Annotated in this window: 56 protein-coding genes and 1 tRNA gene (1 of these 57 running past the window's edge); 30 read left to right on the forward strand and 27 right to left on the reverse strand. The window is 67.6% G+C overall.

The annotated features are described in order from the left end of the window. Positions 1–81: 81 nt before the first annotated feature. From eutC to A5767_RS14370, 3 genes are all read right to left on the reverse strand, one after another. Complete coding sequence (gene eutC, locus A5767_RS14360) at positions 82–861, reverse strand: ethanolamine ammonia-lyase subunit EutC (RefSeq protein WP_064852554.1); 780 nt, start codon at positions 859–861, stop codon at positions 82–84. Then, positions 858–2,270, reverse strand: a complete 1,413-nt coding sequence (locus A5767_RS14365) for an ethanolamine ammonia-lyase subunit EutB (protein WP_033097453.1) — start codon at positions 2,268–2,270, stop codon at positions 858–860. Before A5767_RS14365 ends, eutC begins: the two co-directional genes overlap by 4 nt. A 120-nt stretch (positions 2,271–2,390) precedes the next feature. Further along, positions 2,391–3,257, reverse strand: coding sequence for an SGNH/GDSL hydrolase family protein (locus A5767_RS14370; protein WP_064852555.1), 867 nt, complete (start codon positions 3,255–3,257; stop codon positions 2,391–2,393). A gap of 158 nt (positions 3,258–3,415) precedes the next feature. Between A5767_RS14370 and A5767_RS14375 the strand changes: the two genes are divergently transcribed. Beyond that, entirely contained in the window at positions 3,416–4,741 is a 1,326-nt protein-coding gene (locus A5767_RS14375; protein WP_064852556.1) for a serine/threonine-protein kinase, read from the forward strand. A 6-nt stretch (positions 4,742–4,747) separates the two neighbouring features. On the opposite strand, the gene A5767_RS14380 is transcribed toward A5767_RS14375, so the two are convergent. Next, positions 4,748–5,755, reverse strand: coding sequence for a LacI family DNA-binding transcriptional regulator (locus A5767_RS14380; protein WP_371683086.1), 1,008 nt, complete (start codon positions 5,753–5,755; stop codon positions 4,748–4,750). Between the two features lie 144 nt (positions 5,756–5,899). Between A5767_RS14380 and A5767_RS14385 the strand changes: the two genes are divergently transcribed. After that, on the forward strand, positions 5,900–7,087 hold the full coding sequence (locus tag A5767_RS14385) for an acyl-CoA dehydrogenase family protein (RefSeq protein WP_019288237.1): 1,188 nt from the start codon (positions 5,900–5,902) through the stop codon (positions 7,085–7,087). Further along, positions 7,084–8,187, forward strand: coding sequence for a CaiB/BaiF CoA transferase family protein (locus A5767_RS14390; RefSeq protein WP_064852557.1), 1,104 nt, complete (start codon positions 7,084–7,086; stop codon positions 8,185–8,187). The genes A5767_RS14385 and A5767_RS14390 overlap by 4 nt, the downstream gene beginning before the upstream one ends. 13 nt (positions 8,188–8,200) lie before the next feature. Here A5767_RS14390 and A5767_RS14395 read toward each other — a convergent pair whose 3' ends face one another. The 3 genes from A5767_RS14395 to A5767_RS14405 all read right to left on the reverse strand — a co-directional run bounded on the left by A5767_RS14395 (position 8,201) and on the right by A5767_RS14405 (position 10,085). Then, positions 8,201–8,413: a DUF4287 domain-containing protein gene (locus A5767_RS14395; protein ID WP_006554713.1), complete on the reverse strand. Its 213-nt coding sequence runs from the start codon at positions 8,411–8,413 to the stop codon at positions 8,201–8,203. 119 nt (positions 8,414–8,532) lie between these two features. After that, entirely contained in the window at positions 8,533–9,291 is a 759-nt protein-coding gene (gene fabG, locus A5767_RS14400) for a 3-oxoacyl-ACP reductase FabG (RefSeq protein WP_006554714.1), read from the reverse strand. A gap of 32 nt (positions 9,292–9,323) precedes the next feature. Beyond that, a complete protein-coding gene (locus tag A5767_RS14405) occupies positions 9,324–10,085 on the reverse strand; it encodes an SDR family NAD(P)-dependent oxidoreductase (protein WP_019288235.1) in 762 nt (253 codons plus the stop codon). A 292-nt stretch (positions 10,086–10,377) separates the two neighbouring features. Between A5767_RS14405 and A5767_RS14410 the strand changes: the two genes are divergently transcribed. The 9 genes from A5767_RS14410 (at position 10,378) to A5767_RS14450 (ending at position 17,147) form a co-directional block, all read left to right on the forward strand. Beyond that, a complete protein-coding gene (locus A5767_RS14410; protein WP_064852558.1) occupies positions 10,378–10,980 on the forward strand; it encodes a TetR/AcrR family transcriptional regulator in 603 nt (200 codons plus the stop codon). A 103-nt stretch (positions 10,981–11,083) separates the two neighbouring features. Then, positions 11,084–12,367, forward strand: a complete 1,284-nt coding sequence (locus A5767_RS14415) for a PPE domain-containing protein (RefSeq protein WP_064852559.1) — start codon at positions 11,084–11,086, stop codon at positions 12,365–12,367. 5 nt (positions 12,368–12,372) lie between these two features. After that, positions 12,373–13,116, forward strand: a complete 744-nt coding sequence (locus tag A5767_RS14420; protein WP_064852560.1) for an ESX secretion-associated protein EspG — start codon at positions 12,373–12,375, stop codon at positions 13,114–13,116. A 37-nt stretch (positions 13,117–13,153) separates the two neighbouring features. Next, positions 13,154–13,627, forward strand: a complete 474-nt coding sequence (locus A5767_RS14425) for a DUF309 domain-containing protein (RefSeq protein ID WP_006553195.1) — start codon at positions 13,154–13,156, stop codon at positions 13,625–13,627. Further along, positions 13,627–14,247 (forward strand): LON peptidase substrate-binding domain-containing protein, encoded by a 621-nt coding sequence (locus A5767_RS14430; protein WP_064852561.1) that lies wholly within the window; start codon positions 13,627–13,629, stop codon positions 14,245–14,247. Before A5767_RS14425 ends, A5767_RS14430 begins: the two co-directional genes overlap by 1 nt. A 101-nt stretch (positions 14,248–14,348) precedes the next feature. Next, positions 14,349–14,831 carry a nuclear transport factor 2 family protein gene (locus A5767_RS14435; RefSeq protein ID WP_006553193.1) on the forward strand — a complete coding sequence of 161 codons (483 nt, stop codon included), beginning with the start codon at positions 14,349–14,351 and terminating at the stop codon, positions 14,829–14,831. Then, positions 14,831–15,661, forward strand: coding sequence for an SDR family NAD(P)-dependent oxidoreductase (locus tag A5767_RS14440; protein WP_064852562.1), 831 nt, complete (start codon positions 14,831–14,833; stop codon positions 15,659–15,661). Before A5767_RS14435 ends, A5767_RS14440 begins: the two co-directional genes overlap by 1 nt. Before the next feature lie 148 nt (positions 15,662–15,809). After that, positions 15,810–15,886: transfer RNA gene (locus tag A5767_RS14445), tRNA-Met, on the forward strand. Between the two features lie 130 nt (positions 15,887–16,016). Continuing rightward, a complete protein-coding gene (locus A5767_RS14450; protein WP_019288228.1) occupies positions 16,017–17,147 on the forward strand; it encodes an AI-2E family transporter in 1,131 nt (376 codons plus the stop codon). A 55-nt stretch (positions 17,148–17,202) separates the two neighbouring features. On the opposite strand, the gene A5767_RS14455 is transcribed toward A5767_RS14450, so the two are convergent. Both A5767_RS14455 and A5767_RS14460 read right to left on the reverse strand, forming a co-directional pair. Then, a complete protein-coding gene (locus A5767_RS14455) occupies positions 17,203–17,850 on the reverse strand; it encodes a CoA transferase subunit B (RefSeq protein WP_019288227.1) in 648 nt (215 codons plus the stop codon). Next, on the reverse strand, positions 17,847–18,593 hold the full coding sequence (locus A5767_RS14460; protein ID WP_064852563.1) for a CoA transferase subunit A: 747 nt from the start codon (positions 18,591–18,593) through the stop codon (positions 17,847–17,849). The genes A5767_RS14455 and A5767_RS14460 overlap by 4 nt, the downstream gene beginning before the upstream one ends. Positions 18,594–18,747: 154 nt before the next feature. Here A5767_RS14460 and pcaB point away from each other — a divergent pair, with 154 nt between their 5' ends. The 5 genes from pcaB (at position 18,748) to A5767_RS14485 (ending at position 23,819) form a co-directional block, all read left to right on the forward strand. Beyond that, positions 18,748–20,097 (forward strand): 3-carboxy-cis,cis-muconate cycloisomerase, encoded by a 1,350-nt coding sequence (pcaB, locus tag A5767_RS14465; protein WP_006553188.1) that lies wholly within the window; start codon positions 18,748–18,750, stop codon positions 20,095–20,097. Further along, complete coding sequence (gene pcaDC / locus A5767_RS14470; protein ID WP_033097462.1) at positions 20,094–21,266, forward strand: bifunctional 3-oxoadipate enol-lactonase/4-carboxymuconolactone decarboxylase PcaDC; 1,173 nt, start codon at positions 20,094–20,096, stop codon at positions 21,264–21,266. The genes pcaB and pcaDC overlap by 4 nt, the downstream gene beginning before the upstream one ends. After that, a complete protein-coding gene (locus tag A5767_RS14475; RefSeq protein ID WP_006553186.1) occupies positions 21,263–22,084 on the forward strand; it encodes an IclR family transcriptional regulator in 822 nt (273 codons plus the stop codon). Before pcaDC ends, A5767_RS14475 begins: the two co-directional genes overlap by 4 nt. A 22-nt stretch (positions 22,085–22,106) precedes the next feature. After that, the gene (locus A5767_RS14480; protein ID WP_064852564.1) at positions 22,107–23,318 is read left to right on the forward strand and encodes an acetyl-CoA C-acetyltransferase; all 1,212 of its coding nucleotides are present in this window, start codon (positions 22,107–22,109) and stop codon (positions 23,316–23,318) included. 66 nt (positions 23,319–23,384) lie between these two features. Beyond that, positions 23,385–23,819: a DoxX family protein gene (locus A5767_RS14485; RefSeq protein ID WP_197483249.1), complete on the forward strand. Its 435-nt coding sequence runs from the start codon at positions 23,385–23,387 to the stop codon at positions 23,817–23,819. 34 nt (positions 23,820–23,853) lie between these two features. Here the strand turns inward: A5767_RS14485 and A5767_RS14490 are convergent, their stop codons facing one another. From A5767_RS14490 to A5767_RS14525, 9 genes are all read right to left on the reverse strand, one after another. Then, positions 23,854–24,888, reverse strand: coding sequence for an NADP-dependent oxidoreductase (locus tag A5767_RS14490; protein WP_024102335.1), 1,035 nt, complete (start codon positions 24,886–24,888; stop codon positions 23,854–23,856). Between the two features lie 87 nt (positions 24,889–24,975). Continuing rightward, the gene (locus A5767_RS23390) at positions 24,976–25,140 is read right to left on the reverse strand and encodes a hypothetical protein (RefSeq protein WP_169823814.1); all 165 of its coding nucleotides are present in this window, start codon (positions 25,138–25,140) and stop codon (positions 24,976–24,978) included. A gap of 165 nt (positions 25,141–25,305) precedes the next feature. Next, on the reverse strand, positions 25,306–27,792 hold the full coding sequence (locus tag A5767_RS14495; protein ID WP_064852566.1) for a glycosyl hydrolase 2 galactose-binding domain-containing protein: 2,487 nt from the start codon (positions 27,790–27,792) through the stop codon (positions 25,306–25,308). Positions 27,793–27,807: 15 nt separating this feature from the next. Further along, positions 27,808–28,767: a DUF1839 family protein gene (locus A5767_RS14500; protein WP_006553181.1), complete on the reverse strand. Its 960-nt coding sequence runs from the start codon at positions 28,765–28,767 to the stop codon at positions 27,808–27,810. Further along, positions 28,764–29,720 (reverse strand): amino acid--[acyl-carrier-protein] ligase, encoded by a 957-nt coding sequence (locus A5767_RS14505; RefSeq protein ID WP_064852567.1) that lies wholly within the window; start codon positions 29,718–29,720, stop codon positions 28,764–28,766. Before A5767_RS14505 ends, A5767_RS14500 begins: the two co-directional genes overlap by 4 nt. Then, positions 29,717–30,904 carry an acyl-CoA dehydrogenase family protein gene (locus A5767_RS14510; RefSeq protein WP_064852568.1) on the reverse strand — a complete coding sequence of 396 codons (1,188 nt, stop codon included), beginning with the start codon at positions 30,902–30,904 and terminating at the stop codon, positions 29,717–29,719. Before A5767_RS14510 ends, A5767_RS14505 begins: the two co-directional genes overlap by 4 nt. Continuing rightward, entirely contained in the window at positions 30,901–31,143 is a 243-nt protein-coding gene (locus tag A5767_RS14515; RefSeq protein ID WP_024102340.1) for an acyl carrier protein, read from the reverse strand. The genes A5767_RS14510 and A5767_RS14515 overlap by 4 nt, the downstream gene beginning before the upstream one ends. Continuing rightward, a complete protein-coding gene (gene acpS / locus A5767_RS14520) occupies positions 31,140–31,568 on the reverse strand; it encodes a holo-ACP synthase (RefSeq protein WP_033097557.1) in 429 nt (142 codons plus the stop codon). The genes A5767_RS14515 and acpS overlap by 4 nt, the downstream gene beginning before the upstream one ends. 235 nt (positions 31,569–31,803) lie before the next feature. Further along, positions 31,804–33,177: an NAD(P)/FAD-dependent oxidoreductase gene (locus A5767_RS14525; protein ID WP_006553176.1), complete on the reverse strand. Its 1,374-nt coding sequence runs from the start codon at positions 33,175–33,177 to the stop codon at positions 31,804–31,806. A 153-nt stretch (positions 33,178–33,330) separates the two neighbouring features. Here A5767_RS14525 and A5767_RS14530 point away from each other — a divergent pair, with 153 nt between their 5' ends. Then, positions 33,331–34,227 (forward strand): LysR family transcriptional regulator, encoded by an 897-nt coding sequence (locus tag A5767_RS14530; protein ID WP_006553175.1) that lies wholly within the window; start codon positions 33,331–33,333, stop codon positions 34,225–34,227. A 528-nt stretch (positions 34,228–34,755) separates the two neighbouring features. Here A5767_RS14530 and A5767_RS14540 read toward each other — a convergent pair. Continuing rightward, the gene (locus A5767_RS14540; protein WP_064852569.1) at positions 34,756–36,435 is read right to left on the reverse strand and encodes an ABC-F family ATP-binding cassette domain-containing protein; all 1,680 of its coding nucleotides are present in this window, start codon (positions 36,433–36,435) and stop codon (positions 34,756–34,758) included. 205 nt (positions 36,436–36,640) lie between these two features. Next, positions 36,641–37,387 carry a hypothetical protein gene (locus tag A5767_RS14545; protein WP_064852570.1) on the reverse strand — a complete coding sequence of 249 codons (747 nt, stop codon included), beginning with the start codon at positions 37,385–37,387 and terminating at the stop codon, positions 36,641–36,643. A 128-nt stretch (positions 37,388–37,515) separates the two neighbouring features. On the opposite strand from A5767_RS14545, the gene A5767_RS14550 reads away from it, so the two are divergent. Together A5767_RS14550 and ygiD are read left to right on the forward strand one after the other, a co-directional pair. Further along, entirely contained in the window at positions 37,516–38,352 is an 837-nt protein-coding gene (locus A5767_RS14550) for an alpha/beta hydrolase (protein WP_064852571.1), read from the forward strand. Between the two features lie 37 nt (positions 38,353–38,389). After that, on the forward strand, positions 38,390–39,232 hold the full coding sequence (gene ygiD / locus A5767_RS14555) for a 4,5-DOPA dioxygenase extradiol (RefSeq protein ID WP_019288822.1): 843 nt from the start codon (positions 38,390–38,392) through the stop codon (positions 39,230–39,232). Between the two features lie 4 nt (positions 39,233–39,236). Here the strand turns inward: ygiD and A5767_RS14560 are convergent, their stop codons facing one another. From A5767_RS14560 to catA, 5 genes are all read right to left on the reverse strand, one after another. Next, entirely contained in the window at positions 39,237–40,205 is a 969-nt protein-coding gene (locus A5767_RS14560; protein ID WP_006553169.1) for an alpha/beta hydrolase, read from the reverse strand. Positions 40,206–40,280: 75 nt separating this feature from the next. Beyond that, positions 40,281–41,417 carry an alkaline phosphatase family protein gene (locus tag A5767_RS14565; protein WP_064852572.1) on the reverse strand — a complete coding sequence of 379 codons (1,137 nt, stop codon included), beginning with the start codon at positions 41,415–41,417 and terminating at the stop codon, positions 40,281–40,283. Positions 41,418–41,451: 34 nt separating this feature from the next. After that, positions 41,452–41,733, reverse strand: a complete 282-nt coding sequence (catC, locus tag A5767_RS14570; protein WP_006553167.1) for a muconolactone Delta-isomerase — start codon at positions 41,731–41,733, stop codon at positions 41,452–41,454. Positions 41,734–41,770: 37 nt separating this feature from the next. Continuing rightward, positions 41,771–42,898, reverse strand: coding sequence for a muconate/chloromuconate family cycloisomerase (locus A5767_RS14575; protein WP_006553166.1), 1,128 nt, complete (start codon positions 42,896–42,898; stop codon positions 41,771–41,773). Between the two features lie 151 nt (positions 42,899–43,049). After that, a complete protein-coding gene (catA, locus tag A5767_RS14580; RefSeq protein WP_024102356.1) occupies positions 43,050–43,901 on the reverse strand; it encodes a catechol 1,2-dioxygenase in 852 nt (283 codons plus the stop codon). Between the two features lie 190 nt (positions 43,902–44,091). On the opposite strand from catA, the gene A5767_RS14585 reads away from it, so the two are divergent. Next, positions 44,092–44,889: an IclR family transcriptional regulator domain-containing protein gene (locus tag A5767_RS14585; RefSeq protein WP_064852573.1), complete on the forward strand. Its 798-nt coding sequence runs from the start codon at positions 44,092–44,094 to the stop codon at positions 44,887–44,889. A gap of 10 nt (positions 44,890–44,899) precedes the next feature. On the opposite strand, the gene A5767_RS14590 is transcribed toward A5767_RS14585, so the two are convergent. Continuing rightward, on the reverse strand, positions 44,900–45,820 hold the full coding sequence (locus A5767_RS14590; protein WP_064852574.1) for an AraC family transcriptional regulator: 921 nt from the start codon (positions 45,818–45,820) through the stop codon (positions 44,900–44,902). Positions 45,821–46,074: 254 nt separating this feature from the next. Here A5767_RS14590 and A5767_RS14595 point away from each other — a divergent pair, with 254 nt between their 5' ends. From A5767_RS14595 to A5767_RS14605, 3 genes are all read left to right on the forward strand, one after another. After that, the gene (locus tag A5767_RS14595) at positions 46,075–46,641 is read left to right on the forward strand and encodes a flavin reductase family protein (protein WP_019288825.1); all 567 of its coding nucleotides are present in this window, start codon (positions 46,075–46,077) and stop codon (positions 46,639–46,641) included. Between the two features lie 34 nt (positions 46,642–46,675). After that, on the forward strand, positions 46,676–48,289 hold the full coding sequence (locus A5767_RS14600) for a 4-hydroxyphenylacetate 3-hydroxylase family protein (RefSeq protein ID WP_006553161.1): 1,614 nt from the start codon (positions 46,676–46,678) through the stop codon (positions 48,287–48,289). Positions 48,290–48,379: 90 nt separating this feature from the next. Further along, on the forward strand, positions 48,380–48,874 hold the full coding sequence (locus tag A5767_RS14605) for a hypothetical protein (protein WP_024102360.1): 495 nt from the start codon (positions 48,380–48,382) through the stop codon (positions 48,872–48,874). A gap of 77 nt (positions 48,875–48,951) precedes the next feature. On the opposite strand, the gene A5767_RS14610 is transcribed toward A5767_RS14605, so the two are convergent. Continuing rightward, positions 48,952–49,875 (reverse strand): AraC family transcriptional regulator, encoded by a 924-nt coding sequence (locus tag A5767_RS14610; protein ID WP_156665159.1) that lies wholly within the window; start codon positions 49,873–49,875, stop codon positions 48,952–48,954. A gap of 165 nt (positions 49,876–50,040) precedes the next feature. Between A5767_RS14610 and A5767_RS14615 the strand changes: the two genes are divergently transcribed. The 6 genes from A5767_RS14615 to A5767_RS14640 all read left to right on the forward strand — a co-directional run. Then, entirely contained in the window at positions 50,041–51,252 is a 1,212-nt protein-coding gene (locus tag A5767_RS14615) for a cytochrome P450 (RefSeq protein WP_064852575.1), read from the forward strand. A gap of 2 nt (positions 51,253–51,254) precedes the next feature. Further along, positions 51,255–52,247: a 2Fe-2S iron-sulfur cluster-binding protein gene (locus A5767_RS14620; protein WP_197483250.1), complete on the forward strand. Its 993-nt coding sequence runs from the start codon at positions 51,255–51,257 to the stop codon at positions 52,245–52,247. A 321-nt stretch (positions 52,248–52,568) separates the two neighbouring features. Continuing rightward, positions 52,569–53,942, forward strand: a complete 1,374-nt coding sequence (benA, locus tag A5767_RS14625) for a benzoate 1,2-dioxygenase large subunit (protein ID WP_006553156.1) — start codon at positions 52,569–52,571, stop codon at positions 53,940–53,942. A gap of 14 nt (positions 53,943–53,956) precedes the next feature. After that, positions 53,957–54,460 carry a benzoate 1,2-dioxygenase small subunit gene (gene benB / locus A5767_RS14630; protein WP_019288828.1) on the forward strand — a complete coding sequence of 168 codons (504 nt, stop codon included), beginning with the start codon at positions 53,957–53,959 and terminating at the stop codon, positions 54,458–54,460. A 32-nt stretch (positions 54,461–54,492) separates the two neighbouring features. After that, positions 54,493–56,112, forward strand: a complete 1,620-nt coding sequence (gene benC, locus A5767_RS14635) for a benzoate 1,2-dioxygenase electron transfer component BenC (protein ID WP_019288829.1) — start codon at positions 54,493–54,495, stop codon at positions 56,110–56,112. Then, positions 56,109–56,417, forward strand: the start of a protein-coding gene (locus A5767_RS14640; protein WP_006553153.1) for a 1,6-dihydroxycyclohexa-2,4-diene-1-carboxylate dehydrogenase. The gene runs 489 nt beyond the window's last position; the window shows 309 of its 798 coding nt (coding positions 1–309); its start codon is at positions 56,109–56,111; its stop codon lies beyond the right edge, outside the window. The genes benC and A5767_RS14640 overlap by 4 nt, the downstream gene beginning before the upstream one ends.

Below are 56,417 nucleotides of genomic sequence, written 5' to 3' on the forward strand. Positions count from 1 at the left end.
ACGAGTGAGATCTACCCTGGCAATCTGCACACAACGGCGCAATCCTCCGCCCTCGACCGAGGGCAGCAGAGCGCGAAGTGGTCATAGGTGCGCGCTATTACGCGCTCTGCTGACCATTTCGCGCTCCGCTGCCGGCTCGGTGAGTACGGGATCCCGCGAGGTGTCCTTCAACGCGACCCCCGACGCCCCCAACTGCCGCGCCCCGTTCACGAGGGCCGCGACGACGCGCGCCGCGTGCTCGTAGGTCATCCCGCCGGGCGGGTGGATGTTCGACACGCAGTTGCGTTCGGCGTCACTGCGTCCCGGCGTCGGGTGGTGCGTCAGGTACACGCCGACACTGTCGGCCACCGACAGGCCGGGCCGTTCGCCGATGATCACGAGCATCGTCGTGACGCCGAGCCGCTCACCGATATGGTCGCCCAGCGCGACGCGGGCCTGCGTCGCGATCACCGGTGACGCCACGGTCAACCCGGGCAGGGCAGCGACGATCGCCGCGAGCAGATCGGGTCCGTGGGCGTCGAGAGCGGTGGACGACAACCCGTCGCACAGCGCGATACCGAGATCGGCCTCTGTTCGCGGCAGCGTGGTCCCCTCGGCGAGCTGCCGGCCGAGGTCGGGGCGACGCAGATACGTACTGCGATCTCCTGCTGCGCTTTCCACGATCAATGGCTCACCGAGCCCGAGATCACGAACCCGCTGAGCCAAGGAATGCACATCGAGCGGGACGTGCACGGCGTCGCGCGCCTCGGCATGGGCCGCCACGAATTCCAGATGACGGCGCGTCGGGATGCTGTTCCCGGTGCGTCCCAGGCCGATCCGTGCCTGGGTGTTCCGGCGCAATTCGTCCCACAGGTCGCTCACAAGGCACCTCCGAGTGCGCGCAGAGGGGACGTGCCGACGTCCACCGGCAGGATGCGACCGATATCGTCCGCCATACCCTGCCTGCGTAGCCAGTCCTCGAACTCCGGTGCCGGCCGCAGGTCGGCGGCCTCCCGCACGTACAGCGCGTCGTGGAACGACAGCGATTGATAGCCGAGCATCACGTCGTCGGCACCCGGCACTGTGATGACGAATGCTGTTCCGGCAACGGCCAACAGGGTCAGCAGGGTGTCCATGTCGTCCTGATCGGCCTCGGCATGATTGGTGTAGCAGACGTCCACACCCATAGGCAGGCCGAGGAGTTTGCCGCAGAACTGGTCTTCGAGACCCGCGCGGATGATCTGTTTGCCGTCGTACAGGTATTCCGGTCCGATGAACCCGACGACGGTGTTGACGAGCAGCGGTTCGAACTCGCGCGCAACGGCATACGCGCGCGCTTCGAGGGTCTGCTGATCCACCGGCCTGCCACCGGTTCCGAAATGGGTTCCCGACGACAACGCCGAACCCTGCCCGGTCTCGAAGTACATGACGTTGTTGCCGACGGTCCCCCGTCGCAGCGACCTGCCGGCCTCGTTGCCCTCCCGCAGCACTGCGAGGTCCACACCGAAGCTGCGGTTGGCGCCCTCGGTGCCGGCAACGGACTGGAACACCAGGTCGACGGGTGCGTCCTTCTCGATCAGATCGATCGTGGTGGTGACGTGGGTGAGCACGCACGACTGGGTGGGGATCTCGAATCGCTGCCGGATCTCGTCGAGCAGGTGCAGCAGGTCGGACACGGCGTGCGGCGAGTCGCTCGCCGGATTGATGCCGACGACCGCGTCGCCGCATCCCATCAGCAGGCCGTCGAGGACGGACGCGGCGACCCCACGCGGGTCGTCGACGGGATGGTTCGGTTGCAGGCGCGTCGCGAGCCGCCCGGGCAATCCGATGGTCGTGCGGAACGCGCTGGTCGCCGTCGCAGCGCGGGAGACCGCGATGAGGTCTTGATTGCGCATGATCTTGCTGGTCGCCGCGACCGTCTCCGGGGTGAGTCCCGGCGCGAGTGCCGCGAGCACGTCGGCGGAGTCCGGTCGGGCCGCGACCTCCAGGAGGTGGTCGCGCAGTTCCCCGACGGTCATGTGCGAGACCGGCGCGAAGGCCGTCGCGTCGTGGGTGTCGACGATCAGCCTGGTGACCTCGTCGGTCTCGTACGGGACGACTGCCTCGGTGAGGAAGGTGGTCAGCGGGAGGTCGGCGAGGGCCAGCTGTGCCGCGGCGCGTTCTGCGTCCGAGGTGGCAGCGCATCCGGCGAGCTCATCACCCGAGCGGCGCGGGGATGCTTTGCCGAGCAGATCGACGAGGCCGTCGAAGACGTAACCGGTTCCGCCGAGCTGTTGTCGGTAGATCGTCATCGAGGCCTCCCGCGCAGGACCGGTTCGACGGATGTGAGCACGCAGTGGAGTGCAGCATTCCACTTTTTCGCTGTCGTGTCCGGCGAGTGTCGCGAACGAAACGTCGCTGGTCGTCGGTTCCTAGCCTCGCTGGTACCAAACGTTCGTCACCCGCTGCGCCATGTGCCGCATCCCCGCAGCGGTGGGGTGCAGTGCCTTCGCCAGCGACAGCGACTGCCGTCCCTCGTAGAAGCGCTGCTCGGAGGGCGCACACGCATCGTGCCCTTCCGATCCGGCCATGACGTCGACGAACTCGGCACCGGCCTCGCCGGCGGAGCGGGCGAGTACTCGGTTCATCCGCACGAAAAAGTTCGTCACGAAGGAGGCGTCGGCATCGCTGGTGGGGATGTTGGGCCAGCAACCCCGGTTGCCGAAAACACCGCCGTGCCCGACCAGCAAAACCCGTGCGCGCGGTGCGCGTTGCTGGACGGCGGTGAGTGTCGCGGTGAGCTTCGGTCCGAGTGCACTCAGGGCGGTGTCCATGCGCGACGTGGTGCCCGGATCGGTGCGGCAGTGCGCATCGCCGCCCGGAAGCTCGGTGTAACAGGCCGAGACGAGCCCCGCCCAGCCGACATCGTTGCCGCCGATGCTCAGCGTGACGAGATTCGTGTCCGGAGGGAGCGAATCGATCTGCGGCGGGACCGATCCGGTCGACGTCTGCTGCGGGACGGACGTGATGTGCTCGGTGCGTGCACCCGAACACGCGACGTTGACGAAGCTGACGGTCTGAAGCGAACCCGCGACGAGGTTCGGATATCCCGCATCCGCGCGGGCACATCCGCTGAGCATCGCCGCTGCGTCGAGGTAGGGTCCGGCGGCACGCGAGTCACCGAGCGCGACGTATCGGATGCCCTGCTCGCTACCCGGGTCGCTCATCGCGGACACCGGCCACACCATCGATGCAGCTGCCATGCCGGCGACGATCCCGGCTCGCACAATCGTCTTCATCCAGACCCTCCGGCAGCGTGGTTCTCCCGGGCATGAGATCGGCACGAATTACAAACGCGTTACGAGCACCGGGTGAAGATCACGGATGAAGCTCGGGCACACATCCTCCCACCAGCGCATTTTGTTTACTCCCCCCTTCGAACGGCTACCGTCGACCTGTGACCGTCCACAAAGTTCTCGACGGCCGCTACGAGCTGAGCGGTCTGCTCGGCGTGGGCGGCAGCGGCGAGATCCACGACGGTTGGGACACCCGCCTCCACCGGCCCGTCGCCGTCAAACTGCTCGGACGGGAGGTCTGCAGCAGACCGGACGTACGACGTCGTTTCGAAGTCGAGGCCCGGGCCGCCGCGGCCCTGAACCACCCTCGCATCGTCGCCGTGTACGACACGGGTGAACACGACGGACGTCCTTACATCGTTATGGAACGGCTCTCCGGGCGGACCCTCGCCGACGACATCACCCGCGGACCCCTACCCGCCGATCGGGTGCGCACGGTGCTCGCCGGAATTCTCGAGGCGCTCGTCGCCGCGCACGGTGCGGGGATCCTCCACCGGGACATCAAGCCGGCGAACGTGCTCATCACAGAGAACGGCGAGATCAAGGTCGCCGACTTCGGTATCGCGAAGAGCGTCGGCGACGACCTCACCCACACCGGTGAACTCGTGGGGACCGTCGCCTATCTGAGCCCGGACCGCATCACCGGACACCCCGCGTCCGTGACGGACGATCTGTACGCGGTCGGGGTCGTCGGCTACGAGTCCCTTTGCGGGCGGAGGCCGTTCGCCGAGGACAACATCCTCGCGCTGGCACGGGCCATCACGCACGACCGTCCACGGCCACTCGCCGATCTCCGCCCGGACGCCCATCCGGGGTTCGTCGCAGTGATCGAACGGGCCATGGCACGAGAGCCTTCCGACCGGTTCCGCAGTGCGCACGAGATGCTCGCGGCATTGCAGAATTCCGACGGAAACCGCGCTGCGACAGCCTTCCTGCCGGCGAGTGAGATCGGCGGACCGACGACCACTGCAGGCACGGACCGGTCCCGTGGAGTTCTCGTCGCAGCGGGTCTGACGCTGGTCGGGGCGCTCGCCGTGGGCGGTCTCGCACTCGGATTCGGGCGGGGCGCTTCCCCGCCGGCGGCCACACCGGAGACGCGGACGCCGGGCATGTCCGCATCGACGCCCGAGCGGGTACCGGCAACCACCGAGCTTCCTGCGACCCCCGAATCCACGGTCGCCCCGGCGCGCACAGCGGACGAGACCGCCGTGGTTCCGCCCGTCGTGCCCGCTCCGGAGACCGCTCCCGTCGCACCGCCTGCGGATGCCGGGCCCACGAGGTCCGAACCCGAGTCCCGCGGAAACAGCGGACCCGGCAACAACAACGGTAACGGAAACTCGCAGGGGAACAACGGGAACCACAACGGCAACAACGGCAATGGGAACGGGAACACCGGCAACGGGAACAGTGGCCGCGGTAACGGGTGAGATCGCTCAGCTCGAGGCGCGCACCACGAGTTCGACGGGAAGTCGCGTCGATTCCGTTTCTCCGTTTCGCACGAGTTCGAGGAGCCGCTCGATGGCCGTCACCCCGATATCGTGCGCGGGCGATCGCACGGTGGTGAGCGGAACCGGCAGCTGCGCCACGACGGGGATGTCGTTGTAGCCGACCACGGCGAGATCGTCCGGGATGGACAGACCGAGGTCGCGGGCGACACCGAGGATGCCGATGGCGATGGTGTCGCTGACCGCGAAGATCGCGCGGGGACGGTCGGGGCGGTCCAGCAGCGCACGCGCGGCCTCCACACCCCCGGCAACGTCGAAGCTCGACCGCATGATCCGCTCGGGCGGCAGTGGCGCCGACGCTTCCTTCAGAGTGTCGACGAAGCCGTCGCGGCGGTCGCGGGCGGTGCTGGCGTGGTCGGGGCCGGCGATGATCGCCAAGTCGTCGTAGCCGCGGTCGAGAAGGTGCCGGGCGGCCAGTGCTCCACCCCGGTAGTCGTCGCCCACCACGAACGGCAACCCCGCATCGGCGTGCCGGGTGACCGCGAGGATGGGCAGCGATCCGAGTACCAGCGACTCGACGAACGGACCACCCGGGAGGTGCATGCTGCTCAGCAGCAGGCCGTCGACCTGCCGGCCCACGAGCAGCGCGATGGCGCGACGTTGCGCCTCGAGGTCGTCGGGTGGGCTCGACAGCAGTACCGAGTAGCCCGCTTTCGTGGCGGCTTCCTCGATGCCCTGGTAGGTCGTGGCGACCACGCCGTCGGTGAGTCGCGGCATGACGACACCGAGGGTCGTGGTCTTGCGGGTCCGCAAGCTCGCCGCCCACAGGTTGGGGCGATATCCCAGTTCGACCGCGACCTCCCGCACCCGTAGTGCCGAGTCCGACCAGCCGTCGACCGGTTCGGGCTGGCGCAGCACACGGGATGCCGTCGAGACGTGGACACCGGCGCGCTCGGCGATCTCCTTGAGCGTCGGGGCGCGGTCGGGACGGGGCATGCGGCTCTCCTGCTCGTACGGCATCGAGTTCGTATTCCGAGTTGACGTGCCCGGAACGTATCTTTAGCGTAGGCCATGCAATCGATCGCGCAAACGTTCTCACAATCGTTCTGACAAACGTTTCCTCGACCACCGGAGAAGGCCATGTCCAACGCTCAGTCGCTCACCCAGCTGTTCGCCCTCGACTCCCTGCTCGAGCAGGAGGAGATCGACATCCGCGACACCGTCCGCAAGTTCGGCAACGAGCGCATCCGCCCGCACGTGGCCCAGTGGTTCGAGGAAGCCAAGCTCCCGGCACGCGAGCTCGCCAAGGAACTCGGACAGCTCGGTGTGCTCGGCATGCACCTCGACGGCTACGGCTGCGCCGGCATGAGCGCCACCGCCTACGGCCTGGCCTGCCTCGAACTCGAGGCCGTCGACTCCGGCATCCGCAGCCTCGTGTCCGTGCAGGGCTCGCTGGCGATGTTCTCCATCCACCACTGGGGCAGCGAGGAGCAGAAGCAGGAATGGCTCCCCCGCATGGCCGCCGGTGAGGCCATCGGTTGCTTCGGCCTGACCGAGCCCGACTTCGGTTCCAACCCCGCCGGGATGCGCACCAACGCAAAGCGCGACGGCGACGACTGGATCCTCAACGGCACCAAGATGTGGATCACCAACGGCTCGATCGCCGACGTCGCCGTCGTCTGGGCGCAGACCGACCTCGAAGAAGGCGCCAAGGGCATCCGCGGCTTCGTCGTCCCCACCGACACCCCCGGTTTCTCCGCACCGGAGATCCACTCCAAGATGTCGCTGCGCGCCTCGGTCACATCGGAGCTCATCCTCGACGGCGTGCGTCTGCCCTCCTCGGCGATGATGCCGAAGGCCGAGGGTCTGCGCGGACCGCTGACCTCCCTCGGCGAGGCCCGCTTCGGCATCGTCTTCGGTGCCATCGGTGCCGCCCGCGACTGCCTCGAGACCGCCGTCGAGTACTCGCAGTCCCGCGAGGTGTTCGACAAGCCGCTCGCCGGCTACCAGCTCACCCAGGCCAAGATCGCCGACATGGCGCTCGAGGTCGGCAAGGGCCACCTGCTCGCCTACCACCTCGGTCGCATCAAGGACCGCGGCGAGATCGCCCCGGAACAGGTCAGCCTCGGCAAGCTCAACAACGTGCGTGAGGCCATCGCCATCGCCCGCGAGTGCCGGACCATCCTCGGCGCCAACGGAATCACGCTCGAGTACCCCGTCATTCGTCACGCCAACAACCTCGAATCGGTGCTGACCTACGAGGGCACCTCCGAGGTCCATCAGCTGACCATCGGCAAGGCGCTGACCGGTGAGGCGGCCTTCCGGTGAGCGGAGCGTTGGAAGGGCTGGTGATCGCCGACTTCGGTCGCGTGCTCGCCGGCCCCTACGCCACCATGCTGCTCGCCGACCTCGGGGCAGAGGTCGTCAAGATCGAACGACCCGTCTTCGGGGACGACACCCGGCACTGGGGACCACCCTGGGCCGGCGACGAGTCGACCTATTTCCTCGGCGTCAACCGCAACAAGAGATCGGTGGCCATCGACCTGACCACCGACGAAGGACTCGAGCAGGCACGCGATCTCGTCGCCCGCGCCGATGTCGTCGTCGAGAACTTCCTGCCCGGCACGATGACTCGGCTCGGGCTCGGATACGAGCAGGTCCGGGAACTCGACCCCGGCATCGTCTACACCTCGATCACCGGCTTCGGCGGGCACAACGACCTGCCCGGTTACGACCTGCTCATCCAAGCCGTCGGCGGTCTGATGAGCATCACCGGGCCCGACCATGCGACACCCACCAAGGTCGGTGTCGCCGTGGTCGACATCATCACCGGAATGCACGCTGCGCTCGGCATTCTCGCCGCGCTACGGCACCGCGACCGCACCGGCGAGGGCCAGCGTGTCGAGGTGAACCTGCTGTCGTCCCTGTTGTCGGCGCTGGCGAACCAATCGTCCGGCTACGTCGCGGCAGGGGTGGTGCCGAAGGCGATGGGCAATCGCCATCCGAGCATCGCGCCCTACGAGGTGTTCCACACGGCAGACCGGCCGTTCGTCCTCGCCGTGGGCAACGACCGTCAATTCGCTTCCCTGGTCGCGGTTCTCGGCGCGCCCGAACTCGCCACCGACGAGCGGTTCACCACGAACACCGCCCGCGTCGCGAACCGGGAGGAGCTGACGAAGATCCTCGACGAATTGCTGTCGACGGACACCGCCGACGCGTGGTTCGACGCTCTGACCGCAGCCCGGGTGCCATGCGGACCGCTCAACGACATCGCTGACGCGGTCGCGCTCGCCGAACGACTCGGCCTGTCGCCGGTGGTGTCGATCGACGATCCCGACCGGGACGCTCCGCTTCGTCAGATCGCCAACCCGATCCGGCTCAGCGCCACCCCTGCGACCTACCGCACCGCACCCCCGCGGCTGGCGTAGTCGGACGCTCTCGTCACTCGGACTTCTGTTCCTTCAGAGTGTGGGCGACGAGAGCATTCGCGTGCCCGTGGCCCATCCCGTGTTCCTGCTTCAGCCAGTTCACGAGCTCCATGTGCTCGGCGAGATCCGAGGCGCGGATCATGTTCTTCCACTCCTCGATCGGGCGTCCGTACTTCTGCTCGATCGACGGAAAGTACGACTGGGGCCCCTTGACCTTCTCGCTCATGCCGGAGAGGTCAACCGAGGCGACCGACACGGTCGGGCCGTTCCGTTCGATCCGCAACAGAAAGACCGCGGCGCCGCAGTCCCGGATGGGACGCGGCGGCACGGATGTACGGAAGGGGATCAGGCCTTCGGGCCACCGGCCACGTAGATGACCTGACCGGACACGAAGCCCGCGCCCTCGGACGCGAGGAACGATGCGGTGTGGGCGATGTCGTCGACCTCGCCGATACGGCCGACCGGGATGTCGGCCGCGATGTTCGACTTGAAGTCGTCGAACGACAGGCCGAGACGCTCGGCGGTCGCGGCGGTCATCTCGGTGGCGATGAAACCCGGCGCGATGGCGTTGGCGGTGACACCGAACTTGCCCAGCTCGATTGCGAGGGTCTTCGTGAAGCCCTGCATGCCGGCCTTGGCAGCGGAGTAGTTGACCTGGCCGCGGTTGCCGAGGGCCGAGGTGCTCGAGAGGTTGACGATGCGACCGAACTTGGCGTCGACCATGTAGCTCTGGACGGCACGCGTCATGAGGAAGGCGCCACGCAGGTGCACGTTCATGACGGCGTCCCAGTCCTCGACCGTCATCTTGAACAGCAGGTTGTCGCGGGTGATGCCGGCGTTGTTGATCAGGACGGTGGGCTCGCCGAGTTCGGTGGCGACCTTCTCGACGGCAGCGGCGACGGACTTCTCGTCGGAGACGTCGGCACCCACGGCGAGCGCCTTGCCGCCGGCGGACTCGATAGCCGAAACGGTGTCCTTGCAGGCGGATTCGTCGAGGTCGAGGACGGCGACCCGGTAGCCGTCGCCGGCGAGCCGCTTGGCGACGGCTGCGCCGATACCGCGTGCGGCTCCGGTGACGATGGCAGTGCGGGGCTGTGTGCTCATAGCGTTCCTCCGTTGGGGGATGGGTGGTGCCGTCAGGTGATGGTGAGTCCGCCGTCCACAGCGATGGTCTGACCGGTGACGTAGGCGGAGGCGTCGGACGCCAGCCAGACCGCAGTGGCTGCGATCTCCTCGGCATCCCCGGTCCGGCCGAGGATGATTCGCTGCTTCATCGAGTCGAGGTATCCGGGCTGGTATTCGTCCGTCATCTCCGTCCGGAAGAAGCCGGGTGCGATGGCGTTGACGCGGATTCCCTTGCGTGCTCCCCACTGCTGCGCGAGGTCGCGCGTGAGGCCGATGACGCCCGCCTTACTGGCCGAGTACGCGGCCTGCGGCAGGCCTGCCGTGGTGAGACCGAGAACCGACGAGATGTTGACGATCGAGCTACCGGGCTGCATCACACGGCCGACGGCCTGTGCCGCCCAATAGGATCCGTTCAGGTTGATGTCGATGACCTGCCGGAACTGCTCGGGGGTCTCCTTGGTGGCGGGCACGGCGGTGCCGATACCGGCATTGTTGATGAGGATGTCCACCCGGCCGAGTTGCTCGACCGCATGATCGACCATGCGCTGCGCCTGTTCGGGATCGGCGATGTCGGTCTCGACCGTGACGGCCTGCCGTCCGGCCTCCCGGACCAGCGCGGCGGTCTCCTCGAGACGGTCGACGCGGCGTGCGGCGAGCACGACGTCGGCCCCTGCCTCGGCCAGCCCTCGGGTGAATGCGACACCGAGGCCCGAAGAGGCACCGGTGACGATGGCAACGCGGCCGTCGAGACGGAAGCGGTCGAGCACGGACATACGTCATCTCCTCGCTGTGACGGGGCCTACAGGAACTGTATAGCCGACCGCCTTCTCATCCACCAAACAGCCTGTATCCAATTTGATTGGACAGCACTGCCTTTCAGAGCCAGTTCCTATTCTTCTCTTCGGCGGATCCTATGTTGCCGCGGGCGTTGCAGCGCGGAGAGGACCCCGCGTAGCACCCACCGTTACCAAGTCGATAAGCACTGGCTTATTTCTAAGCGCTCGCTTATCGTGCGATGCCGTAGCGGGCTTGTCAACACCAACCGGACAGAACGGAAGCGCTCTCGTGAGTGACGCATGGGACGACGTCGTCGGCGGATCCAAGGCCGCGGCTCGCATCCGCACGGCCGCGATAGACGAGTTCGCGGAGCACGGCTACGGCGGCACCACGACGCGCCTGATCGCGGCGCGACTCGGCATGAGTCCCGCCGCGATGTATCCGCACTACGCGTCCAAGGAGGAGCTACTCTTCGCCATCGCCTACGAGGGACACGCGCTCGCCCTGCAGGTCGTCGAGAACGCTGACCGCCCCGATGCCGAGCCGTCCGTTCGGCTCGCCTCCGTCATCGGCCGCTTCGCCGCCTGGCAGGCGGAGAACCACCGATGGAGCCGGGTCATCCAGTACGAGCTGGCCGCGCTCGACCGCGAGCACTACCGCACGATCGTCGGACTACGACGGCAGACCACGCAGGCCGTGCGGGGTGTCGTGGACGCCGGCCACGTCTCGGGCGAGTTCACCCTCCCGGATGCCGAAGGTGTCACTCTCGCCCTGATGTCGCTCTGCGTCGACGTGTGCCGTTGGTATCCCTCGGGCCGCTACGACGACGCCGCGACGATCAGCGACCTGTATGCCGATCTTGCCCTGCGTCTGGTCGGTGCCGTGCGTTAGCATCGTCGCCACCATCGGATCGGGGGGATCTACGTGGGCAGGGGGATATCGCGCCGCCGTCGGCTCCTCGAGACGCGAGAGCATCGAGGGGGAGCTGTCGTCCATGTCCACGAATGACAACGTCGTCGACCGACTACTGGTGTCGCTCGGGGTCGACGCCCCAGCCCCCGACTCCGTCGCCCGCCGGCAGTCCAATTACGACGCGCTGGCCGCGCGCATCGACGCGGGAGTCGATCCCGAATACATCGCAGCATTCGAGAACTTCCACGGCATGGAGCATGCCGACATCCACCGGCTCGCCCAGAGCATCAATCCCGTCGCGATGACCACCCTGGCCACCGAATGGGCCGAACTCGGAAAGGGTTTCAGCCTCACCGTCGCGTGGGGAACGCTGATGATCCGCAAGCTCATCGGCCAACACTGGGAGGGTCCGGCGGCCGACGCCGCGATGGGCGCGACGGTGCGATTCGGCGAATCCGCACAACAGTTGTCCGATGCCGCACGCGCGACGTCCGAGAAACTCCGTATTGCCGCCGACGTCGGCGAACGGGTGCGAGCGTCCGTGCCTCCACCCACGGTGATTACGTCGTCGGTCCTGTACGCGCTCGATCCCGTCGCAGGTGCTGCTGCCGCCCGCCAGGAGGAAGCCGTTCGCGCCCAGGCCGTGCGGGTGATGGAAGCCCTCTACAAGCCGTACTACCGCGATTCCGGCACGGCGGTTCCGGTCCTGCCCTCCCCGTATGCCGCCACGACGAGTCGCGCCACGGAGGCATTCGTTCCCCAGGGTTACGGCACACCAGGTGTCGGCGGCGCCCGGACCACCGGCGACCCGACGGGAATCCCGGGCGGGGACGGAGAACGTCCGGGTGGGCAGCCCGCCACGGAAGCGGAGAACCGTACGGACGCACCGTCGTCCGGTGAAGGCACGGACGGCCGGGCGGAAGGTACCGATTCGGCAGGTGGCGTGGGTTCGAACGAGTCCGCAGCGACCACTCCTGCATCCACCTCCCCGGCCGCGGGCGGCAACTCCGCGAGCCCGACCGGTCAGTCGTACGGTTCGCCGCCCCCCGGGTCGGGCGGAGGTGTCGGCGGTGGCCTACCGGGCGCCGGGGGTGTCGGCTCTGCGGGCGCATCGCCCGCGGCGGGTCCCGCTCCGCTCGTCGCCGGAGCTGCGCCCGCCGGTGGTGTCGCCGGTGGGCCCGGTGCCGCCGCAGCGCGGGGTGCCGGCGCCCGTCCGTTCGGCATGATGCCGGGAATGATCCCGCCCGCCTCGTCCCGCGGAGACGAGCAGGACAAACGCGCGGCCGGTTATCTCGTCACCGGCGAGAACGGGAACGAACTGATCGGGTCGCTGCCCGACACCGCCCCGCCGGTTCTGGGGGCCTGAACGCTATGGACCGGCATCTCACACCCGACCGATTCCTGGCGGCGTGGACCGCCGCGGGCGGCGACGAGTTCCCCTTCCCACTGCGTTATCGCACCTCAGCGATATGGGAGGACGAGCACGCCGCGAACCTCCAGGCCGCCCGCACGTGGCTGCACGAGACACCCGACCCTGCCCTCGACGACGCGATGCGGATCCTGCTGATCGGGGAGGTCGCGGTGGAGGTCTACGGCCGCTCCACCGACCCGGCCTACGAGGTCTTCGTCCGTGCCGCCGCGACCGGCGAGCAGGCCGTCCTCGCCCGTCAGGCGCCTGCCGCAGGCGACATCCGCATCACCACGACCACCGACCTCGCGGGTGCGATCCTCGGGCACCTTCCGGTCGTGGCAGCGGGCCGCGAACACGCACGCACCGCGCCGAGCCGGGATGTGCTCGAGCCGTCCGAATTCGGCGCTGTCCGTCGTCCGGCGGGTGGCACGCACGCAGAGTCGTTGCGCCGGTTGCTGCGTCGCGAGCGCACAGCCACCGGCAGTATCCGCGTCCTGCGGTACTCGAATCCGGGGTACACACCCGTCGCCGACATCGGCTGGTTCGACGTCGTGGGCGACGGCCGGTATCTCTTCGTCCCCGGTCCCGACCTCCGCGTCGCACCGGGCACCGTCGACGCTTTCGTCCGGGAACTGTCGGCGCAACTGTCCCGGATGCGCAGGCCCTCGCACGAGGGTCGGAGCGGCGTTCTGCGACGCCAGTGATCCCTTCCCGAAGCGGCCGTTCGTCTAGGCTGGCGACATGACGGACCGGGACCGCACACCCGACGGCAGGCCGCAGAACGCGCGTCCGCGCGACGCCCTGGGGCGTCCGTTGCCGCCGGGCGAAGAAGGCGTCGAACGTGTTCCCGAAGACCTCGATCTGGATGTCGAGGAGACCATCGCCGAAGGTCAGCGTCTCCTCGACCACGGTTTTCCGTTCCATGCCCACGAGGTCTTCGAGGCAATGTGGAAGAAGGCACCACCCGAGGAACGTCCCCTGTGGCAGGGCCTCGCCCAGCTCGCCGTGGGGCTGACCCACCTGCTCCGGGGAAACCCCACCGGCGCGGAGTCACTGTTGAAGCAGGGACAGGCGCGGGTGCGGCACTACGAGGACGAACCGCCGTACCGGCTCGACATCGACGGCCTGGCGAGTTGGGCCGATCATCTGCTCACCGAGATCGCTCGCGACGAACCGATCCCCGCTCCCCCGACCCCGCGCCTGAGGATGCCCTGATGCCGACACTGCCCATGTTCCCGCTCGGCACCGCGCTGCTTCCCGGGTCCGACCTGCCGTTGCGCATCTTCGAGCCGAGATACCAGCAACTCGTCCAGGACTGCACGGCATCGCCGGACGGCCCCCGCTTCGGAGTCGTCCTCATCGCCCGGGGACACGAGGTGGGCGGAGGCGAGCAGCGACACGACGTCGGCACCGTCGCGCGGATCATGGTCGACACCGAGGTCGGTGCAGGTCGCCGCGAACTCGAATGCATTGCAGAGGAACGCATTCGCGTCACCCGATGGTTGCCCGACGATCCCTACCCCATCGCCGAGGTGGAGCCCTGGCCCGACACCGATTCGGGGCCGGTGGATTTCGCCGCGATCACCGGACCGATGGGCCGGTTGTACGGGGTGCTCGACCGCCTCACGGGTGGCCGTGCTCCGTTGCCTCCCGCCACCACCGAACTACCGGAGGATCCCGGGGCGCGACTGTTCGCGCTCGCCCGGTACGTACCGATGGGCGAAGCGGACCGGTACGCGGTTCTCGCCGCACCGGGTCCGGCCGAACGTATGGCCGTGCTGCTCGAAGCGATCTCTACCGCAGTCGATCTCGCGGAATGGAAGCTGAAGGGCTGAGACGCGTGCGCCCACCCGGTGAGTGGGAACATCGCTCCGCCGGTCTCGCGGTAGCGGGCTAGAGTCCGGGACGCCGTTCGTCCCCGACCGGAAGGCACCCGATGGACACCGTCGAACAACGGTTGGCCCGACTCGAAGCCCTCGAAGAGATCAGGATGCTCAAGCATCGCTACTTCCGGGCGTGCGACGCCAAGGACCCGGAGGCGATGCGTGCATGCTTCGTCGCGCACGGCGCCGACATCTACTACGGACCGGCGCTGGGCAGCTTCGACGATGCCGACGCCCTGGTCGACATCTACTCCCGGATCGCTCTGGAACGGGTCGACGACCGCTACGTCGTGCTCGACATGCATCACGGCATGCATCCGAGCATCCACCTGACCGGGTCCGACACCGCGACCGGCGCCTGGACGCTGCGATTTCGGCAGGTGGATCTGCGTGCGCGCACCGAACGGGTCACCGCGCTCGACTACGACGACGACTACGTGGTCGAGAACGGCGAATGGAAGATCTCCCGCTGCCACGTGAAGGTGCTGTGGTCGATCCAGCGGGCTCTCACCGACGACGTGGAAGTGGTGCAGTGATGGCAGAAACAAAGGTCGCGCTGGTCACCGGCGCGAGTCGCAGCGTCGGCAAGGGCATCGCGTGCGCGCTCGGCTCCGACGGCTGGACCGTCTACGTCACCGCCCGCGGCCCCGTCGGCGTCGACGGACCACTCGACCGCACCGCGGCGGAGGTCACCGAACGCGGCGGGTACGGCATCGCGGTGCAGTGCGACCACCGCGACGACGCGCAGATCCACGAACTGTTCGGCCGGATCGCCGACGAGCAGGATTCCCGGCTCGACCTGCTCGTCAACAACGTGTGGGCGTCACCGCCGGGATTCGCGGGTTTCTCGGAACCGTTCTGGAAGCGCCCGATCAGCGACTGGGACAGTCTGATCGGCGTGGGTCTCCGCGCGCACTACGTCGCCTCCGCCGAAGCCGCGCAGCTGATGGTGCCGCGCAACAGCGGGATGATCGTCAACATCTCGTCGTTCGGCACCCGCGGCTACCTGCATTCGGTGCTGTACGGCATGTCGAAGGCGGGCCTGGACAAGATGGCCGCCGATATGGCCGTCGAACTCCGCGGCACCGGGGTGACCACCCTGTCGCTGTGGCCGGGGCTGGTGAAGAACGAGGCCATGCTCGCCCGCGGCATCGACAACTTCGAGGGCTTCTCGCTGGCCAACGCCGAGACACCGGAGTTCATCGGACGGGTGATCGTCGCGCTCGCGGCCGACCCCGAGGTGAACGCGCGCAGCGGTCGCACCCTCGTCACCGCCGAAACCGCACTCGACTACGGCATCGTGGACGCCGAAGGCAACCAACCCGATTCACACCGGGACATCTTCGGGGGCGGGCCGTTGTTCTGACGACGACCGCGGCTGTCGGGAGGCGAAGCCAGGGGAGGTTGTGTGCGTCGGAACCGCGGAAGTCGCACACAACCTCCCCCTCGATTCGGCGGCCCGGACGAGGGGTGGTCGGAGCACCCTCGGAAGTCGTGTATGGTTGGACATGCAACGCGGGGTGGAGCAGCTCGGTAGCTCGCTGGGCTCATAACCCAGAGGTCGCAGGTTCGAATCCTGTCCCCGCTACCACCGACCGGCCCGGACTCACACGAGTCCGGGCCGGTTCTTTTGTGAATGCTCCTCGGCCTCGGTACGGCTCCCCCGGCCGCGCTCACCGAGTAGATTTCGCGGCAGAGTCTCTGCAGAGCGGGAGGGTGTGATGGCCAAGCGCGCAACCGTCGCCGATCGACCACGAACTCCCCGCTGGCTCCGGCCCACGATCGTCGGTGTTCTGCTGGCCGTCGCCTTCTATCAGATGTCGGGCTGGCTCTTCCACAATCTGAAGGGTTTCCTCGGCCTGCTGTTCCTGGCGTGGTTGTTCAGCATCACCATCGAACCGATCGTCGACCGCCTCGAACGGTTCGGGATGCGTCGCGGTGCCGGCACCGGCCTCGTGCTGTTCTCCCTGATCGCACTCACCATCGGGTTCTTCGCGGTGTTCGGCACGCTCCTGTTCGACCAGATCGCCCAGTTGCTCACCACACTTCCGGATGCGCTCACACGCATCACCGATTGGGCGAACCGCACCTTCGACACCAACTTCAAGACCGGGGACGAGCTGTTCAAGATCACGCCCGATACGGTTCGCGATCTGGCACAACGGTTCACGCCCGGTGTCCTCGGCGTCCTCAGCACTCTGGTCGGTGCCCTGTTCCAGATCCTGACGATGCTGCTGTTCGTCTTCTACATGTCGGCCGAGGGGCCGAAGATGCGCCGGACGATCGCGAGCTGGTTCCCGGCCCGGCAGCAGCAGCTGATCGCGAACGTGTGGGAGACCTCGGTGGAGAAGGCCGGCGGCTATGTCGTCTCCCGGTTGATCCTCGCCGCCGCGGCGTCGATCTTCACCGGAATCTTCTTCCTCATCATCGGGGTTCCGTACTGGCTGCCCCTCGCGATCTGGACCGGGGTGGTCTCGCAGTTCATCCCCACTCTCGGCACCTATCTCGCGATCGGGCTCCCCGCGCTCATCGCCGCGGTGCAGCAACCGCTCGACGGCGTGTGGGTGATTGCCTTCGGCACGGTCTACCAGCAGATCGAGAACTATGTGCTGCACCCGCGCATCACGGCCCGCACGGTGTCGATCCACCCGGCGGTGGCGTTCGGTTCGGTGATCGTCGGCGCCACCCTGTTCGGCCCGGTGGGGGCTCTGGTGTCCGTGCCGGTGGTGGCGATCCTGCAGGCGCTGGCCGAGTCGTTCGGGCACCGCTACGAACTGATCCCGGAGGTGGGTGGAGAGGAACCGGAACCCGACGCCCCGGAGCTCACGGCAGACAACGACGACTACGACTGAGAGACGAGAGGGCCGGGCGTGAGATCTTCTCGCGCCCGGCCCCGTCGTCGTCCGATCAGACGATCAGCTTCGCCGCCGTCGCAGCGACGACGTCCTCGGTGGTCACGCCGGGTGCCGTCTCGACGAGCTTCAGTCCCTCGTCGGTAACGTCGATGACCGCGAGGTCGGTGATGATGCGCTGCACGCATCCACGACCGGTGAGCGGCAGGACGCACTCCTCGAGGATCTTCGGGTCGCCCTTCTTGGTGACGTGATCCATCATCACGATGACGCGCTTCGCGCCGTGGACGAGGTCCATCGCACCGCCCATGCCCTTGACCATCGCACCGGGCACCATCCAGTTGGCGATGTCGCCCTTGGCGGAGACCTGCATCGCGCCGAGGACGGCGACGTCGATCTGGCCGCCGCGGATCATGCCGAACGACTGCGCCGAGTCGAAGTAAGACGCGCCGGGGATCGCGGTGATCGTCTCCTTGCCGGCGTTGATGAGCTCGGGGTCGAGTTCGTCCTCGGTCGGGTACGGGCCGACGCCGAGCACACCGTTCTCCGAGTGCAGGATGACCTCGACGCCGGATTCGAGGTAGTTCGGCACGAGGGTGGGCATGCCGATTCCGAGGTTGACGTATTGGCCGTCCTCGAGTTCCTTGGCGACGCGTGCCGCCATCTCCTCGCGGGTCAGCCCCTTCTTCGTTGCCTGTGTCATGAGCGCACCGTCCGGTTCTCGATGCCGACCTCGACGGGGCCGACGTGTACGACACGCTGCACGTGGATGCCGGGCGTGTGGATTTCGTTGGGGTCGAGTTCGCCGGGTTCGACGAGGTGCTCGACCTGCGCGATCGTGATGCGACCCGAGGCGGCGGCCGGCGGGTTGAAGTTGCGGGCGCTTGCTCGGTAGACGAGGTTGCCGTGGCGGTCGCCCTTCCAGGCGTGCACGAGCGCGTAATCGGCGACGATGCCGCGTTCGAGCACGTAGGTTTCGCCGTCGAACTCCCGGGTCTCCTTCGGCTGCGACGCGAGGGCGATGCCGCCGTGACCGTCGTAGCGCAGCGGGAGTCCGCCTTCCTCGACGGCCGTTCCGACGCCTGCCGGGGTGAAGAAGGCGGGGATGCCCGCACCACCGGCGCGCAGGCGCTCGGCGAGCGTGCCCTGCGGAGTGAGTTCGACTTCGAGTTCACCGGCGAGGTACTGGCGCGCGAACTCCTTGTTGGAGCCGACGTACGACGAGATGGTGCGGCGGATGCGGCCCTTCTCGAGCAGCAGGCCGAGCCCGAAGCCGTCGGTACCGCAGTTGTTGCTGACGGTCTCGAGGTCGGTGGCGCCCTGATCGAGCAACGCGTTGATGAGGATCTCGGGGATGCCGACCAGACCGAACCCTCCGACAGCGAGCGTGACGCCGTCGGGGATGTCGGCTACGGCCTCGGCGGCGGAGGCAACGACTTTGTCCATGTGTGCCACGATACCCTCAGGTGTACGTCATGTGAACTCCCGTCCGCAATGCGAACAAATTCGCGTAGGATCGTTGCAAGCGCAGAACGGCCGCACTAGCCTGTTCGCATAGCGTCCATCCGTCCACATAGCGAACGTTTCGGATCGGAGGTCCGTGTCCCCCTCATCCCCCGACCCCGGATATCGGGGTCCGCTGTTCGATCCCGTCTTCGGCGCGGACGAACTCGGCGTCGCCCTGTCGGATCGCGCGTGGATCGGTGCCCTGCTCGACGTGGAGGTCGCGCTGACCCGCGCGGCCGCCGCACTCGGCCGTGTCAAGAACACCCACGCCGACGCCGTCGCGACAGCCGCGGCCTCGCTCGCCGAAGAACTCGATCCCGCCGACCTCGGTCGACGGTCCGCGGCGGGGGGCAACGCCGTCATCCCCCTGGTCTCCCTGCTACGCGAGCGCGCCGACGCCCCTGCGCGCGCCGTGCACGTCGGCGCGACCAGCCAGGACGTGCTCGACACCGCGCTGATGCTGCTCGCCCGCCGCGCAGGAGGGATCGCCCTGGCGAACCTGCGCTCCGCAGCCGACGGCGCAGCCCGCCTCGCTGCCACCCATCGCGAGACACCGATGGTCGCGCGCACGCTCGGCCAGCAGGCACTGCCGACCACCTTCGGCGCGCTCGCCGCCGGCTGGCTCCTGTCCCTCGACGACGCCGCCGGCGCACTCGACCGCGTGTTGTCCGCCCTACCCGCCCAGTACGGCGGAGCCGCCGGCACGCTCGCCGCCGTCCATCCCGACGGTTTCGCGTTCGCCGACGCGGTCGCCGACCTGCTCGGGCTCGCGCGTCCCGTCGCGCCGTGGCACACCGCCCGCACCCCCGTCACGACCCTCGCGGGCACACTCGGTGTCGCCGCGGGCGCGGTCGCGAAACCCGCCACCGACGTCGTACTCATGGCGAGCACCGAGTTCGGTGAGGTGAGCGAGGATGCGCCCGGCGGTTCGTCGGCCATGCCGCACAAGCGCAATCCCGTCGCGGCGATCACCGCGCGCGCCGCTGCCCGGCGCGTTCCCGGTCTCGTCTCGACGATCCTGTCGTCGACCGACCACGAGTTCCAGCGGGCCGCCGGCGCCTGGCACGCCGAATGGGAGACCCTCGCCGACATCCTGCGCCTCACCGGCGGTGCCGCGCACCAACTCTCGACGAGCCTGAACGGTCTGCACGTCCACACCGACGCGCTCGACCGCAATCTCGCGCTCACCGGAGGGGCGATCCTCGCCGAGAAGGTCACGGCCGCACTCGCCGAACACACCGACGACGCCCGCTCGATCGTCACCGATGCGGCGGTCGCCGGTAGGTCGCTCGACGAGGATCCCGCCATCACCGCACATCTCGACCCGCAGGACGTGCGCGAACTTCTCGATCCCACGCGCTATCTCGGCCATGCCGCAGACATCGTCGATCGCGTTCTCGCCCGTCACGACAGCACGAACCGAACCACAGGAGATGCCCGATGACCGTCACGCTCAACTACGAACAGTACGGCGACCCCACGAAGCCGACCGTCCTGTTCCTCGGTTCGCTGGGTTCGGACCTGTCGATGTGGGGACCGCAGATCCACGCCCTGGCGACCGACTGGAACGTCGTCGCGGCCGACCATCGCGGGCACGGCGCATCGCCCGCGCCGTCCGGTCCCTACACGATCGAGGAACTCGCCGGTGACGTCGTCGCCCTGCTCGACTCGCTCGAACTCGGCGCCGTGCACTACGTCGGACTGTCGCTCGGCGGTGCCGTCGGGCAGTGGCTCGCGGCGCATCACCCCGAGCGCGTGCGCACGCTGACGCTGCTGTGCACCTCGCCGGCCTTCCAGCCCGCCCAGCCCTGGTACGACCGGGCGGCATCGGTCCGCAACGACGGCCTGGCCTCGATCGCCGATTCGATCGTCTCGCGGTGGTTCACTCCCGAACTGGCCGAACACGATCCGGAGCTCGTCGCCCGCCACGTCGAGATGGTGAAGGGCACCACCGACGAGGGCTACGCCGCGTGTTGCGAGGCACTGGCGACCTGGGACGGCCGTCCCGACCTCGCCCGGATCGTCGCGCCCACCCTGGTGATCGCCGGTGAGCAGGACCCCGCCACCCCGCCGTCGACGATGCAGCAACTGGCCGACGGAATCGCCGACTCCACCTTCCACGTCCTCTCCCCCGGCGCACACCTCGCCAACGTGGAGCAGGCAGGACGGGTCACGAAGCTGATCCGCGAGCACATCTCGTCGCGCGTCACGCCGTCCGCCGCACACCGCACCGCGGCGTTCGAGGAGGGTCTGCGGGTGCGCCGATCCGTCCTCGGTGACGCACACGTCGACCGGTCCATCGAGTCGGCCACCGAATTCACCCGGCCCTTCCAGGATTTCATCACCCGCACCGCGTGGGGAGACATCTGGGCGCGTCCGGGTCTGGACCACCGCACCCGCCGGCTGTTGACCCTCGCGATCCTCACCGCGGTCGGCAACGAGCACGAACTCGACATGCACATCCGTGCAGCCCTGCGCGCCGGGATCGATCCCGACGACCTCGTCGAGGTCTTTCTGCACACCGCAGTCTACGCGGGTGTCCCCAACAGCAACCGGGCATTCGCGCTCGGCAAGCAGGCACTCGCCGACACCGAGGGAGGTGCGGGCTCGTGAGCACTCCCGACGTCACCGCCCCCGAGGTCGTTCGCGAGAACCCCGGGGCGTCGCCCGATTACGTGCAGTCGCTGGCACGTGGCCTGTCGGTCATCAAGGCCTTCGGTGCGCACGCCCAGCGGCAGTCGCTCTCCGACGTCGCCCGCGCGACCGGACTCACCCGCGCTACTGCGCGCCGATTCCTGTTGACTCTCATCGAACTCGGTTACGTCCGCACCGACGGATCCCAGTTCTGGCTCACCCCACGGGTGCTCGAACTCGGCTACAGCTACCTGTCGGCACTGACGCTGCCGGAGGTCGCGCGACCCCATCTCGAGGCGCTCGCCGAGAAAGTCAAGGAATCGACCTCGGTGTCGGTGCTCGACGGCACCGACGTCGTCTACGTCGCACGAGTTCCCGTCAGCCGCATCATGACCGTCACCATCACCCTCGGCACCCGTTTCCCCGCCTACGCGACCTCCATGGGACGGGTACTGCTCGCCGGTTTGAACGACGACGAACTCGACGCCTACCTCGCGCGCGCCGAATTCGCTCCCATCACCGGCAACACCGTCACCACCGCCGAGGAATTGCGCGCCGAGATCGCCACGGTACGACGCAACGGATACTGCATCGTCGACCAGGAACTCGAGGAGGGCCTGCGCTCGCTCGCCGCGCCCATCCGCGATGCGTCGGGAACCGTTGTGGCGTCGGTGAACCTGTCGACCCACGCGGCCCGCTACCGGATGGAGACCGTGCACGACGAGCTCGTCCCGGCGTTGCTCGCCACCGCCGGAGCGATCTCCACCGATCTCGCCCGCACCCAGACCCACCAGTGAACAACCCCGATCGAGGTACATCATGACCGACGTAGTGATCTGCGAACCCCTGCGCACCCCGGTAGGTAGGTTCGGCGGCGTCCTGAAGGACATCGCCCCCGAGGATCTCGCGGCCACCGTCATCCGCGAACTCGTCGCCCGCACCGGTATCACCGGTTCCGACATCGACGACGTCTTCCTCGGCCAGGCCTCCCCCAACGGTGAGGCCCCCGCCCTCGGCCGCGTCGCCGCCCTCAACGCCGGCCTCGGGGTGAACGTTCCGGGCCTGCAGGTCGACCGTCGCTGCGGCTCGGGTCTGCAGGCGATCGTGCAGGCCGTCATGCAGGTGCAGACCGGCGCGAGCGACCTGATCCTCGCCGGCGGCGCCGAATCGATGAGCCAGGCCGAGTTCTACGCCACCGGCATGCGCTGGGGCGTCAAGGGCGAAGCCGTCGCTCTGTCCGATCGCCTGGCCCGTGCCCGCGTCACCGCCGGCGGACGCGACTTCCCCGTGCCCGGCGGCATGATCGAGACCGCCGAGAACCTGCGCGCCGAGTTCTCCATCAGCCGTGAGGACCAGGACGCCCTGGCCGTGCAGTCGCACCAGCGGGCCGTCGCCGCGCAGAAGAACGGCGTGTTCGCGCAGGAGATCGTGTCCGTGAGCGTGCCGCAGCGCAAGGGCGATCCGCTCGTCGTCGACACCGACGAGCACCCCCGCGCCGACACCTCGATGGAGACCCTCGCCAAGCTGCGCCCGATCCGCGGCAAGATCGATCCCGAGTCGACCGTCACCGCCGGCAACGCCAGCGGCCAGAACGACGGTGCCGCCCTCGCGATCGTCACCACCGCCGAGAAGGCCGCCGCGCTGGGTCTGCGTCCGCTCGCTCGCCTCGCCGGCTGGGCGGTGGCCGGTGTGCCGCCGCGCACCATGGGCATCGGCCCGGTGCCCGCCAGCGAGAAGGCGCTCGGCCGCCTCGGACTGACGCTCGCCGATATGGACGTCATCGAACTCAACGAGGCGTTCGCCGCCCAGGCCCTCGCGGTCACGCGCTCGTGGGGCATCGAGGCCGACGACTCGCGCCTGAATCCCAACGGCTCCGGCATCTCGCTCGGACATCCGGTGGGCGCGACCGGCGGACGCATCCTCGCCACCCTGCTGCGCGAACTCGATCGTCGTGAGGGTCGCTACGGACTCGAGACGATGTGCATCGGCGGCGGCCAGGGGCTCGCCGCTGTATTCGAGCGCATCGCCTGACGTGACCTACGGTGCTCGCGACGCGATCCCCGTCGCGTGCACCGTACAGTCCGTACGCTCGTGATCATGAGCGACGTTCAGATAACTCCCCCGACCGAAGCCCCTGCTCCGCCCACGACACGAGCCCGGACCCTCGCGCGTTATCTGCTGGCCGCCTCACTCGTCTTCGCCGGACTGAGCCATCTCTTCTGGGCCCGCAAGGACTTCCAGGCGCAGGTGCCCGACTGGGTGCCGATGGACAAGGACGGCGTGGTCATGGCGTCCGGCGGTGTCGAGATCATGCTCGGCGCCGGACTCGCCGTGGCGAACCGCGACCGCGTCCGTGTCGGCCGCCTGGCCGCACTGTTCTTCGCCGCCGTCTTCCCGGGCAACATCGCCCAGTATCTCGGCAAGCGCAGCGCCTTCGGTCTCGACACCGACCGTAAGCGCCTGATCCGCTTGTTCTTCCAGCCCGTGCTCGTCCTGTGGGCCCTGTGGTCCACCGGAACCCCCCGACGCTGACGCGGCCGGCGCCGGAGGGCGGACCTGGTGCCCGTTACTCCGGCGCGACCCGCACGAGCATCTTCCCGAAGTTCTTTCCTTCGAGCATGCCGATGAACGCCTCCGGGGCGTTCTCGAGTCCGTCGACGATGTCCTCGCGATACTGGAGCTTTCCGTCGCGGACCCATGCCGAGGCTTCACGCAGGAAGTCGCCGTACATCTCCTTCACGAACTCGCTCTGGATGAAGCCGCGGATCGTGAGGCTCTTGGTGAGGATCGAGTTGAACAGTCCCGGAAGGCGGTCCTTGCGGTTGAGGTCAGCACCGTTGTACTGCGCGACCAGACCGCACACCGGGATTCGCGCATAGGTGTTGAGCAGCGGCCACACCGCTTCCTGGACGGGGCCGCCGACGTTCTCGAAGTACACGTCGATACCGTCGGGCACCGCCTCCGCCAGCTTGTCGGCGAAGTTCGGGTCGCGGTGGTCGATCGCCGCGTCGAAACCGAACTCGTCGATCAGTGCGCGGCACTTCTCCGGGCCGCCGGCGATACCGACCGCGCGGGCGCCCTTCAGCTTCGCGATCTGCCCGACCGCCGATCCCACGGGCCCGGTGGCGGCAGCGACGACGACGGTCTCACCCTTCTTCGGCTGCCCGATCTTCAGGAGCCCGGAATAGGCTGTGAAGCCGGGCATTCCGAGGACTCCCACAGCGGTGGAGATCGGTGCGGCCTGCGGATCGAGCTTGCGAACGGTGGAGCCGTCGAGGACGGCGTGCGACTGCCAGCCGGCTCCGGCCAGCACGTAGTCGCCCGGCTCGAGGCCGTCGTACCGCGATTCGACGACCTGGCCCACCGTTCCGGCGACCATCACGTCCCCGAGTTCGACGTGCGCGGCATACGACTTCGCTGTGCTCATCCGACCGCGCATGTACGGGTCGAGGGACAGGTAGACGACGCGCAGGAGGATCTGGCCGTCGCCGACCTCGGGCAGATCCACCGTCTCGAGACGGAAGTTGTCGGCGGTGGGCGCCCCCTCCGGGCGCGATGCGAGAACGATGCGGGTGCTCTGACTCGTCGTGGCTTCACTCATGCCGACAGTGTGCCGCACGCGCTGGCGTCCTAAACGCCGCGCGGGAGCACCCCGGCAGGCACGATGCCGCGCCTGAGGTGGTCCCGATCAGGCGCTGTGCTGCACCTCGCCGCGCGGCACCTGGTAGTTCGAGAACAGCTGCGAGTGGATGACCTCGGTGAAGGACGGTCCGTCCTGCTCGACCCGGACAGGACGGCGAGTGGACGAAGCGGTGCGCGAAGCACCCATCTGTGACGTGGAGCGGATCGCCATGTCGATCTCCTCTCGGAAGGCGGGGAGAGGTGGCCACCGGCACCGTGCAGAAGGTGCAAATCGGGTGAGCGACCCCTTGGGAAATACATATACCCCGTCGATGCCCGATATGCACCTGTCGATTTCGGCGCGCCGCACACCGCCCCCGCCTGCAGCCCCAGGGGGTTACCCGTCGACCTCGTTGCCCTCGGAGGTCGGAAGCACCCGGATCGGCACACTCGTGGCCGAGTTCGATGCCCCCACCCAGCCGCTCAACGTCGCGGCCGGAACGCAGGCCCGCACGGCGATCGTGCGAGTACCTCCGGGCGGCAGGTGGAACCAGGAATCCTGCAGGTCACCGCCGGTGATGTCGAGATGCACGTACTGTGCCGCACCCTCGGTCCGCACCTCCACACTCCACCCGTCCGGGACGGGTCGAGCGGTCGCCGCGAGACCGATCCCGCGCTCGACGGGACGTGCCGGACCACCCACGAGATACACCGACTCCGCCAACACTGCGCCGGTGTGGTCGACCAGTCGGGCGGTCGCCGTGTCGAAAGTGCGCGGCCCGAATCGATACGCAAAATTGACATCGGTGAAACCGCCCGTCACCGCGGCCCACGAGAACACCCGGGTCTCGTGCGGTTCGAGACGCAGCGGCACCGACACGTCCACCGGTACCGCACCGGAGGGCGTATGGGCCTGCAACTGCAGCGTGACGTCGAGGATCTCGGCGGTGTCGTTGATCGCGTCCACGCGCAGGCCGTCGAGCCCGTCGTCGGTGAGGAGCACGGTGACGGGGGCGAACACCCGTGCCAGGACCCACCACGGCGCCTTCGGGTTCCCGTCGGCGTCGAGCACGCCCCACCCGGCACCCCGCTGCAGGTCGCGGGCGGACAGGATCAGGGCACCGCGACATCCTGATCCGGATCGTCGCCAGTACTGCAGTACCTCGGTGAACGCTTCGCAGATCGCTGCCCGTCCGAGCGCGAGATATCGCGTGGGATCCACCCACCGCACCTCGGCGGGGTCGACCCCGAAGATCGTGCGCACATAGTGGTCTCGCACGTCCTCGAAGTCCCACGACGCCCCGTTGTCGCGCGGCACAGCCGCCTTCCATCGTGGATGGTGACCCGCGACATTCACACTGCCGAACTCGGCCTCGATCGCCATGTCGGAAGGCGGAATCGAGAACGCGAGGCATTCGGCGGCGAAGCGCACGCCGGCGGCACGCACGTCGCCGAGGGGACGGCGGTAACCCCCGACACCGAAGTAGTGCGCCACACCCGAACCCACTGCGATCGGCAGTACGTCGCTGCGCGGGGGCGCGGATGGTGACGACGACACCCACACCGTGCCCGGTAGCTCACGGTCGACGATTGCGGGCAACCAGTCGTCGATCGCCGGGATGGATGCCTCCATCAGTCCGAGCATGGCAGGTTGCTGCTCGGTCTCGCTGCCCCCACACATCACCACGGGTGCCGGGTTCCCGCCCCATCGGCGCGCCAGCGCACGGATCTCGTCCTCGAGCAGCGAGCGGAAGTGCGGATCGTCGGGCGGGTCGGTGGTGGCGAGCATGACGTCCTGCCACACCATGATGCCCAGTTCCGCACACGCCGAGTAGAACTCGTCGTCCTCGTAGACCATCGTGCCGGGGATGCGGATCGTGTCCACGCCCGCCGACACGCAGCGTTCGAGGATGCGCCGGGTTGCGCTCGGGTCGTTCAGCGAGATCGGATCGGTCGGTGTCCACACCAGGCCGCGGCAGAAGACGTCGACGTCATTGATCCGTAAGCCGAACCCGTCGCCCGGTGAGCGTTCGACCGACCGGAATCCGATGTTCCCCAGCGTGATTCGTTGCCCATCCAGAATCAGATGTGCGGCGTACAGGTGGGGGGCGCCGTAGGTGTGCGGCCACCACCGTTCCACCTCGGGGAGCGTCACCTGCATGTGCACGCGTGCTGTCCCGTCCGGCCCGTATTCGGGTCGGACGTGCACCGTCGCCCCTCCCATCTCCACAGTCACCTCGGGGACGGCGGTGCCTGCCAGCACGAGATCGGCGTCGACGATCCCGTCGGATCCCCGCAGAGCTGTCCGTATCCCACGTTCCAGCACAACGGGCTCACCGGAATCGACGAGACGCACGGGACGCCACGGACCGACCGGCGCCGGAGCCCCCGCGTACACCGGGGCTCGCCCGAGCATGGTGGTGCGGAACCACCGCAATCCTTGGGCCGACACGAGCGACGAACGCCACCGTCCGCGTGGCCGACGCTTGCGGAGAGCAGCGTCGAGCGAGGCGCACCGGACCGCGATCCGCATCGTCGACGGCAGGTAGCCGAGGACGACGGTCAGCGGCACGAACATCGATTCCGACGTCGCGACGAGTGTGCCGTCGACCCACACGTCCGCGAGTGTCGCGAGCCCGTCGAAGGTCAGACGCCACGGTCCGTCGCCGGACACCTCGACGTCGGTGACGAACCACCAGTCGTCGCTGTCGGGAGACGACACCCTGGCCGCCGCGACTCCCTCGGATTCCCGGATCGCGCCTGCCGCCGTCCCGGGTATACGGACCGGCAGCCAAGGACCGTCCGCCGGAAAGTCACCGGGGTGCTCGACTGCCCCGGGAGCGACACGGAGACAACGCCATCGCGCATCGTGCAGGAGATCCATGTGCGTCGAATCCTGTCACCGCACCCCGGCGGCGCGGACGACGGTCGCCATGGCGTCCTCCCAGGCAGCGGCCATCGCTATCAGCTGGTCGCCGGGGTCGACATTGCGGCCGCGTGCCGCACGCGCCATCCGGAACTGCACGCTCTTCGCGCCCTCGGCGACCGCGCGGAATCCGTCGGCTGCGGCAGCCGCACCGGGATATCCGCGACCGTCCATGTAGACGCTGACGTCCGCGGCAAGTTCGGCGGTGGCACCGCACTGACGGAGCACCCCGAACGTCCACGGATGGAAGACGTCCATCCCTCCGGTGCGAATCGGGTCGATGTCGGCGAGCACCCGCTCGCCGAGCTCGCGCACCGGATTCGAGCCGGCGCGCATGCGCAGGTGCCGGAGCACCACGGTGTCGAAGGCGTCGCACTGCGGTTGTGCCGCGTCGAGGCGCACCTGTTCGAGATAGGGAGGCCAGGTGGGTACCGGCTCGTCGAGGCCGAAGACTCCGCGGAAGTCCTCACCGGTGAGAACGTGATAGCCGCTGTTGTGGAAGTACTCGAGCGTCCCGCTGTCGCGATCGATGAGATTGGGCACGATCGTCGTCTTCGAACGACTCTCCCGGTAACCGGTTCCCTCGGTGTCGGGCAACCAGAAGGCGTCCACCTCGATCGTCGACAGCAGTCCGGCGGCGGCATTGTCCTCGAGGTGATCCACGGGGCGGCGCCAGACGTTCATCTCCGCGATGTCGATCCCGTACAGCGCCAACAGATCCTCGGGGCGGAACTTGAGGAAGGTCCATTGGGCGCGGTCGAACCGGGCCGAGAACGCGCACGCGGCAGCGGGGACCGGATCGTGGCCGAGCGAATGCAGCACCTCGACCCACAGGTCGACATAACAGTTGGTCTCGGTCCAGATCCGGTCGGCAGCGTGCACGAAGTGCGGTGAGTACCCGTCGACGCGGACGTCGATGAGCCGATCGCTCACGGGAACATCCTGTCGCGTACCGCAGCGGGCCAGCGATCGACGTCGAGCCCGTGGGTCCGCAACAGCGCCAGGGCGATCCGCTCCATACCGAATCCTACACACGCGCTGTGCGCGACTTCGCCGTCGGCCGTGCGGATCTCGAAGGTCTCGCCGAAGTGCTCGCGGTGGCAGTTGCACGAGACCACCGCGGTGCCGTCGTCGAGGTCGCCGTAGAGCCGGACGGTCAGCTCCGTCTTGAGGTTCTCGGTGCGCTGGTTGACGGCCAGCATGCGCCCGGCCCGCCCGAAGAAGGGGTCGTTGGCGGGCACGGCGGTCGCGTCGAGGCCCAGCGAGTCGAGCACCTCGAGTCCTCGCTCCACCCAGGAATCACGATGCTGCGCAGCGTCGTTCTCGGTGCCGATACGCACGAACTCGTGCATCCGGAAGGCCTGCATGCGAGCGGGGTCGACGGCCGGCTCGTGCCGGAAGCAGTAGCCGAGGACGTCGAGCAGTTCACCGCCCTCACGCAGCGTACCGGTGTACCGCGAGTAGGCGGGATGGCATGCGGCGGAGACGAGCACGGTGTCGGCGGGTTCGAGCCACGGATCCCACGCCTCGCCCCGCGACCGCGCGGCGAGCAGCTCGGCGTGCTCGGCGTTGCTGCCCGCGAAGGTGTTCACCGCTCCGGTCAGGTGGGGGAAGGAGGCGATGTAGTCGGTGCGCTCGAAGCTCGTCCGCGGGAAGACCGGAGGGAAGCGCAGACGCGTCGCGGCCCGGCCCGGACCCGCCGCGACGACCACCCGGTCGATGCCGTCGACGATGTCCTCGAAGACACCCGACCGTCCGTAGAGGCCCGGAACACCGGTCTCCACGAGCAGTTTGGCCTCGAGCAACTGCTGCTGGAAGTCGAGGCGGGCGCGCTCGAGCTCGGACAGCTCGTCGGTTGCGGTGTTGGTAATGGCTGTACTTGTCACAGCGTCCCCCGGTAGGCGATCGACAACTGGGCCGAGTTGTTCATGATGCGGTCGTTGTTGACCATCACGGCGGCACCGTGTGCGTCGCGCAGGTGGCGGCCGAGCGAGTACTGCGAATCCTCGCGGTATCCGGCGATCCCGCAGATGAGCATCGCGCGGTTCACCAGATCCACGACGAGCGTGGACGCGGTGACCTTGAGGTTGTTCATGGCGAGCGAGAACCCCATGCCCGACATCGATTCCTCCTGCGCCGACGCCGCGGCGTCGAACCGGGCGGCGGACGCGGCGACGAGATCGGAGAACTGCTGGTGCACGGCGGCCGCTTCGGCGAGTCGCAGCGCACCGGGCGGGGTGACCCCCGGGCTGCGGCGGGCCGCCGAACGCACGAACGAGCGGGCCTTCTCCAGCGCCGCGTCGGCGATTCCGAGCCACACCGCCGACCACACACTGTGTGAGACGGGAAGCATAGTGCGCGAGGAGATCTCGGCGTAGGCCGTGCCGACCACGAGATCGGCGGACGTCGTGGCGGTGAGGACGAATCCGGGGCTGCACGTGCCGCGCAGCCCGAGGGTGTCCCAGCTGCCGGTGGGTTCGAGGGTCACGTCGTCGCGTCGGCACACGACGAGGACCTGGTCGCTGGGCGGGCTGTCGGCGGTGCGACGCGCGGTCACCAGGATCGCGTCGGCGTACTCGCCGTACGAGATGACCGGCGCGTTCTTCGTCAGCGTGACGGTGTCGCCGTCGCGGGCCACGGCGCAGACGCTGCTGCGCACGTCGCCACCGGTGCCGAGTTCGGTGGTCGCCGAAGCGATCAGGTAATCGTTCGCCACCGCTTCGGCGACGAAGGTGGCCAGACCGGGAGTGGAGTGATGCACCAGCGACAGGATCTGCGTCTGGTGCATCGCGAAGATCATCGCGGTGGAGGCGCAGTACCGGCCGAGGATTCGGGCGACGGCGCACAGCTCACCGAGGGATGCTCCCTCCCCACCCTGATCGACGGGGACGGCGCAGTTCAGCAGCTTGTGGGTGCGCAGCGCGTCGACTGCCTCGTGCGGGAACCGTCCCTCACGATCCACCGCGGCGGCCGCGGGGCCGGCGCTCTCGCGTCCGACGAGTTCGGCACGGGCGAGCAGCGACAGCCCGGCCTTCTCCGCGACGGTGAGGGGCGCGGACGTCGACGTCACGCGACGCCCAGTTCCGTCAACGCCGACCTGATGGCGCCGACGCTCGCGAAGGTGCTCTTGCGCAGCAGTTCGTCGGGGAATTCCACGTCGAAGGCGTCTTCGAGGGCGAGCATCACGTTCACGCTGGCGTGCGATGTCAGGCCGAGCTCGTAGAGGTCGGCGGCGGGGTCGAGCGCCGTGCTGTCGACCGACAGCTTCGCGTGCTCACCGAGGACCTTGCGGATCACCTGCTCCGTCATGGGTGTTCTCCAGTTTCTGCTTCGTCGACGCGGGTCGCCACGACCGTCGCGATGGCGTATTCGGACTCGTGGGAGATCGAGACCTGTATGTCGGTCACCTGTTCATCTCGCGCCAGGGCGGCCGCGTTACCGGCCAGTACGACAGCGCATCCGCCCCAGTCCGCGCGGCGGATTTCGATGGCCTGCCAGGGAACCGCGTGCTCGCGCGGACGCAGGACCTTCATGACGGCTTCTTTCGCGGCGAAGCGCGCCGCGAGGCGTTGGGCGCGCCCCGGTCCGGTGCATACGTCCAGCTCGTGCGGGGTGAACACACGCTGCAGGTAGCGGTCGCCGAACCGGTCGATGCTCGACGCGATGTCTCGGACGGTGACGACATCGCAGCCGACACGTGTCGTCGCGACGCGGGGGCCGCTGCCATCGTTCATGGTCACTCCTCGGGATGCGCTGCACACGGTAGCCGCAGGTCGGCCGATGTACACCAGCCGAACGTCTCTGGCTTGCAGGACATCCCGGAAATCACCCCGACTTTCACCCGCCGGGCGCGTCGGTTCACGCGGTGAACCGGGGCTCGCCACCGCAACACGCGGCGTCGATCCCGGTTCGGCGCGTCAATGACGAAAGGCCCCGACCGGGTGGTCGGAGCCTTTCGGGGATCTGAAGTTATGCGGACGTCCGCACGGGTTCCTTGTCGCTCTCCGGCTCGTCCTTCGCTGCCGGCTCCTCCTTCTCCGCAGCGGGCACCGGGACGGCGTCCTGCGCATAGTAGAAGTGGGGGCGGCGGTGTCCGAGGAAGGAACCGCACCACGACATGACGGCGATGTAGCGGTTGCGGAAGCCAACCAGGTAGACGAGGTGGACGGCGAGCCACAGCACCCACGCGATGAAGCCGGTGAGCTCGATCTTCCCGACCCGCGTGATGGCGCGGAACCGGTTGATGATCGCCATGCTTCCCTTGTCCTTGTACTGGAACGGGGTGCCCATCGCGACCTTGCCGGTGATCATCTTCGCGACGTGGCGGCCACCCTGCATGGCGAACGGCGACTGCGCCGGCAGGTTGTCGAGGGTGACCATGTCGCCGATGGCGAAGATGTTGTCGCTGCGGCCGACGGTGAAGTCGGGGTCGACGAGCAGGCGTCCGCCGCGGACCGTCTCGCAGCCGGTGCGCTCGGCGAGTACGTCGGCGAAGTCGTTGGCCTGGATGCCTGCCGACCAGATGATGGTCTCCGCGGTGAGGCGGCGGGTCTCCTCGGTCGTGGGCGTGGTGAGCGTGGCACCGTGCTCGTCGATGTCGGTGACCATCGTGCCGAGGACGACGTCGACACCGCTCTTCTCGAGCGACTCCTTGGAGTACTCGCTGAGCTTGCCACCGAACGGGGGCAGAACCTTGTCTGCGCCCTCGACGAGCGTGACGGTGACGTCGTCGGCGCGGATGTTGCCGATGTTCTCGGCGAAGTAGCGCTGCGCGAGCTCCTTGATCTGTCCCGCGAGCTCGACGCCCGTCGGGCCGGCGCCTACGACGATGAAGCTGAGCAGGTTCTTCCGACGCTCGGCATCGGTGGTGACGTGTGCTTCCTCGAAGCAGCGCACGATCTGGCGACGCAGCTTCTCGGCGTCCTCGACGGTCTTCAGCGCGTACGTCAGGTCGGCGAACTCGTCGCGTCCGAAGTACGCCTGGCGGGCGCCGGTCGCGGCGACGAGGTACTTGTAGCCGAGACGCAGGCGCTGACCGCCGGCCTCGTAGACAACCGTGTTCTCCTCGGGGAGCACATCGACGACGCGGCCCAGGCGGACGTCGGCGTTGGGGTATTCGGCCAGGATCGCGCGCACGGACGGGGCGATCTCGCCGGGCGAAAGGACGCCGGTGGCGACCTGGTAGAGCAAAGGCTGGAAAAGATGCTCGGTGGTCTCCGAGATCAGAACGAAGGGCGTGCCGGCCTTGGCGAGCTTCTTGGCGGTGGCCAATGCTCCGAAGCCGGAACCCACGATGACGACGTCCGTCCGATCGACCAGGGTCGCTGTGTCCGCATCGTCCATGCTGTCGTAAACCTCCACGTACTTGTCATCTCCGTTGATGTATGACTACCAAGGTAGGGACGAAGTACCCTCACTATCCACTAACCTGGGATATTCGAAAAACTGTTATCTGTTTCGCTCATAAATGCGGACGGCACGTTCCCGGGAGGAGCCATGGATTTCCGTCAGTTGCGCTACTTCTTCGCCGTCGGCGAGGAGGGCAGCTTCTCCCGTGCTGCCCAGCGCTGCTTCATCTCGCAGTCGGCGATCAGCCATCAGATCGCGAAGCTCGAGCACGAACTGGGCACCACCCTGTTCGACCGCACCACCCGTTCGGTCAAGCTCACCTCGGCCGGCCGACGCCTGATGCCGATCGCCGCCGAGGTGCTCAGCCTCGAGGCGAAGGCCCTGGAAGTGGGCCACGAACCGCGGGAGAGCATCCGCATCACGGCGAACATGAGCTTCGCGGCGCAGAGCCTCGACGCCATCTCCAGCGTCCGCGAACGTCACCCCAAGATCGACGTGGAGTTCGTCATCAAGGACTTCACCGACCGCGTCAACGCCGTCGCGTCCGGGGATGCCGATCTCGCGCTCATCCGCGGCGACGTCGACCGCCCGGGGCTCGAGGCGATCCGTCTCGGCATCGAAGAGCTCGTCATCGTCACGTCGAGCGAGCACCCGCTGTCGGCGTTCTCCACCGTCGATCTCGGCGACCTCGCCCACTACCCGCTGCTGCTGCCGCCGCGCGGCAGCCAGGTGCTGTTGCACCGCGTGGTCGAGGACGCCTTCGTCGAGGTCGGTCGTCGCGTGCGCCTCGGACCTCCGATCGCGAGCGACCACACCGCGACTCTCGAGGTGCTCACCAACCCGAGGGCGTGGACCGTGCTCTACGCCGGCACCGCGGCCGACACACCCCGCAAGGGGCTGAAGTTCATGCGCGAGATCCACCACCGGCTGCAGGTTCCGGTGTGCGGGGTGGTGCGGAGCAACGCGACGCCCAATCCCGAACTCGAGTTCCTCATGCGGGCGCTCGCCCATTCGATCGTGCCGCCGACGGACAGCACGCCGTGATCCGATCGCACACGTCGGAGCGCGAAACGGTGTGGGCGGCGTCGCGCACCGGGGCGTAGTCCAGCGGGGTGGACATCCATTCGCGGAAGGCCCGGATGCCCTCCCCGGTGATCGAGTACCGGGTCTTGGTGCTGTTGGGACCCCAGCGCACCTGTTCGCCCTCGACGAGACCCTCGTGCTCCATCCGGCGTCGGTTCTGCCATCGGCATCGGCCGAGCAGGCGCCATCCTCGCACCGACCGCGGCCGGTGTGCTCCTCGATGCGGGAGGACGCCCGAACAGCTCTACTTCGGAGTGGCCGGCGTAGTCGTGCTCGCCGCGGTGGCACTGTTCGCGCTGCGCCCGGCGCGCTCGGCGGACGCCTCGTCCGAGCCGGCGCCTGCCGTCTCCACGGAGTCGCGGAGCTGACCGACGCCCGGGAATCGGAGCGCGAAGTGGTCATCAGAGCGCGTAATTCCGCGCTCCGATGACCACTTCGCGCGTCGATCCGGTGGCCCCTGCGGCGAACAACTCCGCGGCACCCGGACTCTCATGGCTTCGGCCCCTTCCGGGTGCATTCCTTCGGGGCGAGCCCCAGCGCCAGATGCGGCCAGTGGGCGATGTCGCGTCGCATCTGCCGGTCGTGGGTGGCCACGGCGACCGCGGCGTCGGTCGCCCCCAGGGCGTCGGTCAGTTCGTCGACCAACGTGATCGACAGGTGGTTGGTGGGCTCGTCGAGCAGCAGCACGTGCGGTCGCGCGGCGAGAACCATCGCCAGGTCGAGGCGTCGTTGCTGGCCCATCGACAGGTCTCGGACCCGCTTGCCGAGGTCACGTTCGGTGAACAGTCCGAGTTCGTCGAGATCGACGGCTCCCTGGTCGGGGACGAGGCCGGCGACGATCAGTTCGCCGACGTGCGCGTCGTAGACCTGCTGCACCCGCGCCGCCGACGGTGCCGGCGACTCCTGGGCGAGCCGGCCGATCCGTACGACGGGATCACTCTCGCGGGTTCCCGCCGTCGGTTCGACCTCGCCGGCCAGGACCGCGAGCAGCGTCGACTTGCCGGCGCCGTTGGGTCCGGTGATGACGAGCCGCGAACCGGCGAGGACGGCCAGATCGACCGGACGGTCGAGTCGGCCGCGCACCATGACGTCCTCGACGCGCACCAAGGGTGTGTCCGGGTCGATCCCGTCGGCCTCCGCGCCGAGCGCAGGCATGGAGAACTGCAGCGGCGGTACCGGTACCGCCACGGCATGGTCGTCCAGCGCTTCCTGACGGCGGTGCACCGACTGCACGAGCGCCGGCGCGCGGGTGGCACGCTGGTGCTTGCCGGTGCCCTTCTCCGGCCGCCAGCCGGTGACGAGCCGATCCTGCGCGGACTCGAGGTCCGATTCCAGCCGGGCCCGCTCGGCCTGCTCACGGGCGTATTCGCTCACCCAACGGGCATATTCGGCCTCGCGTCCCGTCCGGAAGCCGGCGTATCCCCCGCCGTACAGGCGGGGACGACCGTCGCGGCTCGGGTTCAGGTCGAGGATCGACGTGGCGACATCGGTCAACAGGGCGCGGTCGTGGCTGACGAGGACCACGCCGCTGCGGGTCTGCTGCAGGCGTTCGGTGAGATAGTCGAGCCCCGATGCGTCGAGATGGTTGGTCGGCTCGTCGAGCAACAGGAAATCGTGTTCGGCGCCGAGCAGTGCGGCCAGGCGCACGCGGTAGCGCTGCCCGACCGACATCTCCGCCAGCGGTCGCGAGCGGTCGGTGACGGCGCCGAGCGCTTCGAGGGCGGTGTCGACGCGACGGTCGGCGTCCCACGCGTCGAGTTGCTCGGCGATCTCGAGGGCGTCGGCGTACGCGTCGGCGGCGCCCGGACGTTCGTCGGCGAGTGCTGCGGTGCTCTCGTCGAGCGCCCGCAGCGCGGCGCGGACGTGCGCCAGCTCGATGTCGACGAGATCGCCGACGGTGCGCCCCTCGGCGACGGTCATCTCCTGCTCGGCGATACCGAACGAGCCGAACCGACGCACCGTCCCCGAGTCCGGTTCGAGGCGGCCGGCGAGGACGTGCAGCAGCGTGGACTTGCCGCGCCCGTTCTCCCCGACGACGCCCAGCCGGGAGCCCGGCGTGACCGCGAGGTCGACGCCGCGCAGGACGGGATGACCGTCGCGGGCGAGGTGGACGTCGACGGCGCCGAGTTGGGCGCGAGAGCGCCGGGGCATGGTGATGCTGATGGTCATGTGGTTTCCTCCGTGCGGAGGCGCACTCGTCCCCGGATCACGGGTGGGAGGATGCGCTCGCTGACGAACGGCCGGACGCTCGGCCGTATTCGGGTACGGCTCGAACCGCGACCTCGGAGGACGTCCCGAGCCGCGGAGGGGGTGTCGTCAGTGGAAGTAGAGCGCCTGGATCATGATCTCCAGGGTACCGAGCGCCCGAGCACCGTCAATCGGATTTCGGTCCTCGGCCACGGCGCACGTCCGCCTCGGCGGCGAACCGTTCCTCGTATGCCGCAGCAAGTTCCTCGAGGGTCGCGGCGCAATCACCCTCGTAGGCCGGGGCGTGCATGGGTGCGAGAGTGCTCGGGTGCAGGTCCGCGAGTGCGCGGATGGTGGGTCCGAGTTCGGGGGTCAGGCACGTCGCGCGACCCAGGTCCTCCGCCTGCAGAGCGGGGCCGACGATCTCGCTCGTCGTCCGTGCCGGATATCTACCGAACGCCGTGAACAGATCACCGCACAACAGGGTGGATGTCGTTTCCTCGAACATCAGACCTGCATCCCATCCGTGTGGAACGTGCGGGGTGTCGATGTGCCGCACCCGACGGCGCCCGGTGGCCAGGACGTCCCCGTCCTGCAGGGGATGCGGTGGACGATCCGCAAGATCGGCGACCTGGACGAAACAACCCATCGCACCGTGGGCGACCTCCGCCGCCGGCGCCACTTCGAGCCAGGAGTTCATCGATCCGCACTCGTCGGCCTCGACGTGCCCGAAGGTGATCCACCGCAACCGATCCAGCGGTATCAACCGTGCTATCGCCTCCGACACCGACGGGAACAACGCCCGATATCCGGTATGGAACAGCAGAGGCTCGTCACCGTCCACGAGGAACTGGTTCATCGTCAGGTTCGCCGCGTCGAGAAATGTGGACACGCGGTAGACATCCGGAGCGATCTCGGTGATCTCGGTTTCCATCACAGGTCTCCTTGGTCGCACCCCCTTCTTTCGAGCGTGCCTCTGTCTCCGGCCGGACACAAGCCTCCGAGCCGGTACTCGTGCGAAGATGCGAGGAACATCTGTCGACGAGGCCGCAGGAGGCGCTCATGGAGCACACCGAATCGTCGTTCACCGGCGTCGGCGCGATCCCGATCGTGTACGACGTGTGGTTGCCGGAGGCCCCTACCGGCGTGCTGATCCTCAGCCACGGGCTGGGTGAGCACGCACGTCGCTACGACCACGTCGTCGCGCGGCTCACCGATCTCGGCCTCGTCGTGTACGCCCCCGACCACCGCGGTCACGGACGGTCGGGCGGCAAGCGTGTGGGCGCCCGGGAGATGCGCGAGTTCACCGACGACCTGGACAGCCTGATCGATCTGGCGACCCATGCGCATCCCGGCCTGCCGGTCTTCATGCTCGGTCACTCGATGGGCGGTGCGATCGCTCTGGCCTACGCGCTCGACCATCAAGACCGGCTCGACGCGCTCGTGTTGTCGGGGCCGGCGGTGATCGTCACGTCGGGCACACCGAAGCCGGTCGTGGAGATCGGCAAGCTGATCGGGCGTTTCCTGCCGGGTGTGCCGGTGCAGCAGTTCGACAGCAAAGCGGTCTCGCGCGATCCCGCGGTGGTCGCGGCGTACGACGCCGATCCGCTCGTGCACCACGGTCTCGTGCCCGCCGGACTCGCGCGGGTGCTGGTGCTCAACGAGCAGAGCCTCGAGCGGCGCCTCCCGAACCTGAGGCTGCCGTTGCTCGTCATGCACGGAACCGCCGACGCGCTCGCCGATCCCGCCGGGTCGCAGCTCATCGCCGACCGTGCGGGTTCGAAGGACTTGACGCTGAAGTTGTACGACGGGCTGTACCACGAGGTGTTCAACGAGCCGGAGAAGGACCGCGTGCTCGACGACCTGACGGCCTGGTTGAAGACACGACTCGACAACTGAGGCTCGACAACCGGAAGGAGAGGGCGTGTCGTCACGCATGCCGGTCGCGTTCGTCGGCCACGGCAGTCCGCTCAACGCGCTCGAATCGAATCGGTACACGCAGGCCTGGGCGGCGTTCGGGCGATCCGTGCCGACGCCCCGCGCGATCCTGGCGATCTCCGCCCACTGGTTCATCAACGCCACCGCGGTGACCGCGATGCGGTCGCCGCGCACGATCCACGACTTCTTCGGGTTCCCGCAGGAGTTGTTCGACGTCGAGTATCCGGCGCCCGGTGCTCCGGAACTGGCGGAGGAGATCGCCGACCTCGTCCACCCGACGTGGGTGGGTGCCGACGTCGACTCGTGGGGTATCGACCACGGCACCTGGTCGGTGCTCACCCACGCCTTCCCGGAGGCGGATGTCCCGGTGGTGCAGCTCAGCCTCAACGCCTACAAGCCGCTCGACTATCACGTCGAACTCGGAGCCCGTCTCGCCGGACTCCGCGATCGCGGGGTGTTGATCGTCGCGAGCGGCAACGTCGTCCACAACCTCGGCACGATGGATCCGCGACGCCCGGGCGCGGGGTTCGACTGGGCGCACCGATTCGACGAGGATGCCTTCGCCGTTCTGCGCGACCGTCCCGGTGACGCCGCGGCGCTGGGTGAGCACCCCGATTACCGCCACGCGGTGCCGACCCCCGATCATTTCCTGCCGTTGCTGTACGTCGCGGGTCTGGCCGCCGAGTCCGGGGAGCAACCGGAGACCCTCGTCGACGGTGTCGAATACGGATCGCTGTCGATGACGTCCTACGCCGTCGGCGGGAACTGTCCGCCGCGCGACGGGGACGGCCACGGCGCCGGACTGCCCGAGAGCCCGGAGCCGCCCGACACCAACCTGTGAGCGTTCAGGCGGCGTCGTCCACTGCGACGATCGCGCGTCGCGCGAACCGGGTGCTGAGCCCGATCAGTTCCATGGCTTCGGGGATCGCGCGGGCCAGGACCGGCCACGCGTGGATCTGCCCGCGCCACAGATGTGTCTCCACGGTGCGTCCCGCCGACGCGAGTCGTTCGGTCATGATCTCCACGTCCGGCCTGGTCAGCTCGTATTCGGCGGCGCACATGAACATGGGAGGGAACAGCGCCGGATCGGCGTCGACAGGGTTCGTCTCGCCCTCGATCGCCTCTTCCCCGGCGAACCAGCGCGGACTGATCTTCCCGAGTGCCTTGATGGGCAGGTAGGCGTCCCTCGCCATGTACTTCGGGTCGTGCTTGTCTAGGTCGAGGTTGAGCAGCGGCGAGTACCCGATCACCGCGGCCGGTCGCTGGATGCCGCGACGCGCGGCGAGTTCGGCGACCTTCGCCGCGAGATAACCGCCGGCCGAGTCGCCGCCGACGACGATGCGCGTGGGATCGTCGGCCACCTCGAGCAGAGCGGTGTACGCGTTCATCGCGTCCTGCACCGAACCTGCGATCGGCACCGCGGGCACCTGCCGGTAGTCCATCGAGTACACCGGGGCACCGGAATCGAGCGCGAGCTGCACGCACAGCTGACGGTGGGTGGACGGGCCGCAGAAGATGAAGCCGCCGCCGTGGAAGTAGAGGATGGTGGCGTCGTCGAGCGGATCGTCGACCGGCTTCGGGGAGATGATCCGCTCACCGGGCACTCCGCCGAGTTCGGTCTGCGTGACGTGCACGGCGCGCGGCGTGGGCGTGATCCTGTCGACCACCCACGACAGCCGGCCGAGCACGGCGATGCCGAAGTCGTTGCTCGGCCAGAGACTCAGAATCGGCTTGAAGAGGATCCGGACCACCCACAGGAGGATCAGCGCGACCCTACTGCTGCGGTCGTGCCAGGTCACCGCATCGGTACGCATGTGCACACACTATGTGACCGATACGTCTCGGGCATCGAGAGTTCCGACACCCGGCGGCCCCGGACCTCGAACGCGTCACCCGATCCGCAGCAGCGGCACGAGCAGTTCCTCGTCGGTCAACGCCCCGTGCTGCCCGGGAAGGTTCGACATGACCTGCTCGCCGTCGCTGCGGATCACCGTCGATTCGCCGCGTCCGACGGCCACGATGTCGCCGATCCGTTTGGCCAGCGCCGGATCGGGATCGGATCCGAACAGGCACGCCGCGAACGCGTCGTCGCGGGTGCCGACCCACGCGTGGTCGCCGAGTTCGTTGCGCCAGCGTTCGAGGACCCGGTCGACGTGGTAGGTGTAGATGTGGCGGCACCGCGGTTCCCCGGCGATGACGGTGACGTCCTCACCGAGACCCGGGGTGTGGTCGAAGTCGATGCGGCGACCCCGCGAGGCGTCGACCATGCCGTGATCGGCGGTGACGAGCAGGCGGGTGCCGGTCGGCAGCGCGTCGGCGAGTTGCTCGACGAAACGATCGACCACCGTGAGTTGCGCGAGCCACGCCGCGGACTCCGGTCCGTAGACGTGTCCGAGGGTGTCGACCTCGCCGATGTAGCAGTAGACGAGGCTGCGGTCGCCGGCGCTCACCGCGGCGACGACCTGGGCGAGCAGATCGCCGTAGGCGGAGACCCCGACGAAGTTGCCGCCGCGCAGCACGGCCCGGGTGAGGCCGCTGCCCTCGAAGGCATTCGGCACGACGGTGGTGACGGTCAGGCCCGCCTCGCGGCCGCGTTCGAACACCGTCGGGTGGGGCTGCACGGTCTCGGGTACAAGATCGTCGCGCTGGTCGATCGCGGTTCCGGCGAGGGTCCAGCGGAGCCAGTTGACCGGGGCCTCGATCTCGTCGACGTACGACTGGTAACCGGTGATGCCGTGGAGGCCGGACGGCAGCCCCGTCCCGAGGGAAGCGAGGCTGACGGCGGTGGTCGTCGGGAAGCCGGCACGCATCGGTCTCCCCGGCACCTGCGTCAGGTACGGAGCGGCTTTCGCGTTGCGCTGCAGCAGCTCCCATCCCATCCCGTCGACGAGTAGGACGACGGTGTGATCGACGGGAGTGAGATCGAGTCGGTTGGTCTCACCGGCGACCCCCGCGGACGAGAGCACCGAAGGCATCAGGTCGGCGAGGGTCGGCTCGGCGTAGACGTCGCGCAGTGGCAGGCTCATAACCCGAGTATGAGCCACTCGCCTGCGCCGAGGGTCACTTGATGTCGGAGCCGTGCTTCGTCAGCGGCATGACCTCGATGTTCATGTAGGGGAACAACGGCAGGTTCCACAGGATCTCGTGCAATTCGTCGGCCGACTCGACGTCGAAGATCGAGATGTTGCTGTACTGGCCGACGATCCGCCAGATCTCCCGCCACTTGCCCTGGCGCTGGAGATCCTGGCTGTAGGCCTTCTCCTTCGCGACGGTCTCGGCGCGCACGTCGGGGTCCAGATCGCGGGGGATGTCGACGTCCATCCGAACGTGGAACAGTGCCATGATGTTTCTCCTTCTTCTGTTCTGACGAGAGCGCGAATCAGGAACGCGCGTACTTCTTCACGACGTCCATGTCGAGTTCGACGCCGAGTCCCGGCCCCTCGGGCAGGTGCACCTGGCCCTCGGAGTAGTCGAGCGGCTCCTGCAGCAGTTCGACGGCGAACAACTGCGGACCGAACAGTTCGGTGCCGTAGTCGATCCCCGGTTCGGCGCAGGCGAAGTGGACGGACGCGGCGGTCCCGATGGGGCCTTCGATGGAGGTCGCACCGTGGCACCGCAGGCCGGCCGCCTTCGCGACGGCGACGACCTGCTTGCTGCGCTGCAGTCCGCCGCACTTGGTGGTCTTGAGCGCGACGACGTCGGCGGCGCCGAGCTTGGCCACCTCGTACGCGTCGTGCGGGGTCTGCACGGACTCGTCGGCCATCACCGGCGCCGAGACGCGTCGGTTGATCTCGGCGAGCACGTCGAGTTGATCTGCGGGAGTGGGCTGTTCGATGAGCTCGACTCCACCGTCGACGAGCTGCGGGACGTGGCGCAGCGCGGTGAAACGGTCCCAGCGGGCGTTGACGTCGATGCTGAATCCGACCTCGCCGCCGAACGCCTCGACGATCTTGACGACACGATCGGTGTCGACTGCCGGGTCGAGCGCACCCATCTTGAGCTTGAAGGAGTAGTTCAGGCGCTGCTCACGCTTGTGGGTGACCTCCTCGACGATCTCTTCGAGCGGCGCGGCGCCGAGCGCCCACCGCACGTCGACGCCGGTCCGGAAGGCACCGCCGAGCAGCGACGCGACCGGCACACCCAGCGCGCGTCCCCACGCGTCGTGCATCGCGACGTCGACGGCGGCCTTCGCGAATCGCGCGTTGGCGACGATGCGCTCGATATCGACCATGACGCCACTGATCTCGTCGACTCCGCGTCCGATGATGTAGGGCCCGATGTAGCGATCGACGATCTGCTGCATCGTCTCGACCGATTCGCCGCCCCACCACGGCCCGCCCGGCACGACGCCTTCACCGTAACCGGTGACGCCGCCCTCGGTGGTCACCGCGACGAGCAGGATCGGCTGCGCTTCGGCGGTGGTGGTGGCGAACTTGTGGGGTCGGATCAGCGGTACATCGATGATCGTCGTGGTGACGGAGGCGATCTTCAGATCGGGGTCGGACATCGGAATTGCTCACAATCGGATCGGGGTGTGACGGGGAATACGTCGACCCTGCATTCAGCACGAATGCCGGTACCCCAGTGGGGCACCGGCATTCGTTACGCAGAACCGACTCGCGCGCGGGGGCCGGATCGGGCGGTTTCCGCGGTGCGGATCACGCTTCGGGGTCGAGTACGAAGTTGTAGGTCACTTCGTCGATGCCGTCGGCGTTGGGCTGCGGATCCAGGATGAGCTCGGGCTTGACGGCCGTGGCGACGTCGTCCTCGACCCACTCGCCGCCCTTGAAGTACAGCTGGGTGGTGATGGCGCGCTTGCCGGGAGCCTTCACCATGAGGTGCAGGTGGGCCGGACGCCAGGGGTGTCCGCCGTAGGAGTTGATGAACCAGCCGGTCGGTCCGTCGGCCGGGATCTTGTAGGGAGCCGGCTTGAGCGTGGTGATCTCGAAGTTGCCGTTCTCGTCGACCTCGACGGTGCCGCGCAGGTTCCACTCGGGGATACCGGGGGCGAACTGCGAGTAGAAGCCCTCTTCGTCGGCGTGCCACAGCTCGACGGTGGCGCCATGCAGGCCGTTGCCCTCGAGGTCGGTGACCTGGCCCTTGAAGACCAGCGGCGGCGCGACCTTGTCCTTCTCGCGCATCGGCATCGTGCACTTGGCCGGGAGCTTCGGGCTGTCCGGGACGTAGTAGGGGCCTTCGATGGAGCCCTTGGTGCCGGTGAAGCCCTTGCGGTTGTAGTGCACCTTCTCGATCTCGTGCTCGAGGAAGACGTCCAGCCACAGCGGCCACTCGCCGTATTCACCCACGTCGATGAGCCACTGCTTGAGCACCCGGTACTCGTCGTAGGTCACCTGGTGCTTCTGGATGATGTCGGCGAAAGCCCCGATCACGTCCTGGTAGATCGCCGACGCACGCTCGACCGAGGTGTCGGACGTGACCCGCTCGGACTTGAACTTGTCGGTCGCAGCGTTGCCGGACCCGTGGGCGGTGGGGTTCTCCATGGTGGTCATGGCTCTCCTCGTGGGGACTGAACTATCGGAAGTGTGGGGCCGGTGCGACACAGGGGCTGCGGTGATCACCGGTCAGTACGCTGTGCGTACTTGTGTATCGCAGTGCGTACATCACATACTGTGCGTGGTGTCACACAGCTTGTCAACACCGGATCGGGCAGTATCAACAAGTACGCAGGTAGGAGGCAGGATGCCGAGCATCGACCTAGGTAATGGCCCTAGCAACGATCGAGACTTCATCCAGAGCATCGAACGTGGTTTCGCGGTATTGCACGCCTTCGACGACAAGGACCCGAACCCCAGCCTGGCCGAGCTGGCCGCCAAGACCGACCTGTCGCGACCCGCGGTCCGCCGGATCCTGCTGACCCTGCAGAAACTCGGCTACGTCACCTCGCACGGCACGAGATGGTCGCTCACTCCACGCGTGCTCAGTATCGGCCGGCACTACACCGAATCCCACACTCTCGTGGACTCGGCATTGCCGAAACTCGTCGAGATCGCCGAGCACGCCAACGAATCCGCATCCCTCGGCGTACTCGACGGCACCGAGGTCGTCTACGCCGCACGCGTCCCGGTCCGCCGGATCATGAGCATCAACGTCTCCGTCGGCACCCGCGTCCCCGCCTACGCGACGTCGATGGGTCGGGCGCTGCTGGCCTGGTCACCACGCGACATCGTCGATCGCGTGCTCGAGGAAACCGAGTTCGTACGATTCACGAGCGCGACGATCGACAACCCCGACGACCTGCGTGCCGAACTGGCCCACGTGCGCAACCGCGGCTACGCGATCACCTCCGCCGAACTCGAGGAAGGGCTCATCACGATCGCCGCTCCCGTCTTCGACCCCTCCGGCTATGCCGTGGGAGTGCTCGCGTGCTCGACGTCGACCGGTCGGCACACCCTCGACTCGTTCTGCGATCTCGCTACGAAAAGGGTCGTGAACTGCGCCGAAAGGCTCAGCAGCGAGCTCGGCTACCACCACGACTGACGGCCCTCGATCACCCACGCAGCGTGACCGACGGTGCCACCCCATACTTACGCTTGTAGGCCGCCGCGAACCGGCCGGTATGGGTGATACCCCACTTCAGAGCCACATCGGTGACCGACAGTTCCGCCGCATCGCCCACCGCGAGTTCCTCGTGGATGCGCTCGAGGCGCAGGTCGAGCAGATAGTCGCGCGGGCACACCCCGAGATATTCGCGGAACCCCTCCTGCAGGCGCCGCACGCTGACCCCGGCCACCTCGGCCATCTCGGCGGTGGTCCACGCCGAGGCGGGATCCTCGTGCAACCGGTCGAGGACACGCTTGATGATGCGCGGGCGCGCCCCGCCGGTCGGATCCGCGTCCTCCGGCATGACCGCGAGGATGAACGAGGTCGTCAGAGCACCCGACAACTGCTCCGAGACAAGCGGATTCCGCCAGAGCGATTCGTCCATCTTGAGCTGTTCCACGACCGAGCGCAACAGCGTCATCCAGCTCTGGCCCGCCTGCGTCGTCAGATCCACCCGATTCGGGAGCTGCAGGTCGGGACGGGCGAGGATGCGCCACATCTCGCGCTGTAGATAGTCGCGTTCGAGCTTGATCCCGACGATCTCGCAGTCGTTCGTCCACTTCTGTTCCGGAGCTGCGGTGTCGGGACGGAAGACGGCGGCGTGCCCGACCTCCGACACCAACCCGTTGCCGGCGGCGATCCGACCGGCGATCGGAATGTTCACCGCGTACGCCCCGGGATGTTCGCTGCGGATCGACACCGCCGCTCCCCAGCCGATGCGCGTGAGACGGATCGGCCCGAGCGGCAGTGTGCGGAGCCGGAGCGAGGGCGCGACGTCGTCGAGCGGCGTCAGTTCGTGCTCGAAATAGGCATTCGAGACAGCCTCTTCCACCCCTTCCCAATCGACCGGCCCCGAAGTCGGCTCCATTGCCATCGGCCCCTCACCTTCGTTTCCAGCTCGTCGTCGGCGCTCCGACCTGCGCATCCGTGTGGTTCGAGCGCGTGCGATCCAGTGTGATGCGGAACACGGCCCCAGGCAAACAGGGCCCTTCGGCCCACTCACCGCGCTAGGTGGATAGTGACCGCGCTCACTGGATCGCACAAGTTCCACGACGTCCATATGGTCTGTGTCACATCGAATCGAAGTCCACCACAACCCGCACCGGACAGGAGGACGCAGACATGGATCAGCGCACACTCCGCAATATCTTCGGACAGTTCGCCAGCGGCGTCACCGTCATCACCTGCGCGAACAGCGACGGAGAGCCCCACGGCGCGACCGTCACCGCCTTCACCGCCGTCTCGCTCGAGCCCCGCCTGTGCCAGGTCACCCTGACCCGCACCTCCAAGGCCTGCCGGTTCCTGTCCGACGCGCCGTTCGCGGTCAACATCCTCGCCGCAAACCAGCTCGACACTGCACTGCACTTCGCAGGACGCCCCCAGTCGCCCGAGCCGGTCTGGGAGCAGGGCCCCACCGCCCCGATCCTCGCCGGCACCGCCGCGACACTGTCGTGCACGCCCTGGCGCGAATACGACGGCGGCGACCACATCATCTACATCGGCGAGATCGTCGACGCCACCTTCGACGAGACGGTCGACCCGCTCCTGTTCTACCGCAGCACTTTCCATGATCTCGGCGCCCCGAGCACGTCCACCGCGTGGAACGGCTCGCTCGACGATCCGCACAGCGGATGGTTCGACTCGCAGACCCGCTTCGTGCCGTTCCACCTCGCCGCAGCCCACGCCTGAACATCTTCCACTCCCCCGGACAAGGAGAAATCCCATGACCACCACCGAACCCCGGCCCTCGGAGACCCTCGATCGTTCCAAGGTGAACGTCGCCGCGGACTCCCCGGCCAACCAGCAGAAGAACTTCGCCTCCCGCCCCATGACCGGCGACGAGTACATCGCCTCCATCGACGACGGTCGCGAGATCTACCTGCACGGTGAGCGAGTCAAGGACTTCACCAACCATCCGGCCTTCCGCAACTCGATCCGGATGACGGCGCGCCTCTACGACGCCCTCCACACCGGTGAGCACGTCAACACCCTCACCGCCCCCACCGACACCGGCAACGGCGGCGTGACCATGCCGTTCTTCCGCACCCCGAAGTCCGCCGACGACCTGCGGGCCGACCGCGACGCCATCGCCACCTGGGCACGGCTGACCTACGGCTGGATGGGCCGCAGCCCCGACTACAAGGCGTCCTTCCTCGGCACGCTCGGCGCGAACGACGAGTTCTACTCGCCCTTCCAGGACAACGCGAAGCGCTGGTACCGCGAGTCGCAGGAGAAGGTCCTGTACTGGAACCACGCGATCATCAATCCGCCGGTCGACCGTCAGCTACCGCCGGACCAGGTCGGCGACGTGTTCATGAAGGTCGAGAAGGAGACCGACGCAGGCCTCATCGTCTCCGGCGCCAAGGTCGTCGCGACCGGCTCGGCCATCACGAACTACAACTTCATCGCTCACTACGGTCTGCCGATCAAGAAGAAGGAATTCGCGCTGATCTGCACGGTGCCGATGGACGCACCCGGCATCAAGCTCATCTCGCGCGCCTCCTACTCTCAGAACGCGAACATCGTCGGCTCCCCGTTCGACTACCCGATCTCCTCGCGGATGGACGAGAACGACGCGATCTTCATCTTCGACAAGGTGCTCGTGCCCTGGGAGAACGTCTTCATGTACGGGGACGTCGAGAAGATCAACAACTTCCTCGGCGGCTCCGGCTTCCTCCAGCGCTTCACGCTGCAGGGCTGCACGCGACTCGCGGTCAAACTCGACTTCATCGCCGGTCTCCTCATGAAGGCTCTCGACGCCACCGGCGCCGGCGGATTCCGCGGCGTGCAGACCCGTGTCGGTGAGGTCATCGGCTGGCGCAACCTGTTCTGGTCGCTCACCGACTCCATGGTGAACAACCCGGAGCCGTGGATCGACGGCACCGTAATCCCCAAGCTCGAATACGGCCTCACCTACCGCATGTTCGCGATGCAGGGCTACCCGCGCATCAAGGAGATCATCGAGCAGGACGTCGCCTCGGGCCTGATCTACCTGCCCTCGTCCGCCGCCGACTTCAAGAACCCGGACGTGCGTCCTTACCTCGACAAGTATGTCCGCGGCTCCGACGGCATCCAGGCGGTCGACCGCGTGAAGGTCATGAAGGCACTGTGGGATTCGATCGGCTCCGAGTTCGGTGGCCGCCACGAACTGTACGAACGGAACTATGCCGGCAACCACGAGAACGTCAAGGCCGAGCTGCTGTTCGCCGCCGAGAGCCGCGGTGACGTCGCCTCCATGAAGGGCTTCGCGGAGCAGTTCATGAGTGAGTACGACCTCGACGGCTGGACCGTGCCCGACCTGATCGGCAACTCCGACGTCAGCGCGTTCTACAAGTAACCGACTCCCGCGCGCGGGCGGATGATCTCCGTTCTCCTGCCCGTCCGCGCGCGGCCCCCAACATCCACCCACCGCGAAGGAGCGTCCGAGATGACCACGACCGCTTCGACCTCCGTGTCCCATCCCCCTGCACCGGAATTCGACGCAGTGGTCCTCGGACGCTCCTTCGCCTCCCAGCGGGTCTCGGCCCGGTTGCGCGACGAACTACGGCTGGCGGTCCACGAGATCGGCACCGCGAGCGCCGTCCGCTACGACGACATCGACCATCGGTGGGAGATCCTCATCGGCGGCACCGTCGTCGGCCGAGCGAAGTTCGTCGTAGACGGGCACGGCGGCCTCACACTGCAGGGCCGAGACGGCGCCGCGCTCGAGCGCGATGCCCTGACGGTGCACGGCTTCCCGAATCTGTTCCGCCCCATCGTCAGTACGCGCACGGACTCCGTCGGGTACACGGTGTCCTGCATCGAATACATGCGCAGCAACGGTCTGGACTACGTCGAGCGGCGGCTGCGGACGCCGGTCGCGGACGACGACTACCCTGAGCTTTCGTTCGATCGGCCCACACCCATCCTCTGGTTCGGCTGAGCCGTCCGGGAGGACGCGCGAGCGGGTGACGACCACGAGGTCGTCACCCGCATACGTGCGTCCGAATCCGCATGCGTTCAGCCCCGCAGGACTTCCGTAGGGGTGACGCCGTACCGCTTCCTGAAGGCGGCGGCGAAACGCCCCGGATGGCCGAAACCCCACCGGAAAGCCACATCTGCCACGGTGATTCCCCCGGCAGTAAGATCCGCGTGGGCGCGATCGAGCCGGATGTCGCGCAGACACGCGGACGGACTGCTGCCCACGTACTCGGAGAACGCCTCCTGCAACCTGCGCACACTGGTTCCGGCGATCTCCGCCATGTCGGCTGCCGTCCAGACACGACCCGGATCCTCCTGCAGAGCATTCAACACCCGCCGGACCATGCCCGGGCGGGGTGCCGGTGACATTTCGTCGGCCGGCGCGACCGCCAGGACGAAGGCCGTGGTGACCGCACCGCCGAGCTGGGCCGACACGAGAGGATTCGTGAGCACCCGGGTCGGCCCGGCGAGCTGCTCGCTCAGCGCTGCCACGAGACGGTGCCATTCCTGCACTGACCCCCGCAGATCGAGGCGGTCGGGAAGTTCGAGGCGCGACCGCAACGGACCACCGAGAATGCGGTCCGCTTCGCGTTCGAGATGTTCTCGATCGAACTTGATTCCGAGGACCGAACATTCGGCGTCCCACCGTGTGATGAGCGACGGGGTGTCCGCGCGGAAGACTGTCGCCGAGCCGGGTTCGGAGACGACGGTGCCCGAGCGCCCCCGCGATTCGAGCCGCCCGCTCAGCGGTATGTTCACCTCGTAGGCGCCCGGATACTCGCATTCGATCGCGACGTCCGCTCCCCAGCCCATCCGACCGATCGTGACACCCCCGAGATCGGCCGAGACCAATTCGAGCTCAGGACGATCCACCTTTCCGAGGTCCGTCAATCGGTGCGGGAAGTACACGTCCGCCACGACGCGCGAGGCGTCGTCCCAGTCCTCGATCTCGGGCACACTCACGCCTTCGAGACTAACCGCTTCCGAGACCTGGATCACATAGTCGCGTGATTCGTCCAGGGACCGCGCAATGTGCATCGACCGGCCCGTCGGCCGACTCGTATGGTCCTGGCCACGTCAACAACGGCCCGGCCGTCGCCGGACGGCTCCCGACCCGGAGGTACACCGATGACCAGCACCCTTTCGTGGCTCGACGAGATCACCATGGAAGAACTCGAGCGCAATCCGTACCCGGTCTACGAGCGCTTGCGCGCCGAAGCTCCGGTCGCCTTCGTGCCCGTCCTCGGTGCCTACGTAGCGTCCACGACCGAAGCGTGCCGTGCGGTCGCGGCCGGCGACGACTTCGACGGCATCATCACCCCCGCCGGTGGCCGCACCTTCGGTCATCCCGCGATCATCGGCGTCAACGACGACATCCACCGCGACCTGCGGTCGATGGTCGAACCCGCCCTCCAGCCCGCCGAGGTGGACCGCTGGATCGAGGATCTCGTCCGCCCGATCGCACGACGCTACGTCGAGGCGTTCGAGTCCGACGGCAGGGCCGATCTCGTCGCCCAGTTCTGCGAGCCGGTGAGTGTGCGGTCGCTCGGAGATCTCCTCGGACTGAAGGACGTCAGTTCGGACAAACTGCGCGAATGGTTCCACAAACTGTCGGATTCGTTCACCAACGCAGCGATGGACGAGGACGGAAACTTTCTGAACCAGGAACGTTTCGACGAGGGCGACCGCGCCAAGGAGGAGATCCGTTCCGTCGTCGACCCGCTGATCGACCACTGGATCGAGCATCCCGACGACAGCGCCATCTCGCACTGGCTGCACGACGGGATGCCCGAAGGGCAGACGCGGGACCGCGACTACATCTACCCGACGCTGTACGTCTTCCTCCTCGGCGCCATGCAGGAACCGGGACACGCCATGAGTTCCACCCTGGCAGGCCTGTTCACCCGCCCCGATCAGTTCGAAGCCGTGGTGGACGAACCGGGACTCATCCCCCGCGCGATCGCCGAAGGGATGCGCTGGACCGCCCCGATCTGGTCCGGCACCGCACGTATCGCCAAGCGCGACACCGTCGTATCAGGAATCGAGATCAGTGAAGGGTCGGTGGTCATGCTGTCCTACGGGTCGGCGAACCACGACATCGACGTGTTCGACGCCCCCAGCCGCTACGACCTGACCCGCCCGCCGCTCCCCCACCTCGCCTTCGGTGCCGGCAAGCATGCCTGCGCGGGAATCTACTTCGCGAACAACGTGAGCCGCATCGGTCTCGAAGAACTGCTCGAGACCATCCCCAATCTCGAGCGGGACACTTCCGAGGACGTCGAATTCTGGGGTTGGGGTTTCCGCGGCCCGAAGACCCTGCACGCCCGGTGGGAGATCTGACCATGCCGTACACACTCACCGCGGGCACCGGCGTCGTTCCCTGCGAACCCGGTCGGACGGTGCTGGAAGCGTTCCTGCGCAACGGCAACTGGATGCCCAACTCCTGCAACCAGGGAACCTGCGGCACCTGCAAGATCAAGGTCCTCGACGGCGAACTCGATCATCGGAACTCGCCGGAGGAGACGCTCACCGCCGACGAACTCGCGGCCGGATTCGTCCTCGCGTGCCAGGCCACCCCGCGCGGCGACGTCGCCTTCGAGACCCCCGCAACGGAGGAACCCGCCAGCACGCACGTGCTGCGCGACGTCGTCGTCACCGTCACCGAGGTACGCGACATCGCCGCCGACACACGCAAGGTGTTGCTCACCGCCGACGAACCGCTCGAGTTCTCGGCCGGGCAGTACGTGGAGGTGACAGTTCCCGGGACCGAGATCCGACGGCAGTACTCACTCGCGAATCCGCCCTCCGAGGCCAAAGAGCTCGAACTGCACATCCGCCGGCAACCCGGTGGAGTCGCGAGCGAATGGGTCTTCGAGCGCATCGACGTGGGTGAACGCGTGACCGTCACCGGCCCGTACGGCGACTTCACCTTCGATCTGGAGGGCACCGGCCCGATCGTCCTGCTCGGCGGTGGGACGGGCCTCGCCCCGCTCGAGGCCATCGTCCGGCAGGCGCTCTCCCTCGTCCCCGACCGGCAGATCCTGCTCTACCACGGGGTCCGTACCTGCGCGGACCTGTACGATGTCGAGTTTCTCCGCGAACTGGAGACCCGTCATCACGGTTTCCGCTACATCACCTGCGTGAGCAGGGAGAGCGGCGGAGACCGCGACGGATACGTCACCGACGCCTTCCTCGAGGACGTCGCGTCCGCGAAGGAGTTCACCGGTTACATCTGCGGATCGGACGCGTTCGTCGAGGCATCAGTGAAGGCGTTCAAGCGTCGCCGCATGTCGCCGCGACGCATCCGGCGCGAACGGTTCACCCCGGCCGGCTGAATACCCTCATCCCCGTACCGCTCGTACGCACGCGCTGCTCCGGCACCGCGATGCGCACGAGCGGTACGGCCGTGTCGAGGGTCTTTCCGCCTCCGGTCGCTCGAGGGCCTTCCGACCCCCCACCCAGGGGTCCTAGGTATCCCTAGGTATTTGCCTGGTGTGACCGTAGCCACAGGCTGTCATCGTGGAGATATCGCCGGACACATCGCGTCGAGCCGGACCGGAGAAAGACCCCGGTCACCACGAATCTTCAGTACAGGCTCGGCCGCGTCGGACACGCCCTGTCCGTCCCGGGAACGAAGCCGATACCTGGAGGATCCCATGACCGACATCGTGGAGCACGTGCGCACTCGCCTCGACGGCGCACTCGTCGAAGACCCGAGCACCGGGCGGTACCAGATCCGCCGTGACGTCTTCACCGACGAGGAGATCTTCGAACTCGAGATGAAGCACATCTTCGAGGGCAACTGGGTGTACCTCGCCCACGAGAGCCAGGTCCCGAACGTCGGTGATTACTTCACCACGTATATCGGCCGCCAGCCCGTCGTCATCAGCCGCGACAAGGAAGGCGAGCTGCACTGCCTGATCAACGCGTGCAGCCACCGCGGTGCGATGCTGTGCCGTCGCAAGACCGACAACCGCACCACCTTCACGTGCCCCTTCCACGGCTGGACGTTCCGCAACAACGGAAAGCTGCTGAAGGTCAAGGATCCCCGCGACGCCGGCTATCCCGAGCAGTTCAACACCGACGGCAGCCACGACCTGCGGAAGGTCGCTCGTTTCGAGAGCTACCGCGGTTTCCTGTTCGGCAGCCTGAATCCCGACGTCAAGTCGCTCGAGGACCACCTCGGTGACACCACGAAGATGATCGACATGCTCGTCGACCAGTCCCCCGAGGGCCTCGAGGTGCTGCGCGGTTCGTCCACCTATACCTACGACGGCAACTGGAAGCTGCAGGCCGAGAACGGCGCCGACGGTTACCACGTCTCGGCCACCCACTGGAACTATGCCGCGACCACCGCGCGCCGCACTGCCGGTGAGTCCAGCAACGAGACCAAGGCGATGGACGCCGGCACCTGGGGCAAGCAGGGCGGCGGCTACTACTCGTTCGACCACGGCCACCTGTTGCTGTGGATGTGGTGGGGCAACCCCGAGGACCGTCCGCTGTACCCGCGCAAGGACGAACTCGCGAAGGAGTTCGGCGAGAAGAAGGCCGAGTTCATGGTCGGCGCGTCGCGCAACCTGTGCCTGTACCCGAACGTGTACATCATGGACCAGTTCTCCTCGCAGATCCGGCACTTCCGCCCGATCTCCGTGGACAAGACCGAGGTGACGATCTACTGCATCGCACCGAAGGGTGAGAGCGCCGAGTCCCGCGCCAACCGGATCCGTCAGTACGAGGACTTCTTCAACGCGACCGGCATGGCCACCCCGGATGATCTCGAGGAGTTCCGCTCCTGCCAGAAGACCTACCTCGCATCGGCTGCGCCCTGGAACGACATGAGCCGCGGTGCAACCCACATCCTCAACGGACCCGACGAGGTCGCTCAGGATCTCGGCATGACGAAGGTGCTGTCGAGCGGTGTGAAGACCGAGGACGAAGGCCTGTACCCGATCCAGCACGGCTACTGGCTCGAAGCGATGCGCGAGGCCATCGCCGCCGAGAGTTCCGCCGCCGACCCGTCCGCGCTCTGAGAGGAACCGGAATCATGACTGCCGTACACGAATTCACGCAGACCGACATCGAACAGTTCCTCTACCGTGAGGCCCGACTGCTCGACGACCGCGAGTTCGAGCAGTGGCTCGAGTGCTACCACCCCGATGCCGAGTACTGGATGCCGGCCTGGGACGACGACGGTGCTCTCACCGAGAACCCGCAGACCGAGATCTCGCTGATCTACTACCCGAATCGCGGCGGCCTCGAGGACCGGGTGTTCCGCATCCGCACCGACCGTTCGTCGGCGACCTCGCTGCCCGAACCCCGCACAGGACACAACATCACCAACGTCGAGATCCTCGAGCGTCGCGGCACCGAAATCGACCTGCGGCACAACTGGTTCTCGTTGTACTTCCGCTACAACACCACCGACACCTACTTCGGGGCCACCTTCCTCACCCTCGATGTCTCGGGCGCACAGCCGGTGATCAAGAAGAAGAAGATCGTCCTGAAGAACGACTACATCCACCACATCGTCGACGTCTACGTCGTCTAGTTCCACCCCGATCACGAAAGGAGGCACGTGCCATGGCTTACCAGGTGGCATTGAGCTTCGAGGACGGGGTCACCCGCTTCATCAAGGTCAACCCGAACGAGACCGTCGCCGACGCCTCGTACAAGGCACGCATCAACATTCCGCTCGACTGCCGCGACGGCGCGTGCGGAACCTGCAAGGCCTTCTGCGAATCGGGCAGCTACGACGGCGGCGACTACATCGAGGACGCCCTCACCGACGAAGAGGCCGAGCAGGGTTACTGCCTGCCGTGCCAGATGATGCCGGAATCCGATCTGGTGGTGCAGATCGCGAGCACCTCCGATGTCGCGAAGACCGCAGCCGCCTCGTACAGCGCGACCATCACGGATCTGCGCCGTTACTCCGAGAGCGTCGTCGGGTTCACCGTCGAGATCGACAACCGTGACGATCTGGTGTTCCTGCCCGGTCAGTACGTCAACATCGGCGTGCCCGGCAGCGACGACGGCACCGGTAAGCCGGCGACCCGCTCGTACTCGTTCAGCACCGGCCCGCACGAGAATTCGCTCGCGTTCCTCGTGAAGATCACCGAGGACGGTCTGATGTCCGAGTACCTGCGCGACCGCGCGCAGGTCGGCGATACCCTGGAGTTCACCGGCCCATTCGGCAGCTTCTTCCTGCGCGAGCGCAAGCGTCCGTCGCTGCTGCTCGCCGGCGGTACCGGCCTGGCGCCGCTGCTGTCGATCCTGTCGAAGATCGAGGCCGACGGCTCGGACCAGCCGGTGCACCTGATCTACGGTGTCACCTTCGATCACGATCTCGTCGAACTCGACGCGCTCGAGGAGTACACGAAGCGGCTGCCGAACTTCACGTTCGACTACTGCGTCGCCGACGAAGCGTCGTCCGCCCCGAACAAGGGATACGTGACGGGTCTGTTCGAGCCGTCGCACCTCAACGACGGTGATGTGGACATTTACCTGTGCGGTCCGCCGCCCATGGTGGAGGCGGTGCGTAACCACCTGTCCGAGAACGGTATCGAGCCGACGAACTTCTACTTCGAGAAGTTCAACACCTCGGCCACCCCGGGTGGGGCAACCGCACCCGCTGCCACCGACGCCGAGAAGGCCGCGGCGGAGAAGGCTGCCGCCGAGACCGGTCGTCCGGTGGTGCTCGAGAACCCCGAGCCCGGCAATTACGAGATCGGCGAGGAGCATCCGCCCGTCGCCGAATCGGACGAGCAGTTCGACGCCCGCATGGCCCTCGAACTCGGGGTCGTCGAACTCACGATCGGCCGGCTCACGCCGGAGCAGCTCGTCGAGTTCCGCATCCTCGCCGAGGCGTCCGGCGCGTCGGTCGAAGGCGACCACTTCACCGACGCCGCGGCGTTCACCGACACCAATGCGGCCTTCCACGAGTTCCTCTTCCGCTGTTGCACCAACCCGGTGCTGCTCGAGGCCTACAACAAGCTCGAGGTCACCCGGTTGATGAAGCAGGTCCTGCGCGACGCGCAGTGGATCGAGGAGCACATCGTCGACGAGCACCTGCAGCTCGTCGAGGCGTTCGAGAAGGGCGACAAGGCCGCCGCGCGCGACCTGATCGTCGTCCACTCGCAGCACGCCAAGGAGACGATGCGTCGCGCCATCGCCAGCGGTGCCCCAGCAGGTGTCTCCTCATGATCGAAACGAAGATCTTCCCGGGCCGGTTCGACGGACGGTGCCTGACGATCACCGGCGCCGCGCAGGGCATCGGTCTCACGGTGGCGACCCGCATCGCCGCCGAGGGCGGTGAGGTCGTGCTCGTCGACCGCGCGGATCTCGTCCACGAGGTGGCCGAGCAGCTGCGCGAGGCGGGCGGCAAGGCGCATTCGGTGACGGCGGATCTCGAGACCTTCGAGGGCGCGGAGGAGGCGATCTCCCACGCCGTCCGCACCACCGGCCGCATCGACGTGCTGATCAACGTCGTCGGCGGCACGATCTGGGCC

Source organism: Rhodococcus sp. 852002-51564_SCH6189132-a (assembly GCF_001665495.1).
GTDB lineage: Bacteria > Actinomycetota > Actinomycetes > Mycobacteriales > Mycobacteriaceae > Rhodococcus > Rhodococcus pyridinivorans.

What these genes read in the sequence shown, in the direction of transcription:
- A5767_RS14420 (WP_064852560.1), top strand. Translation starts at nt 12,373, where the DNA reads ATGGACCGGCATCTCACACCCGACCGATTCCTGGCGGCGTGGACCGCC.
- A5767_RS14550 (WP_064852571.1), top strand. Translation starts at nt 37,516, where the DNA reads ATGGAGCACACCGAATCGTCGTTCACCGGCGTCGGCGCGATCCCGATC.
- catC (WP_006553167.1), bottom strand. Translation starts at nt 41,733, where the DNA reads ATGGCACTGTTCCACGTTCGGATGGACGTCGACATCCCCCGCGATCTG.
- A5767_RS14480 (WP_064852564.1), top strand. Translation starts at nt 22,107, where the DNA reads ATGACCGACGTAGTGATCTGCGAACCCCTGCGCACCCCGGTAGGTAGG.
- A5767_RS14430 (WP_064852561.1), top strand. Translation starts at nt 13,627, where the DNA reads ATGCCGACACTGCCCATGTTCCCGCTCGGCACCGCGCTGCTTCCCGGG.
- A5767_RS14425 (WP_006553195.1), top strand. Translation starts at nt 13,154, where the DNA reads ATGACGGACCGGGACCGCACACCCGACGGCAGGCCGCAGAACGCGCGT.
- A5767_RS14620 (WP_197483250.1), top strand. Translation starts at nt 51,255, where the DNA reads ATGCCGTACACACTCACCGCGGGCACCGGCGTCGTTCCCTGCGAACCC.
- A5767_RS14525 (WP_006553176.1), bottom strand. Translation starts at nt 33,177, where the DNA reads ATGGACGATGCGGACACAGCGACCCTGGTCGATCGGACGGACGTCGTC.
- A5767_RS14495 (WP_064852566.1), bottom strand. Translation starts at nt 27,792, where the DNA reads ATGGATCTCCTGCACGATGCGCGATGGCGTTGTCTCCGTGTCGCTCCC.
- A5767_RS14405 (WP_019288235.1), bottom strand. Translation starts at nt 10,085, where the DNA reads ATGTCCGTGCTCGACCGCTTCCGTCTCGACGGCCGCGTTGCCATCGTC.
- A5767_RS14615 (WP_064852575.1), top strand. Translation starts at nt 50,041, where the DNA reads ATGACCAGCACCCTTTCGTGGCTCGACGAGATCACCATGGAAGAACTC.
- A5767_RS14595 (WP_019288825.1), top strand. Translation starts at nt 46,075, where the DNA reads ATGGATCAGCGCACACTCCGCAATATCTTCGGACAGTTCGCCAGCGGC.
- A5767_RS14515 (WP_024102340.1), bottom strand. Translation starts at nt 31,143, where the DNA reads ATGACGGAGCAGGTGATCCGCAAGGTCCTCGGTGAGCACGCGAAGCTG.
- acpS (WP_033097557.1), bottom strand. Translation starts at nt 31,568, where the DNA reads ATGAACGATGGCAGCGGCCCCCGCGTCGCGACGACACGTGTCGGCTGC.
- pcaDC (WP_033097462.1), top strand. Translation starts at nt 20,094, where the DNA reads ATGACCGTCACGCTCAACTACGAACAGTACGGCGACCCCACGAAGCCG.
- A5767_RS14415 (WP_064852559.1), top strand. Translation starts at nt 11,084, where the DNA reads ATGTCCACGAATGACAACGTCGTCGACCGACTACTGGTGTCGCTCGGG.
- A5767_RS14545 (WP_064852570.1), bottom strand. Translation starts at nt 37,387, where the DNA reads ATGGAAACCGAGATCACCGAGATCGCTCCGGATGTCTACCGCGTGTCC.
- A5767_RS14490 (WP_024102335.1), bottom strand. Translation starts at nt 24,888, where the DNA reads ATGAGTGAAGCCACGACGAGTCAGAGCACCCGCATCGTTCTCGCATCG.
- benB (WP_019288828.1), top strand. Translation starts at nt 53,957, where the DNA reads ATGACTGCCGTACACGAATTCACGCAGACCGACATCGAACAGTTCCTC.
- A5767_RS14380 (WP_371683086.1), bottom strand. Translation starts at nt 5,755, where the DNA reads ATGCCCCGTCCCGACCGCGCCCCGACGCTCAAGGAGATCGCCGAGCGC.
- fabG (WP_006554714.1), bottom strand. Translation starts at nt 9,291, where the DNA reads ATGAGCACACAGCCCCGCACTGCCATCGTCACCGGAGCCGCACGCGGT.
- A5767_RS14395 (WP_006554713.1), bottom strand. Translation starts at nt 8,413, where the DNA reads ATGAGCGAGAAGGTCAAGGGGCCCCAGTCGTACTTTCCGTCGATCGAG.
- A5767_RS14530 (WP_006553175.1), top strand. Translation starts at nt 33,331, where the DNA reads ATGGATTTCCGTCAGTTGCGCTACTTCTTCGCCGTCGGCGAGGAGGGC.
- A5767_RS14590 (WP_064852574.1), bottom strand. Translation starts at nt 45,820, where the DNA reads ATGGAGCCGACTTCGGGGCCGGTCGATTGGGAAGGGGTGGAAGAGGCT.
- A5767_RS14560 (WP_006553169.1), bottom strand. Translation starts at nt 40,205, where the DNA reads ATGCGTACCGATGCGGTGACCTGGCACGACCGCAGCAGTAGGGTCGCG.
- A5767_RS14605 (WP_024102360.1), top strand. Translation starts at nt 48,380, where the DNA reads ATGACCACGACCGCTTCGACCTCCGTGTCCCATCCCCCTGCACCGGAA.
- A5767_RS14565 (WP_064852572.1), bottom strand. Translation starts at nt 41,417, where the DNA reads ATGAGCCTGCCACTGCGCGACGTCTACGCCGAGCCGACCCTCGCCGAC.
- A5767_RS23390 (WP_169823814.1), bottom strand. Translation starts at nt 25,140, where the DNA reads ATGGCGATCCGCTCCACGTCACAGATGGGTGCTTCGCGCACCGCTTCG.
- benC (WP_019288829.1), top strand. Translation starts at nt 54,493, where the DNA reads ATGGCTTACCAGGTGGCATTGAGCTTCGAGGACGGGGTCACCCGCTTC.
- A5767_RS14585 (WP_064852573.1), top strand. Translation starts at nt 44,092, where the DNA reads ATGCCGAGCATCGACCTAGGTAATGGCCCTAGCAACGATCGAGACTTC.
- A5767_RS14460 (WP_064852563.1), bottom strand. Translation starts at nt 18,593, where the DNA reads ATGGACAAAGTCGTTGCCTCCGCCGCCGAGGCCGTAGCCGACATCCCC.
- catA (WP_024102356.1), bottom strand. Translation starts at nt 43,901, where the DNA reads ATGACCACCATGGAGAACCCCACCGCCCACGGGTCCGGCAACGCTGCG.
- A5767_RS14435 (WP_006553193.1), top strand. Translation starts at nt 14,349, where the DNA reads ATGGACACCGTCGAACAACGGTTGGCCCGACTCGAAGCCCTCGAAGAG.
- A5767_RS14440 (WP_064852562.1), top strand. Translation starts at nt 14,831, where the DNA reads ATGGCAGAAACAAAGGTCGCGCTGGTCACCGGCGCGAGTCGCAGCGTC.
- A5767_RS14450 (WP_019288228.1), top strand. Translation starts at nt 16,017, where the DNA reads ATGGCCAAGCGCGCAACCGTCGCCGATCGACCACGAACTCCCCGCTGG.
- A5767_RS14370 (WP_064852555.1), bottom strand. Translation starts at nt 3,257, where the DNA reads ATGAAGACGATTGTGCGAGCCGGGATCGTCGCCGGCATGGCAGCTGCA.
- A5767_RS14365 (WP_033097453.1), bottom strand. Translation starts at nt 2,270, where the DNA reads ATGACGATCTACCGACAACAGCTCGGCGGAACCGGTTACGTCTTCGAC.
- benA (WP_006553156.1), top strand. Translation starts at nt 52,569, where the DNA reads ATGACCGACATCGTGGAGCACGTGCGCACTCGCCTCGACGGCGCACTC.
- A5767_RS14485 (WP_197483249.1), top strand. Translation starts at nt 23,385, where the DNA reads ATGAGCGACGTTCAGATAACTCCCCCGACCGAAGCCCCTGCTCCGCCC.
- A5767_RS14575 (WP_006553166.1), bottom strand. Translation starts at nt 42,898, where the DNA reads ATGTCCGACCCCGATCTGAAGATCGCCTCCGTCACCACGACGATCATC.
- ygiD (WP_019288822.1), top strand. Translation starts at nt 38,390, where the DNA reads ATGCCGGTCGCGTTCGTCGGCCACGGCAGTCCGCTCAACGCGCTCGAA.
- A5767_RS14540 (WP_064852569.1), bottom strand. Translation starts at nt 36,435, where the DNA reads ATGACCATCAGCATCACCATGCCCCGGCGCTCTCGCGCCCAACTCGGC.
- A5767_RS14600 (WP_006553161.1), top strand. Translation starts at nt 46,676, where the DNA reads ATGACCACCACCGAACCCCGGCCCTCGGAGACCCTCGATCGTTCCAAG.
- A5767_RS14385 (WP_019288237.1), top strand. Translation starts at nt 5,900, where the DNA reads ATGTCCAACGCTCAGTCGCTCACCCAGCTGTTCGCCCTCGACTCCCTG.
- A5767_RS14455 (WP_019288227.1), bottom strand. Translation starts at nt 17,850, where the DNA reads ATGACACAGGCAACGAAGAAGGGGCTGACCCGCGAGGAGATGGCGGCA.